Here is a 54,235-nt window from a genome sequence, read left to right on the forward strand (position 1 = left end):
ACACCAGTGTGGTGGCGATAGCGAGAAGGATACACCTGTTCCCATGCCGAACACAGAAGTTAAGCTTCTTAGCGCCGATTGTAGTGAGGGGTTTCCCCTTGTGAGAGTAGGACGCCGCCGCGCAAAATTCCGGCATAGCTCAGTTGGTAGTAGCGCATGACTGTTAATCATGATGTCGTAGGTTCGAGTCCTACTGCCGGAGTTTAAGCGAAAACCAGTTGGTTTTCGCTTTTTTTGTGTTATTTGTAAGAAGTATGTTAGAATCATAATTGTATGAAACATTTTGAAATAAATTATTAAAAAAATAATAAGCTCTTATCTAACAGTTTTGTCATACTAGTGCTTATATTTTAAAAGAAATGCCTATGTATCAGTCTTTCTTAAATTGTGCTTTAGTAGGAAAGGAAATTAGGACTTAAGTTTGAATCAACTCATTCTGACTTATGATATAATAATTTTATTGTGATAGCCAGTTTTGGGAGGGAAATACGTTGAAAATATTGTTATATTTTGAAGGTGAGAAAATATTAGCGAAATCCGGTATAGGTAGAGCATTGGATCACCAAAAACGTGCACTCTCTAAAGCAGGGATCGAGTATACATTAGATCCGGAGTGTACGGATTATGATATTTTGCATATCAATACTTATGGAATACATAGTCATGGAATGGTAAGTAAAGCGCGAAAATTAGGTAAGAAAGTAATCTATCATGCGCATTCTACTGAAGAAGATTTTAGAAATTCATTTATTGGTTCTAATACTATCTCTCCTTTAGTAAAAAAATACTTAGTCAGTCTTTATAAGAAGGCGGATCATATTATTACACCCACACAGTATTCAAAAGAGCTGTTGGAAGGATATGGGATAACTGTTCCAATCTCTGCAATTTCTAATGGAATTGATCTGAGTCGGTTTGAACCTTCCGTTGAGAAGGAACAGGCCTTTAAACAATATTTTAATATTAAGCCAGACGAAAAAGTAATTATCTGTGTTGGACTATTTTTTGAACGAAAAGGAATTACAGACTTTGTAAAGATTGCTGAGAAATTGCCGCAATATCGTTTCATTTGGTTTGGTCATACACCGATGTATTCCATTCCAAAGAATATCAGGGATATTGTAAAAGAGGAGCATCCTGCGAATGTAGAGTTTCCAGGATACATTAAAGGTGATATCATAGAAGGAGCCTATTCAGGTGCTGATTTGTTCTTCTTTCCTTCTCATGAGGAAACAGAGGGCATTGTCATCTTAGAAGCTCTGGCAAGTCGGCAGCAGATTCTAGTTAGAGATATTCCGGTTTATAATGGTTGGCTGGAAGAAAATGTTAATTGCTATATGGGGAACTCACAGGAAGAGTTTGAACAATTGATTCAAAAAATTCTAAATGACGAGTTGCCATCAACTGAAGAAGCAGGGTTTCAAACCGCTGAAGAAAAGAGCATTGAACGAATTGGCGATGAGTTGAAAAAGATATACGAAAAGGTACTTAAGATTGAGAGTAAAAATGAAAATGAAACGGTGATTCATCACAGTAATGGATTTTAACGGAGGGAAAAACAGTGAAAGTTGGATTTTTCACAGATACCTATTTTCCCCAAATTAGTGGGGTTGCAACATCTATACAGACATTGAAGGAAGAATTGGAACATAATGGTCATGAGGTCTATATCTTTACGACAACAGACCCTAATGCTTCTACATTTGAAGAGGATGTCATCCGAATGCCAAGTGTACCATTGGTATCATTCAAGGAGCGCAGAATTGTTGTTCGTGGAATGTGGTATGCGTATTTGATTGCGAAGGAATTGGATTTAGACTTGATTCATACCCACACAGAATTTGGTGCCGGGATGTTGGGGAAAATGGTAGCAAAGAAGTTGAAGATACCTGTTATTCATACGTATCATACAATGTATGAGGAGTATCTTCATTATATTGCCAAAGGGAAGGTGCTGCGTCCGACACACGTGAAGTATTTTTCCAAGGCATTTACGAACCATACAACCGGAGTAGTCTGCCCTAGTAAAAGGGTTATCAACAAGCTTCAAGAGTATGGAATAAAAATTCCTATGCGAGTAATACCTACAGGGATTGATATTGATAAATTTGATCGACCGGATATTACTGAAGAGATGGTCAAATCGTTGCGCAAAGAATTAGGTTTGACAGATGATAATTTGACCTTACTTTCATTGAGTCGAATTTCTTATGAAAAGAATATCCAAACAATTCTAAATGGGATGACAGAGATACTTGAAGAGTTTCCCAAGGCTCGTCTATTGATTGTTGGGAATGGACCTTATGCGGAAGACTTGAAGAAGCTTGCTGTAGAGCTTGGTATTAAGGAACAGGTAATCTTTACAGGAGAAGTTCCGAACGATGAAGTAGCAATCTATTACAAAGCAGCGAATTATTTTGTGAGTGCGTCTACTTCTGAAACACAGGGCTTGACGTATACAGAAGCGATTGCGGCAGGTGTTCCGTGTGTCGTTGAAGGAAATGATTATTTGAATGATTTATTGGATCATCGCTCATTGGGAATTACATTTGAAAAGGATGAAGATTTTGCCCAAGCATTTATTAATTATGTTCATGAAAAAAATTCCTGTGATCAGCATGTAATCAGCAAGAAGCTCTATGAAATTTCATCTACCTATTTTGGTGAGCGAATGATTGATTTTTATACAGATACAATTAGCTACTATCAGGAGGCAATTCTTTCTGAGAAGGAGAGCTTTGTTTCGATAGAAAAAATAAAAGTCAAATTTATTTCTTTGAGAAAACAATAAAAATGTAAAAACTTTTGTTTGTAGTTTATACTATAAACAAAGGTTTTTTTATTTTGGCGTGAAAGGGATGCAGCTATGAGAACAATTGGTTTTATTGGAATTGGTGTAATGGGTCATTCGATTGTGACAAACATGATGAAGCATGGTTTGAGTGTCAATGTCTATAATCGAACAAAAAGTAAGACAGATGAACTGGTTCGTAACGGAGCAGTTTGGAAGGATACACCCGAGGAAATCGCAAAGGCAAGTGAAATTATTTTCACAATGGTCGGCTTTCCTCAGGATGTAGAAAAGGTTTATTTTGGTGAGCAAGGAATATTTAAGACAGACGTATCAGGAAAAATTCTTGTGGATTTAACGACGAGTACGCCATCCTTAGCTATCAGAATTGCTAAGGAAGCTGAGACATGTGGCGCTGCTGCATTAGATGCTCCTGTTTCCGGCGGTGATCTTGGTGCAAAAAATGGCACATTGACGATTATGGTTGGAGGCAATGAAGAAGCTTATAAAACTCTGGTGCCGGTCTTTGAGACATTTGGCAAGACGTTCAATTTACATGGTACTGCCGGCAAAGGGCAGCATACGAAGATGGCCAATCAAATCATGATTGCGGGTACGATGACTGGAATGACTGAAATGCTGGTTTATGCAGAGAAGGCTGGCTTGGATTTGGAAAAAGTTATTGAAACCTTAGGCGGCGGTAGTGCGTCAAATTGGTCGATGAATAACTATGGACCAAGAATCTTAAAAGCGGACTATTCTCCCGGCTTTTTCGTTAAGCATTTTATCAAAGATTTGAGAATTGCTTTGGATGAAGCAAGAGCGATGGAAATTACTCTTCCTGCTACTAAAATGGCGGAAGAACTATATAGCCAATTGGCTGAAAAAGGATTTGAGAATGACGGAACACAAGCACTGATAAAGCTTTGGTGGGGAGCGGAAGGATGAGCTGCTAAATTTTTATTAAGGAACGGCAAAAAAGTGAAAAAAATTTACGAAAAATCATGCAAGATAGGTAATGTTTTGTTACAATGGTACAGGAATGAAACTTAGTTCGCCAAGGGAGGTCAAGTTATGAAGCAATCACAGTTAGTAGCGATCATCAAAAGACTTGAAGCAATGACAGAAGCAAACGATAATGAACTACAAGTTCGTCGTTTTGAACGTGAAGGCGTCGAGAAATGCCTGGTAAGTTATGATAAAACGACTGATACTTTTGAATTGACAGAAGCAGATAGTCAACAAAGCTATCAATTTGATAATATCGATATTGTAGCAATGGAGATCTATGACTTGATCCAGTAATACAGGATTGATACTTGCATTGCTCACGACTTAAAGAGGAGAGGCAGAAGAGCTGCTTCATCCATTATCCGGGTTTAGAGTAGAAAAAGACAACCGAGACGTATGTCTCGGCTGTCTTTTTTTAATTTGCTTGCGTTAGCTCTTCAAACAGTTTATGCACCGTTGTTTTTTCATGGATTCGATAAGCATTGGAGCCTGCAAACACCAACGCATGGTTTGGGTCTTTCCTCACGGCATTCAACAAGGTTTCTGAAATGCAGTAAGGAATCGTTTTACGGTCGCAGTGTTTATAAGAAAGACAGTTTCGGCATTTCTCAATTGGAATCGTTTCGTGCTTAATTCTTTCTGTAAATTGATTTTTGATTGCACGTCCGGGCATTCCAACAGGACTTTTAATTACTGCGATGTCTTCTTCTTTCGCTTCGATGTATGATTGTTTATAAGAGTCAGGTGCATCACATTCTTCGGTGACAACAAAGCGTGTAGCCATTTGTACACCGGAACAGCCTAAATTGAGGTAATGATCGATATCGGCGCGATCATACACGCCTCCGGCAAAAATAACCGGAATCGTCTGATTGAACTCTTTGCCAAATGCATTGACTGTTGCAATAATCTCTTTTAGCTCGTCATCCATTTTTTCAATGCTCTCATCCATTGAATCAGCTTTGAAGCCTAGGTGACCACCGGCTTTCGGTCCTTCCACAACCACAAAATCTGCGGTTTTATTATAACGCTTTTTCCACAGACCTAGAAGCACCTTGGCTGCTTTGTTAGAAGAGACAATTGGGGCAATTTTTGTCTTGCTTCCTTCAACCAGCTCCGGTAGATTGACAGGCAAGCCAGCACCACAAATGATTACGTCAGCTCCGACTTCTACACAGCGTTTTACATAGCGCTCATATTGAAATGTCGCCGCCATGATATTAAAGCCGACAATCCCGCCTTTTGCGATTTCTTTCGCTTTATCAAACTGTTTTTTTATTGCATCCATATTCGCTCTCAGTGGAGATTTTTCAAACATTTCTTCTTGGTATCCAATTTGTGCGGTTGAAAGAATACCGATGCCTCCTTCTCTGGCAACGGCTCCTGCTAAGTTTGCCAGACTCACACCAATACCCATCCCGCCCTGTATAATAGGGATCTTTGCGACAAGTTTGTCTATCACCAATGGTTTTAAAGTCATGTCTATGCTCCTTGTGTTCACATATTTTAAAATAAAAAGTTTGAATGTCAAACTAAATTTACTATAGACAGTTCTGATAGAATTGTCAAACCTTTTCTTTAAAGGATGAATCAAAGCCATTGTTTTTAATGAGTAAAATCAGTTGATTTGATTGAATTTTATTAAAGAAAAGAATAAAAAACAGAAAATTCCTTGCAATTATGAAATGAATGATATATAGTTTGATTGTCAAACGATTTGATTATCAAAGTAATTACGGATGGTGTACATGATGGAACCAGATTTGGAAACAGTAAATGATTATCTTGTCAGTGTATTTAACGATATATTGACAATCGAAGAGTCAGAATTGAAAAAATCAAAATTTAAAGACTTATCAATCACGGAAATGCATACGATTGAGGCTATCGGCATGTATAAAAGAAAAACGTCTTCAGAAGTAGCCAAAGAGCTGGCTATTACTGTAGGGACTTTGACCGTAGCAATCAATAACCTTGTAAAAAAGGGGTATGTGGAACGCATTCGAAGTGAAGATGATCGTCGCGTTGTAAAGCTGGGGCTGACTAAAAAAGGAAAGCTGCTTTATCGTGTTCACCAGCATTTTCACCGCGAGATGGTCAAAAACATTTTGAATGGTATGGAACCGGAAGAAGAAAAAGCTCTGCTGAAAGCATTGAAGAACCTCCATGATTTCTTACAGGAATATAAGTAAAAACGGGAGAGCATGCAGGAGGAACAGATGAATCGATATGGAAAGATAACTTGTACAGGAAAATACATTCCGACAAAGCAGGTAACGAATGACGCACTTAGTCAATTCATGGATACTTCTGATGAATGGATCAGCAGCAGAACAGGTATTCATTCTCGCCACGTTGTAACAAGTGAAAATACGTCTGACTTATGCACGAAGGCGGCATTGAAGCTGTTGGATAAATCAAAGCTGTCTCCTGAGACAATTGACTTTATTATCGTTGCAACAATTACACCGGATTATCAAATGCCATCAGTTGCCTGTCAGGTTCAAGCAGGCATCAAGGCAATGAATGCTTTTGCTTTTGATATTAGCGCTGCCTGTTCCGGCTTTGTTTATGCCCTTAGCATTGGTGAAAAGCTGATTCGAAGCGGGTATAACAGAGGAATCATTCTTGGTGGAGAGACGTTATCTAAAGTGCTTGACTGGGATGATCGAAGTACCGCGGTGCTTTTTGGCGATGGTGCTGCCGGTGTCATATTGGAAGCAGCAGAGACACAGCATATTTTGGCAGAAAGCCTTCATTCAGATGGTAGTCGGGGAGAGTCACTGACTTCGGGATTTGTCCCAAACACTAGTCCATTTTATGAAAAGAAGGATGAACAAAGCAGCTGGTTGGAAATGAATGGTCGGGCAATTTTTGATTTTGCAATGAGTGATGTTGCAAAAAGTATTCGGGATGTGTTGGACAAGAATGAGGTGGAGGTAGATTATTTTCTACTGCACCAGGCGAATATACGAATGATTGATAAGATGGCTCGTAAGCTGAAGCTGCCTAGAGAAAAATTCTTGACCAGCATGGATAAATATGGAAACACGTCGGCAGCAAGCATCCCTATTTTATTGGATGAAGCGGTCGAGGCGGGAACATTGGTATTAGGTACACAACAAAAAGTGATGTTAACAGGCTTTGGCGGTGGCTTAACTTGGGGCTCGATGCTCCTGACACTGTAGAATCTGTTCACATATAAATTTAAAAAGTAAAATTTTGGAGGAATATACACATGATTTTTGAAAAAATTCAAGGAATTATCGTAGAAGAGTTAGGAAAAGAGCCTGAAGAAGTAAAATTGGAAACAAACATCCAAGAAGAATTGGATGCTGACAGCTTGGACTTATTCCAAATTATCAATGAAATCGAAGATGCATTTGACGTGAAAATTGAGTCAGAAGAAGGCATCGTAACTGTTCAAGATTTAGTAACATATGTAGAAAAACAAAAAAACAGCTAATCGTTGTTAGATAAAACGTAAGGCTGATCTAATGGTTGAGTCAGGATAGATTTCTGGTTCACCGTTTGAAAGAGGTTGGGACAGGAGTGTTCAGCTTCAAGACAATAAGGAAGCGATGTTCACCGTGTTCGGCTTATACTGGTTGTTAGTCATCTGTTTAGTTTTTTAGAAAACGACTAACAGCCGGAGTGTCCGGCAGGAACAGCAATGCAAGCTTTGGACATCCCGAAGCTTGCATTGAAGTTCAACGTGAACGATTTTGTGCATTTCTTTATGGCTTGATAGGGTGGACTCTTGTCCCGATATTTATTTCTGCCGATTATCGGCAATCATGTGAAACTATACATATTCAATTTTTTACTCAACTTAAAGCAATTATTTTTTTAGGATAAAGGATGTATCAATTTATGCAATCAAAAATATGTGAACTATTAAATATAGAATACCCTATTCTGCAAGGTGGAATGGCGTGGATCGCTGATGCAGCATTAGCTGGAGCTGTTTCAGAGGCAGGAGGCTTAGGGATTATCGCTGGTGGAAATGCACCAAAGGAAGTCGTTCAAGCCGAGATACGAAAAATCAAAACAATGACAGACAAACCATTTGCTGTAAATATTATGCTGCTGTCTCCATTTGCAGATGACATTGTAGATTTGGTTTGTGAAGAAGGCGTTCCTGTGGTTACTACAGGAGCCGGGAATCCAAGCAAGCATATGGAGCGTTTTAAAGCACTTGGAATCAAAGTAATTCCAGTAGTACCTTCTGTTGCTCTGGGTACTCGAATGGAAAAAATTGGCGCGGATGCTGTTATCGTGGAAGGCATGGAGGCCGGCGGGCATATTGGCAAATTAACAACAATGAGTCTTGTTCCTCAAATTGTAGATGCGTTATCGATTCCTGTAATCGCAGCTGGTGGGGTAGGCGACGGTCGAGGCATGGCGGCTGCACTAATGCTTGGTGCAGAAGGCGTTCAGGTCGGCACCCGTTTTCTTATTGCAACGGAATGTACGGTGCATGAGAATTATAAGCAGAAAATTATCAAAGCTAGAGACATCGACACAGTAGTGACTTGTCAACATTTTGGTCACCCAGTTCGGGCAATAAAAAATAAATTGACGCGTGAGTACGATCAGCTGGAAAAACAGGAACTAAAAAATGAAATTCCTGATACGCAGAAGTTTGATGAGCTAGGACATGGTGCACTACGAAAGGCTGTAGTTGAAGGTGATATGGACCACGGCTCAGTCATGGCAGGACAAATTGCCGGTATGATTAAAAAAGAAGAAACCGCAAAAGAAATCATTGAATCGTTCATGAAAGAAACGAAAGAAGTCATTGAACTAGAAATGAAACGCTTTGGCTAGAATGTCGCATAATAGAAAAATCATGCAAGGAAAATAAAGATACAGATAAATTAAATGTCCCGAGTAACCGCAAGTAACAATGCGATAAGTTTGAGTTGCTTGGTCATCGGACCGCCAAAAAGAAGAAACTAGACAGTTACCTGGCTAGTTTCCTCAAATGAATGAAGGAGAACTATTGCCCTTTGCAGGACCATCTAGGGCAATAGCTATCGGACCACCAGAATGAAGATACACGTCAGTTACCTGATGTGTATCTACAACAAACCAAAGGAGAACTATTGCCCTTTCGTAGGACCGTCTAGGGCAATAGCTATCGGACCACCAGAATGAAGATACACGTCAGTTACCTGATGTGTATCTTCAACAAACCAAAGGAGAACTATTGCCCTTTCGTAGGACCATCTAGGGCAACAGCTATCGGACCATCAGAATGAAGGTTCTCGTCAGTTACCTGATGAGAATCATCAACAATTAAAAGGAGAGCCATTACTCTTTTATAGGACCATTTAGAAGTAATGGACATCGGACCAGTAAAAAGAAGAAACTAGACAGTTACCTGGCTGGTTTCCTCAAATGAATGAAGGAGAACTATTGCCCTTTTGCAGGACCATCTAGGGCAATAGCTATCGGACCATCAGAATGAAGGTTCACGTCAGTTACCTGACGTGAATCATCAATAATTTAAAGGAGAGCCATTACTCTTTTATAGGACCATCTAGAAGTAATGGACATCGGACCACCAAAATGAAGATACACATCAGTTACTTGGTGTGTATCTACAACAAACCAAAGGAGACCGGATAATCTATGAAAACAGCTTTTGTATTTAGTGGGCAAGGTGCTCAATATGTCGGTATGGGAAAAGAGCTTTACGAACAGGAGAAAGTAGTCAAAGAGACATTTTCAGAGGCGAGTGAGGTGCTTGGCTATGACATGGCAGAGCTTTGCTTCACTGAAAACGAACAGCTGAATCAAACCATGTATACACAGCCGGCGATTTTGACTGTTAGTACGGCGTTTAATCGAGTTTTGCAGAAGCATGGTTTTACTCCTGATATCACCGCTGGATTAAGTCTTGGAGAATACAGTGCGTTGGTTGCAAGTGAGGCTCTTTCTTTCAAAGAAGCAATCGCTTTGGTTGCTAAAAGAGGGCAGTTCATGACCGAAGCTGCGCCAACCGGAACGGGTAAAATGGTTGCTGTGATGAATGCAGAACGTTCGCTGATTGAAGAATGCTGTGAGAAAGCAGCAGAACTCGGCATCGTATCCCCGGCAAACTATAATACACCGCAGCAAATTGTTATTGGTGGTGAGGCTGAAGCCGTTGATCAAGCAGTTGCTCTATTGAAGGAGCAGGGCGTAAAGCGAATGATTCCTTTGAATGTCAGTGGTCCTTTCCATACAGCATTATTGAAGCCGGCTTCTGAGCAATTGGCGGAAGAGTTGAAGAAAATAGATTTTCAAGAACCGAAAATCCCAGTTATCAGTAACACAACAGCCGAGGTGATGCCGGCGGGAGATATCAGAGAGCTCCTGACACAGCAGGTTATGAAAGCTGTTCGTTTTGCTGATAGTATCGAAACGATGAAGCAACTAGGCGTAGGTAGAATCATCGAAGTAGGTCCGGGAAAAACATTAACTGGTTTTATTCGAAAAATTGATAAAGAGATTTCAACAGGTCGTGTAGAAGATTGTGCGACGTTAGCTGAGACCTTAACACTTTTAAGCGAGGGATAGAGAATGGACGTAAAAGGGAAAAATGTATTTGTTACCGGCAGCAGCCGAGGAATCGGAAAAGCTATCGCACAGACCTTTGCTCAAAAAGGTGCGAACATTATTTTAAATGGTCGGGGCGAAATTTCAGAGGAACTGATTGATGAAATAAAAAGTAACGGTGTTGCTTGTGTCGGAATTTCCGGAGATATTTCAGATTATGAAGCAGCTGGAGAGATGATTGAGAAAGCAGTAGAACAGCTTGGCAGTATTGATATTCTAATCAACAATGCGGGTATCACTAATGATAAATTGCTATTGAGAATGTCCGGAGAGGATTTCTCGAAGTGTATCGATATTAATCTGACTGGAACGTTTAACATGACACAGCATACAGTAAAACGTATGATGAAGCAGCGAAGCGGGCGTATTATCAATATGACGAGTGTCGTTGGTTTGATGGGAAATGTCGGTCAAGCAAACTATTCAGCAAGTAAGGCTGGTGTAGTCGGGTTTACAAAATCTGTAGCCAGAGAGGTTGCAGCAAGAGGAATTACTTGTAATGCAATTGCTCCAGGCTTTATTGAAACAGAAATGACTGCAGTGCTTTCCGATGATATCAAGAAAAAAATGAATGAACAAATCCCATTAAAAAAATATGGTCAGACGGAAGATGTTGCTAAGGCAGCTGTATTCTTAGCTGAAAGCCCATATATCACAGGTCAGGTACTGAATATTGATGGCGGATTGGTCATGCAAGGATAAACGAACCGGTTGGGAGGAAAAATCAAATGAATCGAGTAGTGATTACAGGGTACGGTGTAACGTCTCCAATTGGAAATGATGCACAAACCTTTTTAGAAAGTTTAAAAGAAGGCGTGAATGGAATCGGTCCAATCACAAAGTTTGATGCTGAAGAAACAGGAGTAGCTTTAGCAGCTGAGGTTAAGGAATTTCCATTTGATAAATATTTTGTGAAAAAAGATGGTAAGCGAATGGATTTGTTTTCACTTTATGGCATCTATGCTGCGCTGGAAGCCGTGAAGATGAGTGGCATTGATAAGGAACAGATTGATGTCGATCGCTTTGGTGTCATGGTGGGTTCTGGAATCGGCGGGCTTCAAACGATTCAGGATCAGGTCATTCGAATGCACGATAAAGGACCACAACGGGTAAGCCCATTATTTATTCCAATGGCTATCGCTAATATGGCAGCAGGAAACATTGCTTTGCGAATTGGTGCGAAGGGTATCTGTACATCCATCGTTACGGCTTGTGCCAGTGCGACAAATTCAATTGGTGAGGCCTTCCGCAATATCAAACATGGGTATTCGGATGTGATTGTAGCAGGAGGAACAGAGGCGTCGATTACTGAAATCGGCATTTCCGGTTTTTCTTCCTTAACAGCATTGTCTCATGCGACAGACAAAGACCGAGCGTCTATTCCTTTTGACAAAGACCGAAATGGTTTTGTGATGGGCGAAGGTGCAGGCGTGTTTGTCCTTGAGTCTTTAGAGCATGCGCAGCAGCGGGGAGCAACGATTTTAGGTGAAGTTGTCGGATATGGTGCAAATTGTGATGCGTACCATATGACTTCTCCAACGCCGGACGGCAGCGGAGCAGCGAAGGCAATGAAGCTGGCGATGGAAGAAGCTGGTATTACACCTGAACAGGTTGGTTATATCAATGCCCATGGTACAAGTACACCGACAAATGACAGTGCGGAATCAAGAGCCATCGAGCTGGCAATGGGTGAAGCGACGAAAGATATTCGTGTCAGCAGTACTAAGAGTATGACAGGACATCTATTGGGCGCTGCCGGAGGAATCGAAGGGATTGCTACACTGAATGCCTTACAGCATCAATTTATTCCTCCAACCATCGGCTTGCAAAATAAGGACGAGGAAGTGACTGTAAATGTTGTTGCAAATACGAGTCAGCCTCATAGTTTTGATTATGCATTAAGTAATTCATTAGGGTTTGGCGGACATAACGCTGTTATCTGCTTGAAACGCTGGGAGGATCAGTAATAATGGATATCAAAGAAGTAAAAGAACTTTTAGCACAATTCGATCAATCAAGCTTAACTGAGTTTGATTTAAGAGAAGGCTCTTTTGAGCTTTATATGAATAAAAACAATGTTTCACAACGAACAGTTCAAGCACAGCCTGAAGTAGAGAAAGCATCCGAAGCTGTGCCAAGTGCTGTAGAAGCAGAACCAAAAATCTCAGCACGACCGGCGGAGGTACCTTTACCGGCAGCAACAGAGGGCGAAGAAATCACCTCTCCACTTGTTGGTGTAGTGTATTTACAGCCTGCACCGGATAAAGCAATGTTCAAATCTGTCGGCGATAAAGTGAAAAAGGGCGAAGTGGTTTGTATTGTTGAAGCCATGAAGCTGATGAACGAAATCACGTCGACTATCGATGGAACAATCACAGAAATATTAGTTGAAAATGAAGCAATTGTGGAATATAATCAACCAATATTCCGTGTATCTAAAGGAGAATAATCTATGAATATTCAAGAAATCATGGAAATCATTCCGCATCGCTATCCGTTTTTGCTCTTAGATAGAGTAGAGGAAATGGTAGCCGGAGAAAAAATTATTGCTAAAAAGAACGTAACAATGAACGAACAGTTTTTCCAAGGACATTTTCCTGGAGAACCAGTGATGCCAGGTGTTTTGATTATTGAGGCATTAGCACAGGCTGGGGCAGTTGCGCTGCTTTCTATGCCGGATTTCAAAGGGAAAACTGCCTATTTTGGTGCAATGGATAAAGTGCGTTTCAGACAAAAGGTCGTTCCGGGAGATACACTGACTTTAGAAGTGGAAATCCTAAAGGTAAAATCAGTTGCCGGAACAGGTAAAGGGATTGCAAAAGTGAACGGTAAAAAAGTTGCCGAAGCAGAAATTACTTTTATGATTGGATAGATGCGTATGTTCTCAAAAATTTTAATTGCCAACCGTGGTGAAATTGCCGTACGTATTATTCGAGCGTGTAGAGAATTAGGTATTCGAACCGTTGCGGTTTATTCGGAAGCAGATCGAGATGCCATGCATACACAGCTGGCTGATGAAGCGATTTGTATCGGACCGGCGAAAGCGACTGAATCTTACTTGAATGTACAGCGCGTGTTAAGTGCCGCGATTGTAACGAATGCAGAAGCGATTCATCCCGGGTTTGGTTTTTTATCAGAAAACAGTCAATTTGCTTCTATGTGTGAAGAATGTAACCTGACGTTTATTGGACCAAAATCAGAGACGATAGATGCAATGGGAAACAAGATTAATGCAAGAAGACTGATGATTGAAGCGGATGTTCCTGTAATCCCGGGGAGTGAAGGGGTTCTTGATACTGTTGATGAAGCATTGGCAGTCGCTGAAAAAATTGGTTACCCGGTCATGCTTAAAGCAGCGGCCGGAGGCGGAGGTAAAGGAATTCGCAAGGTCATGAGTAAGGACGACCTACCTGCTCAGTTTGACTCTGCCCAGCAAGAAGCGAAAGCCGCCTTCAACAATGGAGACATGTATATCGAGAAAATTGTTTATCCTGCACGCCACATTGAGGTGCAGATACTGGGTGACAATTTTGGTCATGTGATCCACCTTGGGGAACGTGATTGTTCGTTGCAAAGAAATAATCAGAAAGTAATGGAGGAATCTCCTTCCGTTGTCATTTCAGATGAAAAACGTGTACTTCTTGGTGAAACGGCTGTCCGAGCAGCCAAAGCAGTTGGTTATCAAAATGCCGGAACAATTGAATTTTTAATGGATGCTTCCGGTGAGTTTTATTTCATGGAAATGAATACACGTATTCAGGTCGAGCATCCTGTTACTGAGATGGTTACAGGCATTGATTTGGTAAAGGCACAAATTAAAATTGCTGCAGGGGAAGAATTGACGATTCAACAAGAGGATGTCATACTTTCTGGTCATGCGATTGAGTGTCGAATCAATGCAGAGAATCCTGCATTCAATTTTGCTCCGGCACCGGGAACAATCGAAAATTTACTTTTACCAAGTGGCGGTATGGGCTTGCGTGTGGATAGCGCAATGTATTCAGGCTACAAAATCCCTCCATACTATGATTCTATGATTGCGAAGGTTATCGTGCATGGAGAAAACCGTTTTGATGCCTTTATGAAAATGCAGCGAGCATTGAGCGAGATTGTCACTGATGGACTGATGACAAATGCCGAATTCCAGTTAGATTTAATTACTCATGAAAGTGTTCTTGCCGGAGATTACGATACAAGCTTCCTACAAGAAACCTTCTTACCAACATGGGAACCGGAATCAGAGCAATAGATAATGGATAGTTGAAAAGAAAGAGGAAGACCATTACTCTTGTGCAGGAACTACTAGAAGTAATGGCTATCGGACCCCAAAAATGAAGACATAGGTCAGTTATCTGACCTATATCCTCGAAAAGAAAAAGGAGAACCGTTACTCTTGTTTAGGAACCACTACGAAAATTGTCTCTACGAGTCTAGCATAGCTGCGATTCCCTAGACAATGTATCAATTCGGTTTTAAGAAAGTGCTTCTACGAGTCTCATATTGTTTCGATTCTCGAAGCAAATGCGTCTACTTGGAAAAGCATTGGATAACGGACCTCCAAAAAGAAGAAATAGGTCAGTTACTTGACCTATGTCCTCAAAAAGAAAAAGGAGTACCATTACTCTTGTGCAGGAACCTCTAGAAGTAATGGATAACGGACCTCCAAAATGAAGAAACAGAGCAGTGACCTGACCTGTTTCCTCAAAAAGAAAAAGGAGTTTAGACATGGCTTTATTCAAAAAGAAAAACTACATTCGTATCAATCCGAATCGTGATGCTCATTCTGATACTAAAAAGCCTGCTGTTCCAGATAACATGTGGGCAAAATGCCCGAGCTGTAAGCAGACCCTTTATACAAAGGATATGGGACCTGAAAAGACTTGTCCTTATTGCGGCTACAGCTTTAGGATTAATGCTTGGGAAAGGCTGTCCTTAACAGTTGATGAAAAAAGCTTTTCTGAATGGGATACTGACGTTGAGACGAACGATCCATTGAATTTCCCAGATTATCCGGCGAAAATTAAGACGATGCAGGAGAAAACAGCTCTTCACGAAGCAGTATTGACCGGTCAGGCAGTGATTGGCGGTGTGCCGGTAGCTATTGGTGTGATGGATGCAAATTTCATCATGGGAAGTATGGGAACGGTTGTCGGTGAAAAAATCACTCGATTGTTTGAACGTGCCTTGAAGGAACAGTTTCCGGTGATTATCTTTACAGCTTCCGGTGGCGCACGTATGCAGGAAGGAATTATGTCATTGATGCAGATGGCGAAAATTTCAGCTGCATTAAAACGGCATAGTAATGCTGGTTTGTTGTATATTACAGTCTTAACTGATCCAACAACTGGTGGTGTGACTGCCAGCTTTGCAATGGATGGTGACATTATTTTGGCGGAGCCGCAGAGCTTGATTGGCTTTGCAGGAAGACGAGTGATTGAACAGACAATCAGACAAGAGCTGCCTGAGGATTTCCAGAAAGCAGAGTTTTTACTAAGCCATGGCTTTGTAGATAAAATTGTACCTAGAAACCAACTAAAGGACACGTTAGCAACGATTCTTAAAATGCATACAATGGAGGGATGGTCGTAGTGATGGAAAAAACAGCAAATGATATCGTCACGCTTGCCCGATCGCAGGACCGCTTTACTTCATTGGAGTATATCGATGCTATTTTTGATGATTTTATTGAGTTTCATGGGGATCGTTACTTTGGTGATGATTTAGCAATTGTTGGCGGTATTGCTACCTTGGCCAGCAAGCCAGTTACTGTTGTTGGTATTCAAAAAGGGCGAAATCTTCCAGAGAATATTGATCGTAATTTTGGAGCACCCCATCCGGAAGGCTATCGTAAAGCGTTACGCTTAATGAAACAGGCTGAAAAATTCAATCGTCCGGTCATCACTTTTATCAATACTGCCGGCGCATATTGCGGAATTGGCGCGGAGGAACGTGGTGAAGGAGAAGCGATTGCCAAAAATCTGATAGAGATGTCTGATTTGAAGGTACCAATCCTTTCTATCATCATTGGTGAAGGCGGTAGTGGCGGCGCATTGGCACTTGCTGTAGCAGATGAAGTGTGGATGTTGGAGCACACCATTTATGCGATTTTATCTCCTGAAGGGTTTGCTTCGATTTTGTGGAAAGATGGCAGTCGAGCGAAAGAAGCGGCAGAGCTGATGAAAATCACAGCAAAAGAGCTGAAAGAGCTGACAGTTATTGATCGCATCATACCGGAAGAGGTAAATGGCGAAGCGCTGGAACAGCCGAAAATTAATCGAATGATTCAAAAGGCGTTGATTAGTAAATTGACAGAATTATCTGCGTTATCCAAAAGTCAGCTAATAGAAAATCGCTATCAGCGATTTAGAAAATTTTAATTGTGTATATCCTGCACTTATCATAAGAAGAAGCCCGAGCATTTTGTTAAGGCTTCTTTTTTTGTATAAAAAAATAGATAAATATGTATTTAGACGTTAATCGTGCATAAAATTTCATAAAATAGATAAAAATGGATGATTTTTCATTTTCGTTGTGTTATGATAAGAACACTTAAGAAAGGCAATCTTTTATTCTTTACGAGGGGATGTCTGAAAACGATTGGGCATCTGAATGTTTTCAGATACATTCTAAAGAAGTCGGGATGAGTAAAAAGATAACTTGCTGAATATCAGCTATAAAGAAGGGGTTAGTCATATGAAAAAAATGAAGACAGTAATCATCGCAGCATTATCCTTAGTCGTTTTAGCGGCTTGCGGAGGGAACAATGAAACCAAAGATTCCGGCAGCGCCAAATCAGAAAGCGCATTGGATGCAATCAAGGAAAAGGGCAAGCTGGTTGTCGGGACATCAGCGGATTTTGCGCCATTTGAGTTCAAAACATTAGTTGATGGAAAAGATACGATTGTCGGCTCTGATATTGACATGGTCAAAGCAATTGCTGAGAAATTGGGTGTAGAGGTAGAGTTCATGGATATGCAGTTTGATGCAGTATTGGTTGCTCTTCAGCAAAATAAAGTAGATATTGCTGTATCAGGTATTTCAGCGACTGCCGAACGGAAAAAATCGTTTGATTTCTCTGTCCCTTACTATAATCCACCGCAAAAAATTGTGATTAACAAAAAGAATAAAGATACCTTTACATCTATTGAATCATTGAATGGGAAAAAGGTTGGGGCGCAAAAAGGCTCGATTCAAGAAGGAGTTGTAGAAGCTCAATTGCCGGACTCGCAGAAGGTATCGATTCCACGTGTACCTAATTTGATTGTTGAATTAAATCAGGGATCAATTGATGCATTGGTTCTTGAAGAAACGATTGCAGAATCATATCTAAGTCAGAATTCAGATTTGATGATTGCAGATATAGAGTTAATATCTAGCGAAGATGAAGCGTTTGCGATTGCCTTGCCAAAAGGTCAAGATGACTTGAAAAAAGAAATCGACAGCATTTTACAAGAGATGATTGATGATGGCTCAATTGATCAGTATGTACAAGATGCAATGACTTTGGCTGATAAGAATACAGAAGAATAAGTTGGAGGTCAGCACATGAATTTTTCTTTTTTAGGAACCTATAGTCAATATTTTATTTCCGGAGCTGGTGTAACAGTCATTATCTCCTTGGTTACGGTATTTTTCGGCACGTTACTAGGTGTGCTGATTGCCTTGCTAAAGCTTTCCAAGGTAGCTCCTTTACGTTGGATTGCGAATGTGTACATCGAGATATTTCGTGGTACACCGATGCTGATTCAAGTGCTGATTGGATTTGGTCTGTTGCAGAATCTTTTTCCATCCTTCAACGTCCCTGTAGGAATTTTGACCATTGATGTAGGACGTTTAGTCCCCGGTATGATTGTCTTATCTTTAAATTCCGGAGCTTATGTTGCTGAAATTGTTCGGGCAGGAATCACTGCAGTCAATTATGGACAGACAGAAGCGGCACACTCACTGGGTCTGCGCCCAATACAGGCGATGAGATATGTTATTTTACCGCAGGCATTACGCAATATTTTGCCGGCGTTGGGTAACGAATTCATTATCCTGATTAAGGATTCTTCTCTGCTGTCGATTATCGGAATCAATGAGCTGCTAAGCAGTGCACAGACAGTGATTTCCAGCACCTATATCCCGCTGGAGCCTTATTATATCGCTGCAGCTATCTATTTTGTCATGACATTCTTGACATCCAGAGCACTGGCAGCATTTGAGAAAAAATTAGGAAAAGGATACCATCGATAGGAGAGAAACTATGGAAAAAGCAATCATCGATATTCAACATTTGTATAAAGCTTTCGGGGATGTTCAGGTTTTGAAGGACATAGACTATCAAGTGCAGCAAGGGGAGGTAGCCGTTATTATTGGGCCTTCCGGTTCAGGAAAAAGTACCTTTCTTCGCTGCTTGAATCTTCTTGAAACACCAACATCAGGAAAAATCTTTTTTGAAGGAACTGATATCACCGATAAAAAAAATGATATTTTCAAAATGAGAGAAAAGATGGGGATGGTCTTTCAACAATTCAATTTGTTTCCTAATATGACGGTCATGGAAAATCTGGTGCTGTCACCCACTAAAGTAAAAAAGATGACAAAGGAAGTAGCGGAAGAAGTTGCTTGGCAATTATTGAAGAAGGTTGGTCTTGAAGAAAAAGCTTCAGACTACCCGCAATCGTTATCCGGTGGTCAGCAGCAGAGAATTGCGATTGCCAGAGCACTGGCAATGGAGCCGGATATTATGCTGTTCGATGAGCCGACATCAGCCTTGGACCCTGAAATGGTGGGTGAAGTCTTGCATGTAATGAAAGAGCTGGTTGATGAAGGGATGACCATGGTCGTTGTGACACATGAGATGGGCTTTGCCAAAGAAGTAGGAGATACCATCTTATTTATGGATGGTGGAAAAATCGTCGAGCAGGGACCGCCTGAGCAGATTTTCGATCAACCTAGAAGTGAGCGAACAATTGATTTTCTCAGCAAAGTACTCTGAAAATTGATTCTTATCAGACATAGCAACGAATCATCAGCATTTATAGAAATTTTTGCTGAAATGCAGTATAATACTACAGAAGAGGTCGGGACAAAAGTCATGAAGCTTCATAGAAGCAGACTTTGTCCCGCTATTTGTTCACTTTTTCAGAGGTTTATTTGAGCTGAACAAAATTTTTTATGTACATATTATGAATCTTATAGAACAGCTAATCTACTGTAAGATAGCACTATTTATAGGATTTATATAAGATGAGAGGAGTTCCCATGTTTTCAAAATTTAAACCGACTTGGATGGTCGATGCCATTTACAAAGTGACGCCCGCGCAGCTTCATGCGTTGGGAATTAAAGCCGTGTTAACTGACTTGGATAATACATTGATTGCCTGGAATAATCCAGATGGAACAGAAGAATTACTAGTATGGATAGAAGAAATGAGAAATGCAGGATTTCCTGTAATTGTCGTTTCCAATAACAAAGACAGCCGTATCAAGCGAGCAGTAGAAAACTTTGAGCTGGACTATGTTGCCAGAGCGATGAAGCCTCTGACAAAGGGATTTAAGGAAGCGCAGGAGAAGCTTGGGTTGAAGCCTGAGGAATTGGTGATGGTCGGAGATCAGATTATGACTGATATTCGTGGCGCAAATGCTGCGGGAATCAGAAATATCTTGGTTCGGCCAATTGTTGATACAGATGGTTGGAATACGCGAATTAATCGCTTTTTTGAACGAATCATTATGAAGCATTTAGCGAAGAAGCATCCTGAGATGACATGGAAAGGCGGAATAGAATGAGTGAATCAGTTCACTGTATAGGCTGTGGCGCAGAGATCCAGACAGAAAGACCGAATGAGCTGGGATATACCCCGCAAGCAGCATTCGATAAAGGAATGGAGACGGGGGAAGTCTATTGCCAACGCTGTTTTCGTCTAAGACACTACAATGACATTCAAGATGTCCATTTGACGGATGATGATTTTTTGCGTCTGCTTAATGAGTTGGGACGAGAAGATGCATTGATTGTTAATGTAGTGGATATTTTTGATTTTAATGGCTCTTTGATACCGGGCCTGCACCGATTTATCGGAAATAATCCTGTTCTTTTAGTAGGGAACAAAAAGGACATCTTGCCTAAATCATTGAAAAAGGGCAAGCTGATCCAATGGATGAAGGAGCGTGCGTACGAACAGGGATTACGTCCGTTGGATGTATTACTGACCAGTGCAAAGAAGCCTCATGAGATGGATGAGCTCCTTACAGCAATTGAAGAACATCGTGATGGTCGTGATGTATATGTTGTTGGTGTGACGAATGTAGGGAAATCAACCCTGATTAATCAAATCATCAAGAATACTGCGGGGGTGAAGGATTTAATCACAACCTCTCAATTTCCGGGGACGACATTAGATAAGATAGAGATTCCTTTAGATGATGGGCATTTCTTAATTGACACGCCTGGAATTATCCATCGACACCAAATGGCTCATTATCTGGGGAAGAAGGATTTGAAACTGATTGCTCCTCAAAAAGAAATCAAGCCGAAAGTGTATCAGTTAAATCCGGAGCAGACGCTATTTTTGGGCGGTTTGGCACGTTTTGATTTTATTCAGGGAAAACGCAGCTCATTTATTGCCTATGCGTCGAATGATTTGATGATTCATCGAACAAAGCTGGCGAATGCCGATCAATTTTATGACAAGCATGTGGGCGGACTATTGCAGCCGCCAAGACCAGATGAAGTTGCTGATTTTCCGGAGCTGGTGCGGTTTGAATTTTCTGTAAAGGAAAAGACGGATATCGTTTTTGCCGGCTTAGGCTGGATTACGGTCCAGGAGCCTTGTGTAGTGGCCGGATGGGCGCCAAAGGGTGTCGAAGTTGTCAGAAGAAAAGCGTTGATATAAACAGATAGAGAGAAGGATTTTTGTGGAGCTAAGAGGAAAGCAAAAGCGTTATTTAAGAAGTCAGGCGCACCATCTGCATCCAATTTTTCAGATTGGTAAAGGTGGTTTGAATGAAGAGATGATGATTCAGGTCAGCGAAGCGTTGGAAAAACGTGAGTTGATTAAAGTGAGTCTATTACAGAACACTGATGAAGTCGCTGAAGATGTAGCAGCTGTAATCGAGAAAAAGACTGGTTGTACAGTTGTTCAAATTATCGGTCGAGTGTTGGTATTATTTAAACCCTCATCTAAAGAGAAGTATCAAAAATTTTCTAAAGAGGTTAAATCAATTTAGCATAGTATTGGAGGAATCAATCGATGAAGGCAGCAGCCAGTGCGATAAGAGGAACTCAAACAATTGTTAAGGAAGAACTGCAGCTTTTTCAAAAGCGCAAGCAGGTAGGGATACTAGGCGGTAATTTTAATCCGGTACATCTGACACATTTAGTCATTGCTGAACAAGTACATCAGCAATTGGGGCTAGACAAAGTCTATTTGATGCCGTCTTATTTACCTCCCCATGTGGACGAAAAGAAAACCATTGATAGTGAGCATCGCTTAGCCATGCTGCAATTGGCTGTTGAAGGCAATCCTCACTTGGATGTAGAACCAATCGAGCTGATACGTAAGGGGAAAAGCTATACATACGATACGATGAAGGCGCTGATTCAAAATAATCCTGATACAGATTATTATTTTATTATTGGCGGCGACATGGTAGAGTATCTACCAAAATGGTACAAAATTGATGAATTGATTCATATGACCAGTTTCGTTGGAACTCGTCGTCCCAATTATGGCATAGAAACACCGTATCCGATTATTTGGGTTGATACGCCGCAAATGGATATCAGCTCCACTATGATACGGGAAAAAATTCAAAATAACTGTTCCATCCGCTACCTTCTTCCGGATAATGTGATAAACTATATTTACGAGAAGGGACTGTATGCAGATGGAATTTAGCGGAACGTACACCCCTTTTAAACGGGAAGAGCTGATGCAGCGCGTTCAGATGCAAATAAGTGAGCGACGCTTTATTCATGTCCTCGGTGTGGAGGAAGCAGCTGTTGCTTTGGCAGCAAAATATGGCTGCTCTCAGGAAAAGGCCAGTATCGCTGCATTAACCCATGATTACGCAAAAGAGCGCTCAGATGATGAGTTTCAATTAATCATCAAGAAAGACGGTTATAATCTTGAGCTGTTGGAGTATGGAAATGCAATCTGGCATGGTTTGGTCGGTGCAGATATTGTACAACGCGAATTGGGCATTGAGGATGAAGAGATTTTGACTGCGATTCGTCTTCATACGACAGGCGCAGCAGCAATGTCTTTGTTGGATAAAATTATCTATGTTGCCGATTATATCGAACCCAACCGAACATTTCCCGGAGTTAAGGAAGCCAGAGAATTGGCACTCGTTGATTTGGATGAGGCAGTTGCATATGAAACAAAGCATACCCTGCAGCATCTCATCAACCAAGAACAAAAAATATACCCAAAAACGATTGAAACCTATAATCGTTGGGTCGTGAACAATTAGTAGGAGGGAACTATCATCGATAGTCAGAAAATTTTAGAAATCGCTGTGAAGGCAGCTGATTCAAAAAGAGCAGAGGATATTGTTGCACTTGAGGTTCAGGGAATTTCTTTGTTAGCCGATTACTTCATGATTTGTCAGGCGAACAGTGAAAGACAAATTAATGCAATTGTAGAAGAAATCCTTGATCAAGAAGAAGAAGCCGGTGTTGAAGTAAAGCGTGTAGAAGGAAAAGATGGAGGCAAGTGGGTATTGATTGATCTTGGTGATGTGATTGCTCATATTTTCCAAGCGTCAGAGCGTTCATTCTATAACTTGGAGAAGCTTTGGTCAGATGCACCACTTGTAGATATCCATCAATGGGTCGAATAAAATGACGTATAAAACATTTGCGTTTGTCTATGACGAGGTTATGGACGACACATTATATGAACAGTGGCTGAACTTCTCAAGAAGACACTTACCCAAACAAACGGAACGGATTCTGGAGCTCGCTTGTGGAACCGGTCGGTTAGCGGTCGATTTTGCTAAAGCAGGTTACGAAGTCACTGCTCTGGATTTATCAGAGGAAATGTTGGCTATCGCCAGCAAGCGTGCGTTAGAAAAGGAAACTGAGATTCAATTTGTTCAAGGGGATATGATGGAGCTTTCAGAAGTAGGGCAATACGAGGCCATTACTTGTTTCTCCGATTCTTTATGCTATATGGAGAATCGACGGGATGTTCAACAAGTATTTGATGAAGTCTATCAAGCGCTGGAAGACGAAGGAACGTTCATTTTTGACGTTCACTCGATTCATCAAATTGATGACATTTTTCCGGATTACAGCTACCATTATCAAACAGAAGAATTTGCTTTTTTATGGGATAGCTATCAAGGAGAAAAGGCACATAGTATTGAACACTTCCTGACTTTTTTTGTGAAGCAGGAAGAGAATAAAGAGCTGTTTATTCGCAAGGATGAACTCCATAAGGAACGTACCTATTCATTGGAGACTTATCTGATGATGCTGGAGGGCAGCGGCTTTATGAATGTTCAAGTGTATGCTGATTTTACCGATGAGCAGCCGAATGAGCAAAGTGCCAGATGGTTCTTTGTTTGTCAAAAGTAACTTAAGATTAACAAATGAAAGCTGGGAGACGTGTGCGATAATAAACGGCTCTCAGCTTTTTAGCGATTGAAACGAAAACAAGAAAGTGAGGGGAGAATTGAATGAAGGCTTGTGGCATTATCGTAGAATACAATCCTTTTCATAGTGGTCATGCCTATCATGCGCAAATGGCTCGTGAGCTTTCCGGTGCGGAAGTGGTAATCGCTGTAATGAGCGGAAATTTTCTGCAACGAGGAGAGCCGGCCATTTTGGATAAATGGATACGTGCGAAAGAAGCGTTGAACAATGGCGTTGATTTAGTCGTCGAACTTCCCTTTGTCTGGGCCGTTCAATCCGCCGATTATTTTGCACGTGGAGGCATCAAGCTGCTTCAAGCCTTGAATTGCGCTTCTCTTTGTTTTGGCACAGATAGTCAGCAACCGATTGATTATGCAGCTTTTGGGAAGTTTGCTGCGGAGAATGAAGACCTAATCAGCCAAAAGTATAAGGAACTGGGAGAAAAGCAGCTAAGCTACCCTCAGCAGATGACGCATGTCTTTCAGGAGCTGTATCCGGAGCTTCATCTGGATTTTTCATCACCTAACCATGTTTTAGGTCTTAGCTATGCAAAAGAGAATGCAAAGTATAATCATCCAATGGCATTACTCCCTTTGCAGAGAAAGATTACTCATTACAACGAAGAAACCCTTCATCAGCAATTTGCCAGTGCAACAGCAGTCAGAGCAGAAGCGCTCAAGCAAAATTGGGACGCCTTAACTCCTGTACTTCCAACAATCACTCACACAGATTTGATAAGCGGTTCGTTGGTCTCTTGGGAAAATTATTGGCCCCTTTTAAAATATCAATTGATTAACCGTTCGACAGAAGAGCTTGGACAAATTTATCAAATGAATGAGGGGATTGAATATCGGGTAAAAGAGATGGCATTGAAAGCAACCAGTTTTCACAACTTTATTGCGATTGTTAAAACGAAACGGTATACGTGGACTCGCCTTCAACGCCTGTCACTTTATACGCTGATGAATATCTCTAATCAAGAGGTTTATGATGGATGGGAAAATACTGGTATACGTGTATTAGGAATGACAGAAGTCGGTCAAAGTTATTTGAAAAAACAGAAAGAAAATACTGATTTACCTATTTTGACGAAGCAAATAAAGAAAATGAACCAATATTTTGATACAGGTGTAAAGAGTGACCGAATTTATCAATTAGGCAATTCTGATATTGCAGAACAAAATAGCGGTCGTTTTCCAATCAAAATAAAAAATGCTTAACAAAATCCGTCTCTACAAGTATAATGGAAAAGGTTATTAATTATAAAAACAGAGAAAGCGAAGTGAGAATATGGGCCGTAAGTGGGCAAATATTAAAGAAAAAAAAGCTGCCAAAGATGCAAATAATAGTCGCGTTTATGCAAAATTTGGTATTGAAATCTATGTAGCAGCAAAATCAGGTGATCCTGATCCCCATGCGAATCAAAAATTACGGTTTGTTATCGAACGAGCTAAAACATACAATGTTCCAAAGCATATTATTGATCGAGCGATTGAAAAAGCAAAAGGCTCAGGAGACGAACAATACTCTGAATTACGCTACGAAGGATTTGGTCCGAACGGTTCAATGGTTATTGCAGATGCCCTGACAAATAATGTCAATCGTACAGCTGCAGATGTTCGTGCTGCATTTGGTAAGAACGGAGGAAACATGGGGGTTAGCGGTGCTGTATCCTATATGTTTGATAACACAGCGATTATTGGTTTTGAAGGCTCTGATGCAGATGAAGTTCTTGAGTACTTGATGGAGAAAGATATTGATGTCCGTGATGTTGTTCAAGAAGACGATCAAGTCATTGTATACGGAGAACCGGAAGATTTGCATACGATTCAGGAAGCATTGAAGGAAAAGGGGATTGAAGAATTTTCTGTTACTGAGTTAGAAATGGTACCGCAAAACGAAGTAACTCTGACAGGCGATGACCTGGAGAAATTCGAAAAAATGATAGACGTTTTGGAAGACTTGGAAGATGTTCAAAAAGTTTACCATAATGTAGATTTAGGCGAATAAAAGAATGAATAGAAGCACCGCTCAAAAATTGTCCGAACAAAGGACGGATTTTTGAGCGGTGCTTTTGTTGTATCGTTATCTATAATAGAAAAAGGGCAAAGAAAAACCCTTCATACCACACACTAATATGAAGGGAAACACAATATGAAATCTAAGATTGATTACATAATAGCATGAAAAAAATGTTTTCTCAATATTTTTGCTCATTTTGCAAAAACATGAGAAAAATGTAAATTTAATCTAACTGAAATGCGGTTTGACTCTAATTATCATACAAAAATAAAATAATAATGATTTTATCCTGATTAGATATACATAAAATTTAATATTATGTATTTAAAAATTAAATACGCTGTTTTTTTGACAAGCAGAAACATATATAGTTATAATTGTTAAAAATATAAAAATTGTATATTTTTGATATAAAAATCATTGAAGTGATGTGTTCTTAACACTATATAAAGCATATAAGTACAACAAGTTTTTTCAAAAAATTAGATAATCGCTCAAAAATATGATAAATAAATTACTTAAGATTAATGTATAATTACACTCGTGTAATTATATGTTTCTTTAAGGGGTAGAATGCTTATTATACAGAGAGTTAGGGAATCATTACTTTCAAAAGTGTTGATAAAATGATGAGAAGGAAGGTAGTATAATCGAATGAATTATTCATGGAAAAAAGGATCGTTTAAGTTTTTATTGTACTCAAGTACACTGATTGTCGGAACGGCAAGTCCGGTGAGCTCATTGGCTGCAATTATTCAGCAGAATGATACGGTGGTAGAGCAAGGGCTCCAGCGAGATTACGCGACAGCATTACAGAAATATGAGGATGCAAAAGTAGCTTATGAAACGACGCTGAGCGATTACGATGACGCTCTGTCTACATATAATGACGCAAAAGATGATGCGAATGATAAATATGATACAGCAGAGACTTTACGACTGGAATTGGAAGCTTTGAAGGATGCTTATGATCAGAAGCTTGCAGAATTCACACCAATTGCGGAGCAGTATGAAAAGGATCTCTTGGCTTATGAAGCGAACAAGACACAATACGAAGCGGACGTATCAGAGTACGAACGGGAAAAAGCCATTTATGAAGATGAGCGAAATAAGTATATCGTTGTTAAAGATGACTATGATACAAAGAAAACTGCCTATGAAAGTGCTGTATCTGATTATGAAACACAGAAAGGTACTGTGGAAGCAACACGAGCGGCTTATGAGTTGATACGTGTCGCATATGAAGATAAGCGGACCATTTATGAAGATGCTGTGAAGGCTTATGAAGATATTAAAACGGCCTACAATGATGCAAAAGATATTTATACAGATAATTTAACAAGCTATAATACTCAAAAACAAGATTACGAAACATTACTAACAGCGTATACAGATAAAAAGGATGCATATGATATTGCTGCAAACAACTTTAATCAGGCAGCGGATACTTATACGCTCTCAAAAGAAGCGTATGAAACTGCTCAGGTAGCCTATGAAGCAGATAAGCTGCTTTACGATCAAGCATTAGCTGACTATGATGTGATTGCTACTGCTTACGAAGCATCGAAGGCTGATTATCTCGTTGATAAAGCAGATTATGAAAACCAGCTGTCAATATTGAACACATCAATCGATCAATACAAACAGAAGTTGGATGCTTACGACCAAATCAAAGCGGATTATATTGCAACAAAGCAAGCCTATGAAACTGCACTGGCTGCTTATGATGCACTGACTGTAGAAGTAACTGCTATGGCTGTGGAATATGATACCGAGAGAGTCGCTTATGAAGCAGAAAAGCAAAGCTATGATGTGGAAACTGCTGCATATGAGACGACCAAAGAGAGCTATGAGCAGCAAAAGACTGCTTATGAAACACAGCTTGCAGCATACGAAGTGGATCTCTCAACTTACAATACAAAGCGTATTGAAGCGGAAGCTGTACTGAATCAGTACGAAGCAGGAACAGTTGAATATGCAACCGCGTTGGCTGCTTATAATGAGAATGAACAGCGTTACAATGAAATAAAGGCTAAATATGAAACCGTAGAGCAACAGTTAACAACTTTAACAACCGAATATCAAACGGTTAAAGCTGAATACGAGGTTGTTCAAAGCAATTATCAAACCATATCTACTTCTTATCAGTCTGCGAAGCAAAAGTATGATGCTTTACTTAAAAAATATGGTGAGATGAAGACGAGCTTTGCGAATGTTGAGGCAGAATACCAAGTAGCTGACAGTAAATATACTCAAGTAATGGACGAGTATGCAGATACTGATGCAGCCTACCAAGCACTTGTTATTGAAGAAGCGGATGTAAGAAATCAGTATGATCAGTTGACTGCCTCTTACACTGACTTAACAAATGAGTTTGATCTTGCGCAACAAGAATATGACACTGTTTTCGGCAAATACACTACAACGAATGCTACGTATGAGACAGTGCGCGGGCAATATGAAACTGCGCGAAAAGAATACGATCGTCTATTTATTATCCAACAGACATTGCTTACAGAGTTGAATGATCTAAACAATGAGTGTGCTGCGGTTAAGGCTGATTTCGATGCATTAGAGCTTGTCTTGGCGGATGTAGCAGCAGAATACACTATATTAAGTGATCAATACGATGCTGCGACAGCAGAGTATACAAGATTGGATTCAGAATTGAGTACGTTGGCAATAGAGCTTGACTCAGTTAATACAGCCTATTTGAATGCGAAACAGGCAATCGAAAATCTGAAGGTCATCCATGATCAGCGTGAGGCAGAGTATACAGCTTTGGCGGCCTATTATATTGATGTAAAAGATAAGTATGATTACACACATGGACAATATCTGCTTATGACAGCGAAGCATGGCATTGTTGAATCGAAATATACTGCGCATACGATAGAATATGGCGATATAACTACAGCTTATAATAATGCATCAGCAGAACTGGCAGACCTTGAGGCGAAGAAGGTGGCAGCAGATTTAAAATATGATGATGCTAATGATGCCTACCAAGAAGCGAATATTGCTTATGGAACAGCTAGTGGATTATTAACTACTATCGAACAAGAATATGACGCTGTATTAGCTGAGTACGATGCATTGAAGGCTGCGTATGATGAGGCTAAAAAAGAGTATGATACAGCATCAGCTCCTTACGATGATGCTCTCGAAGCATTTCTAGAAGCTCAAGTAGCGGAAAGTAATATCAACAACGCAATCAACACGTTCAATGCTGTATTAGCAAGTTTTCCGACGGATAAAGTAGATTATGCAAATCGAGATAATCTTGAAGAGGAACTAGCTGATTGGACGGCAGAGTATGAAGCTGCTAAGACAGCCTTATCGGATATTTATGATCAAAATTGGCCGAAAATTGTGAACTACCAAGAAAAAAATGATTTATATAATACTAGCAGCATTGCTCCTGATTTTGCGAACCAATTACTGGATGTTGTAAATCCAACAGATTTGGAACATCTTCTAGAAGATTGCTTCCAGGCAGTGGAGGACAATATTGTTAAGGTTGAAGCTTATATCAAGTATTATCAAGCATATGATGTTTTTACAGCAGCTTTTGATGATTATACAGAAGGCTGGTCAAAGGGAAATACCGGAGACCCTATTGATGCTTATACGACGACTTGGCAGCCAATTCTTAACTGTTTCCAAGATAATTTGTTAAATGGAGAAGCGGTTGAGGCTTTTCAGGCTATTGGCTACAGTGTGGATGATTTATACGATATGGATACTTTAGCAGACTGGGATAATCTAGTTGCTACCTACAAAACAAAAGTTGAGGGAGCAATTATAGAAGCAAACGCTTATGCAGCGTATCTAAGCGATGTAGCAGATCAATGGACTCAAGCAAAATCTCTATTTGAAGCTGAGATAGCAGATTTTAACAATGTAACAGGAAGCAATATCAAATTGGGAACCAGGGTGGATCCTATTCCAACACAGGTTACAGGGATGGTTGATGGGTTCCAATCAGCTCTTGATTACAATTTAAGTGAATTTAGCAAACTGCCATTTGATGAAACAGACGGTGTTTCAGTTTATGAATGGGCGTCCTTCTATTTTGCGAATTTCCAGGGATATACTGGGATTATCAATGGACAAAGCAGAATCAACACCGTGACAACCACACCTGACTTTACAGTTAATGCGCTAAACATCAATCTTCTGAATGTGTATGAAATTGCACCGCCGGATATTCCGGAAGTCAGTGATATGCTTGAGGCACCGGACAAGCCGGTAATAGCCAACAGAGCAAATCAGGTATCACCTGTTGATCCTTATGACATTGTTATTGATTCACCAAGCGTAGAATCAAGCATGCGAGTGACTGCTGTTGCCGATGTAGATGAACCGGATCCGGTTACTGTGCGTGTAACTGCTCCTGTACCTGGAGTGGTTCAACCGGGAGAGCTTTCAGACGTTAATGATGTAACACCGGAAAATGGTCAGGCGGATGGTTCTACAGCACCGGGTACCCCTGTAGATGTCAATGATATTGATGATGTAACACCTGTTGATCCTATCGAGCCGCCAGCTATTATAGAGGAAGCTCCTGATACTGACGCACCAGTGATTCCAGGCTACATTGCGCCGGAAGATGTGACACCTACAACGCCACCTGTGGATCAGGACATAGATATTGTTGAGGTTGTTAAGCCGGAAGCACCTGTCGGAGTGACCTTGAGCACAAATCCGGTAGCACCGGTGACACTGACGAAACCTGTAGAGCGAGCTCTTCCTCAGACAGGAAATGGTACGACGCAAACGACTACAGTGAATACAACACCGGCAGGTCAATTGCCAACAACTGCTGCAGAAAGAAAAACATTGCCGAATACCGGTACTGAAAATTCTGCGACAGCTCAAGGAATGGGCTTGCTTGCAACTGGTTTGGCTGGCACCTTGATGTTCTGGAGAAAAAAAGGCAAGCATGAGCGTAAGTCTAAGTAAGCAGCAGCAAGTCTGAGATTAAAAGAACGCTTGAATGATTAAACAATTCTTTTGCTTGCTATAATTTGAAAGCATTTCGAGCAATAGAAATCACGAATGCTTGATACATGATTCTAGTTTATTACTATAGAATCGAAGAGGATTCGTATCTGGCAGAAAAACAACAAAAGGTCAGGATGGCAGCGAAACCCATCCTGACCTTTTGGTTTTCCCAAAGCTCAAGTAAACTTTATTGAGTAATTATTTAGAAATAAACTACAAGTGCTAGATATTTCTACAAAAATTAGGTACAATAAAATTGCTGATACTTCGGTACTGGCAAAGGGCAACTTGGATAGAGAGTGGCAGCTTTCTATGCAAGGCTTCATCATTTGGTTGGCGCCGGTGATGAAGTGCCTTTTTTTGTTGTCCGACAATTATTAGATGCTTCAAAAAACAGAACAGGGATTGATAGATGATGGGTCTTTCAGAAAAATCTGTTTGATGTATCTGCTGTCGGTTTTCCTGCTGTTTACAAAGAATACTCTTCGATTACCAGCAGGATAGAAAAAAAACGGTACCAGGGCTACCTGATACCGTCAATATTACACAACAAACACACCTTCAGTATCTGAAATCAGGAAAGGGAAATAACCTTTAAACGAACGTTTTCAGATAAATGAAGCATCAGAAGTTTATAGCAGTTGGTAATTATTGGCATTTGTATCAACAGTGGCAGCTGTCTGTACAAGACTTCTTCCTTCGGTTGGCGCCGAAAAAGAAGTGCCGTTTCTATTAAAATTGAAATTTTTATTTCTACCCTACTCTCACAGTATACCTAAAGAAACTTTTATGCGCAATATAAATATAATGTTCTCTTAATCTATAAGTCTGATAATATTTTCTTATGGTGTGTATTAATATGGGTAGTGAAAAAATGATTTTTTTATACTTCATAAAGAAAGGCGATGAATGAATAAATACATCGTGCAAGTTATCGAATCAATGGGACAGATTTATAAAAAGGATATAAATTATTTTCAAAAGATGATTTAAGCGCCGGAATCTTCTATAATAAAGAAGGACATTTTTTAGCTGTTGGGAGGAAAGAGAGAAACAATGGTAGCAAAAAAATATATAATGGCAATTGATCAGGGAACAACGAGTACACGAGCAATCATTTTTGATAAGACAGGAAAACAGGTCAGCAGCTCACAAAAGGAATTTCCGCAATATTTTCCAAATGCCGGCTGGGTAGAACATAATGCCAGTGAAATCTGGAATTCAGTACAGTCGGTTATTGCCGGTTCGTTGATTGAATCAGATATTCGACCGTCAGATATTGCCGGAATTGGTATTACCAATCAACGGGAGACGACGGTTGTTTGGGATAAAAAGACAGGACTGCCCATTCATAATGCGATTGTTTGGCAATCAAGGCAGTCTTCGCAGATTGCGGATCAGCTGCAGGAGAATGGACATGGTGAGCTGATTCATAAAAAGACCGGCTTATTGATTGATGCCTATTTTTCCGCAACGAAGATTCGTTGGATTTTGGATCATGTAGCTGGGGCTCAGGAGCGAGCAGAGAACGGAGAGCTGCTCTTTGGAACGATAGATACTTGGCTGGTCTGGAAGCTGACAGGCGGCGAAACACATGTGACAGACTACTCCAACGCAAGCAGAACGATGTTGTTTAATATTCACGAGCTGGAGTGGGATCAGGATATCCTTAAGCTTTTGAATATACCTGAGGCTATGCTTCCGAGAGTAGCATCTAATTCAGAGATATACGGGCATACTAAGATGTATCATTTTTATGGGAGCGAGACGCCGATTTCGGGGATGGCAGGAGACCAGCAGGCTGCTCTGTTTGGACAGATGGCATTTGAACCGGGGATGGTGAAAAATACATATGGAACCGGGTCCTTTATTGTGATGAATACAGGAGAGAAGCCCCAGCTTTCTGCAAACAATTTATTGACGACAATTGGCTATGGTATTAATGGCAAAATATACTATGCGTTAGAGGGTAGTATTTTTGTAGCCGGATCAGCTGTTCAGTGGTTGAGAGATGGCTTGAAAATGATTCAGACCTCCGCAGAGTCTGAAGATGCAGCAAAAGCATCAACGAATCAAAATGAAGTATACGTCGTTCCGGCATTTACTGGTTTAGGGGCACCCTATTGGGATTCCGATGCCAGAGGGGCAGTTTTTGGGCTAACAAGAGGAACGACAAGAGAAGATTTTATTAAGGCAACACTGCAGGCGGTTGCCTATCAGGTTCGAGATATCATTGACACGATGAAAAGTGATACAGGAATTGACATTCCTGTCCTAAAGGTAGACGGTGGTGCCGCAAATAACGATTTGTTGATGCAGTTTCAAGCGGATATCCTAAATACACCGGTTCAGCGAGCCTATGATTTAGAGACGACAGCATTAGGTGCAGCCTTTTTGGCTGGCTTGGCGGTAGGCTTTTGGAAGGATATTGAAGAGCTTAAGAAATTCTCTAAGGATGGTCGACGGTTTGAGACAGAGATGGCTGAAGCGGAGAGAGAGGAGCTCTATGCAGGCTGGCAGTTAGCAGTAGCAGCGACGCAGATGTTTAAGCCTAAACCACCTAAAACGGAGTGAGTATAGGCTATGACTTGTAAGGCATGAAGCAAGGAAAAAATTTGTTGATGCATAAAAGAACAATTATTTCTTCTGAGGCTGCTGAAACAAGAATTATAGAGCGATGTTTTTTAGTCTAAGATGGACGCAACTATTTTACAGGTGGAACGACTTGGCAAAATAGTTGCGTCCATTTTTGTGTAACGTAGATAATTGCTTAGTAATTTCATGAACAACCGACGATTTTTCTCTGAAAATAGCAATATTGTATTTACTTCCGGCGCTTTTTTTTGTACTCTTAACTTGAGTTTATTTTTTTGTTTAAGGAGGAACAAAGAGTGTCCTATCAAGAAATGATATTTCTTTTTCTCGGAGGTCTGGGAATTTTTCTGTTCGGGATGAAGTACATGGGGGATGGCCTGCAGAAAACAGCCGGAGATTCCTTAAGAGAAATTTTGAATACATTCACTTCGACACCTTTACGATCTGTTTTGGCCGGATTGGTCGTTACTGCAATTATTCAATCAAGCTCCGGTACGACAGTGCTGACTGTTGGACTGGTAAGTGTAGGGTTTATGTCGCTGAGACAGGCAATTGGCGTCATCATGGGAGCGAATGTAGGAACAACTGTTACGGCATTTATCATTGGTTTTAACCTGAGTGCGTATGCGTTACCTATTATGGGAGTCGGCTCAATCATGCTTTTCTTTTTCAAGCGTGAGAAAATCAATAATATCGGTCAAATCCTTTTCGGCTTCGGCTGTTTGTTTTATGGATTAAACCTGATGGGAAGCGGTATGGCACCTTTACAGGAATTACCGCAGTTCGCAGATTTGATGGTCGACGTATCACATCAGCCAATTTTAGGTGTGGGTATCGGTACATTATTGACAATGGTGTTACAAAGCTCCAGTGCGACAATCGGAATTCTACAGCAATTATATACACAAGGCAGCTTGGCAATTGGTGCAGCCTTGCCTATTCTTTTTGGGGATAATATTGGAACAACAATAACAGCTGTTATTGCTGCTTTGGGAACGAGCGTCGCTGCTAAGAGAACAGCCGCTTCTCACGTAGTCTTCAATCTAGTGGGAGCAATCATATTTACGATTCTATTGTCACCGTTCACATCTGTAGTGGTTGCAGTTTCGAATACTTTGGGTTTGAATCCTGCAATGCAGATTGCCGTAGCACATGGAATGTTTAATGTTGCCAATTTATTGATTCAGTTTTGGTTTATCGATAAGATTGAGCTGTTAGTGCGGAAAATCATTCCAGGTAATGATAAGGAAGGGATTGACTTCAAGCCGTCTAACCTGAATGAATCGATTATTCAAAACTCTCCAACAGTAGCTTTGAATCAAGCGAAAATCGAGTTGCTGCAAATGGGAGAATACGTTGTCGGTGCTTATGAAGCAACGAGCGCTTTTTATGAGAATCAAGATAAGGTTGATCGTGAAAATGCCAATCAATACGAAACGGCGATTAATGATATGGATAATCGCTTGACTGAGTATCTGGTTCAGTTATCTTCTGCAGAGCTGACGATTGCTGAGAGCTACGAGCAGACGATGATGCTGGAGCTGACAAAAGATTTAGAGCGGATTGGTGATCATTGTCGAAATATCGTCGGTTATATTGATGAGGCAATCCGTACAGAAAAGAAACAAAAAGCCAAGGATAAAAAAGAGGGCAAGGTTTCAGAACGAACAACACTGATTGTATCTGACGATGACTTGCTTGAGCTGTTCAAAAAAGTATCGAAGAATATCAAGGATTCATTGACTGCTTTTGAACATGATGACAAAGAAATTGCCGCTCATATTTTGGAGCGTGAAGAAGAGATAGATGAGATGGTTAAGCATCTCCGTAAAAAGTATATTTCTATCATGAATAGTGGGAAAGGCCGTGCGGCAGATGGCATTCTGTTTATTGATACAGCGTCTAATCTGGAACGCATGAGTGACCGTACGATTCACATGGCAAAATATGTTTTAGGTGAACGTTATGGAACAGAGACAATTACAGTAGAACAATCGGTTAATCCAATTATTCAAGAAGTATTGGACTAAATCAGTAGGCGTCGCCGATTGAGCTAAAGGGAAATTGGGAATAGAACCAGCTTTTGTATTGGCGTATAGCTGGTTTTAGAGGGGACTGAGACATGGTGATGTCACAGCTCCCTCTTTTTATAATCTATCAGACGATAAAAAAATATGGACTTGTCGATGTGGGAAAAAGTAAAGAGGAGTGGGAAAATGGACTGGATAAACAGATTGGAAGAATCATTAGAATACATTGAACAGCATTTGACATCGGTCATTGAGTATAAAGAGCTGGGGCGGATTGCCTGCTGCTCGGAATACCATTATCAGCGAATATTTTCGTACATGGTAGGTGTTCCCCTATCAGAATACATAAGGAGAAGAAGATTATCCCTTGCAGGGGTAGAGCTGCAGCATGGGGAGAAGGTCATCGATACGGCAGTAAAATTTGGCTATGAATCAGCGAACTCCTTTTCACGTGCCTTTAAAAATATTCATGGCATTACCCCATCTCAGGCACAAAAAGAAGGGGTTCAACTGAAGTCTTATCCCAGAATCAAGTTTCATATCTCGATTAAAGGGGATGTGGAAATGGATTATCGAATCGAGACAAAGCCCGCCTTTCGCATTATCGGTGCGACAATTCCCATGTCAAAGAAGGTCGAAGAGAATTTCAGAGAGATTCCCGCATTTTGGTCAAGAGTTGCGACGAATGGTACATTGGCGGACCTGCTGCCTTTAATGGACAGCAAGCTTCCAGGAGTAATGGGCGTTAGTACAGGCTTTACACAAGAAGGAGAAGTACCGACCTATTACATTGCTGTCGCCAGCGACAAGCAAACCAATGGCGGCTTGGCTGAATATACAATAGACAGCTATACATGGGCTATTTTTTCCGGGAGCGGACCGATGCCCCAGTCGATTCAAGAATTGGAGAAACGGATTATCACGGATTGGCTGCCTAGCTCAGGTTATGAATATGCGAATGGTCCTGATATTGAACTCTATCTGGAACCGGATCCAACGAAAGCTGTTTTTGAAGTCTGGATACCTGTGATTAAAGCAAAAAACAAGGACTAGCTTGCTGATTTAAAACTTTTTCATAAAAGCACCATCTTTTACTATTTCAAGGGAACACATTCCGATATAATAGAGAATATCAACTAAAGTGAGGAAGCAGCTATGAAATCAACCTATTGTGTGTCATCAGATGGGCAAACAGAGCTTCATCTTGTCTATTGGGAACCGAAGGAGCAACCAAAAGCGGTCGTTCAACTCATACATGGGATGGCTGAATATATTGAACGCTATAATGAATTTGCTGAGTATTTGACAGCACTAGGCTATTTAGTCGTTGGCCACGATCATCTTGGTCATGGAAAATCAGTCAACCAAGACCTGCCGCAACATGGTTATTTTGGAAAAGGAGATACAGCTCAGCATGTGATTGACGATATTGAACGTGTACGAGCGCGTACAGCGGAGGACTATCCGGAAATACCTTATTTTATGCTGGGGCATAGTATGGGCTCATTTGCTTTGCGCTGCTACTTGCAAAAGTATGTTGTACCTCTTGCAGGGGTGGTGCTGATGGGATCAGGTACTGGTTCGACAGTCATTCCAACTGCGCTGTCTATTACAATGGGATTGAATCGCCTGCAACCGAAAAAAGTCAATCATTTACTTGATGATTTAGCCTTTGGCTCATTTAGTAAAAAGTTCCCGGAACCTGGGCGTTTCAATTGGCTCAGCAAGAATCAGGAAAATGTCCGCAGCTATGAAGAGGATGAGCTGACAGGCTTTACTTTTACAAATAACGGCTTTCACACGTTATTTCAGCTGATTCACGGAGCAAACAGAAAAGGCTGGTCAGATGATATCCCTAAAGAGCTGCCGATTCTTTTGATAAGCGGGGAGAAAGATCCGGTTGGCGGCTATGGTAAAGGAGTTAGAAAACTGGCAAAGACTTTAGATGCTTCAGGCACAAATGATTTGTCTATGGTGCTGTTCGCTGAGCTTCGTCATGAGCTGTTGTTTGAGGTGGAAAAACAGCAGGTTTATGAAAAAATTGGCACATGGTTCAATAAGCATGTCTCATGATTGCCTTGCTTATAAAGATAGAATGAAGACTTTGATTGCCATTTATACAGTTTTTTTATAAACTTAAGAGATATTGCATAAGCATGGGTTGTGGTATCTCGGGAAGGATACAGATAACTCATTGTGCTTATCGAAATGAGTGATTCTTAACTAGTCACTCGATTGAATTCATCGCGTAAAAACGAAGAACAATATCAAAGGAAAGCATTATTTTTGGTAGGGTGGAAGGTAATGGAGAAGAAAAAAATACGGACACTGGGCTTGGCCAATTTGAACTGGCTTTATCGAAACGAAGCGCTGAAAAAGACTAAAGAACAGCACATTGTACAGCAGCTGTTTGCTGATGAGTATTGGCTGGAGGCTGAGACGATTGGGGTCGTTAAGGCGGTACCCTTTGAGTTCGATACTGTTCCTGTGATTGGGAAAGCTTGGGCTGAGGGAAAGCGTGTAACTGTACCTAAGGTAGAAAATAAAGAAATGTTTTTTCATCAAATTACAGCGGAATCATTATTTGTCCGTTCTTCATTTGGTGTGGAAGAGCCAGCTGAAAATAAGGAGATACCTTTAGCAGAAATCGACCTCTTAATTGTTCCGGGACTGGTGTTTACAACTACCGGATTTAGAGTAGGTTTTGGCGGCGGGTATTATGATCGAGTGTTAGAGAGGTTTCAGGGGAATAGTTGTAGTTTGGTATTTAGCGAACAAATTCAAGAAAGCTGGCAGGCAGAGGCCTTTGACCAGCGGGTAAACAAATTGTTTATCAATTAAGGAGGATTTGATGGATTATCAAACAAAGATGAAGGCAAAAAGGCTGCTGAATCAGCCAATCATTACTTATATATTATTAGGAATCACGACAATCGTATTTCTCGGTATGGAAGTTTCCGGCGGCTCGGAAAGTACAATGGTCCTGTTAAACTGGGGAGCCATGTCCAAACGAATGATTGTTGAGTACCACGAATTTTGGCGCTTCTTTACCCCGATGTTTTTACATATTGGCTGGATGCACTTTATTTTGAACATGGTTACATTGTATTATGTAGGGGCACAAGTAGAGAGTGTTTATGGTCATTGGCGTTACTTGGCCATCTACCTGCTAAGTGGTGTGGCTGGTAATCTGCTTAGCTTTTCATTAGGCGCATCGAATGGTCTTTCGGCTGGAGCCAGTACTTCTATTTTTGGGCTGTTCGGCGCATTTATTATTCTGGGCAGACACTTCAAAAACAATCCGGCGATTTCCTTCATGGTGCAACGCTATGCAACCTTTATCGCAATCAATCTGATTTTCAATCTGTTTAGCAGCTCAGTTGATATTCTGGGACATGTGGGTGGTTTGATTGGTGGTCTTTTGGCTGCAACATTTTTAGCCGTTCCAAAACGATCAGAGGAGTTCAATATCCATGAACGAATTATCTCAGGAATGATTTTTGTATTTATTCTGGTTGTTTGCTTCTTCTTAGGTTTTAAAAATTATGTTTAAATTGTATAATGATAAGGAAGTGCTTGGAGCTTGGAAACGTTATATGATGTTCAACAGCTGTTCAAAAGATTTGGGATATACATCTATGTTGGCGCCAGAATCTATGACATTGAGTTGATGATGATCGAATTGAAGAATCTCTACGACGGGCAGCTGGTCGATAAGGAGACCTATCTTCATGCCAGACGTATTCTGAATAGAGAGCATAGAATCGAAGAAAACAGAATGACAGAGAAAGGGATCGAATGAAATGGACAAAAAGATCATAGGGATTGACTTAGGCGGTACAACTATCAAATTTGCGATTTTGACACTGGACGGAGAGGTTCAGCAAAAATGGAGCATTGAAACGAATATACTGGATGAGGGCAGTCATATCGTTCCTGATATTATTGAATCAGTCAATCATCGAATCTCCCTTTACGGAATGGACAAAGCTGACTTTGTCGGTATCGGTATGGGCACACCGGGAAGCGTAGACATCGAAAAGGGCACAGTAATTGGTGCCTATAACTTGAACTGGACGACCTTGCAATCAGTGAAAGAGCAGATTGAAGCTGGGACAGGGATTGCTTATGCATTGGATAATGATGCGAACGTAGCTGCCTTGGGCGAGCGTTGGAAGGGTGCCGGAGAGAATGATCCCGATGTTGTGTTCATCACTCTGGGAACAGGTGTCGGCGGCGGTATCGTTGCTGAGGGCAAGCTGCTTCATGGAACAGCGGGCTGTGCCGGAGAAGTTGGTCATGCGACGGTTGATCCAAATGGTTTCGACTGTACCTGCGGTAAAAAAGGCTGTCTGGAAACAGTTGCCAGTGCGACTGGTGTCGTTCGATTAGCAAGAAAGCTGTCAGAGGAATACGCTGGAAGCTCTCAGTTGAAACAAATGATTGATGACGGTCAGGCAGTAACCAGTAAAGATGTGTTTGAGTATGCTGAAAACAATGATCCATTTGCCTTGATAGTTGTTGATAAGGTCTGCTTCTATCTGGGACTGGCTTTAGGGAATATCGGTAACGTACTGAATCCTTCTGCGATTGTCATTGGTGGCGGTGTTTCTGCTGCCGGAGAGTTTCTACGCAGCCGTGTAGAAACATACTTTGAAGAATTCACCTTCCCACAGGTTCGTGAAAGTACAAAAATCAAGCTGGCTGAACTGGGAAATGAAGCGGGCGTTATCGGCGCTGCTTCGTTAGCATTGAAATTTATGGAAGAGTAAGAGAGGGTTTTAACATGTCTGTGCTATTAGTGATAAATATTGTTTTAGGTGCAATCCTGTTGGTTATGGCAGGAAATATGCTGTATACGTTCATTTTAGGAAAAACGTCAGCGACGATGTTGACAGAAGAAGAGTTTCGAGAAGGTATGAGAAAGGCTCAGGTAATTGACGTCAGAGAGAAGGATGTTTTCGATGGCGGGCACATTTTAGGTGCACGCAGCGTTCCTTATTCAATGCTGAAAACAAGCATGCAGTCAATTCGTAAAGACCAGCCTGTTTATTTATACGATCAAAGACATTCAACAAGTGTTCGTGTCGCAAGAAAGTTGAAAAAAGCCGGCTATACAAACATTTATGTCTTAAAAAATGGGTATGATAATTGGACAGGGAAAATTAAGAAAAAGACAGTTAATTAATGAACAGCGATGGCGTGGGGGATGAAACAGCCCCTGCGCCTTTTTGCATAGCGGCTAGGATATTCAGAAAAGTGCTTATGGAGTTATACCAAATTTAAAGCTAGCGCCAATGGTCCTGCTTGCCAATTTTTCTACATTTACCAAAATAATGTTGAGTGTCTGACTATGGCGTCGAATGGGAAATTGTTTTCTTTTTATTATTTTACGATACAATAGAATAAGGAGGGATTGCGATGATCCATATAAAGAGAGCCTATGAAACACCTAATGAAAAAGATGGGTATCGAGTGTTGGTTGATCGACTTTGGCCAAGAGGCGTTTCTAAAGAAAAAGCGAAAATCAATCTCTGGCTAAAGGAGATTGCTCCAAGCAAAGAGCTGAGGCAGTGGTTTAATCATGATCCTGAAAAATTCGAACAATTCAAATCGAGCTACGAGAAAGAACTGATAGAAAATACGGCTTCTTTGATGCAGCTCCTTGATGTGATAAAGAATGAACCAGTTGTTACGCTGGTTTATAGTGCAAAGAACGAAACAATCAATAATGCAGTTGTGCTAAAAGAGTTTATAGAGAAGAACTATGGCTGACTGAAAGGAGGTAAAAAATGAAAATCGTTATTGTTGGCGGCGGCCCAAGAGGCCTATCTGTGTTGGAACGAATTGTTGAGCGTTCCAGAGACGAGAAGAATTTGAAAATTACTATGTTTGATCCTCATGGTCCGGGTGGTAAAATCTGGCGGCAGGATCAGCCGTTGTCTCTTTTGATGAACTCTGTTGCTTGTCAAGTGACGTTGTTTACTGATGAGACATTAAGTACAGGTGGTCCGGTGGCGAAAGGCCCTAATTTGTACGAGTGGGCTGAACAGTATGCAGAGGAGTTCATTCAGGAGTTTGAAGGCGGTGCATTAGCATTCATCAATGAGGCCAGAAATCTAGGTCCAAACGACCATTGTTCAAGAGCATTCTACGGGCTTTATCAGCGCTGGTTTTACCGCTATATCCAAACAAGAATGACTGAGCAGACCTCTGTGACATTTTTTAATGACACGGTTCGTGCCGTTCGAGTCAATCAAGAGGGATTTTTAGTCTACACTAAGTCGGTTGAGATTACCGCAGACAAGGTGATTCTTGCTCTTGGTCATCAGGATACAGAAGGGACAGAGGAAGAGCAGAAGCTTGCGGCATTTGCAACCGAGCATCGATTATTTTATTCGACACCTAAAAATGCTGCAGATAACTTCTTTGATGCAGTAAAGCCTAGACAAACTGTTCTATTAAAGGGCTTGGGGCTGGCATTTTTTGATTATATGACCATGTTGACGGTCAATCGAGGCGGGAAATTTCATAGAAAAGCCGGAATTTTAAGTTATCAGCCATCCGGTAATGAGCCGAAAATTGTCGCCGGTTCCGGTAGAGGATTTCCTTATCATGCAAGAGGAAATAACCAGAAAGGCTATGGTGAGCAATATCAGCCGCGATTTTTAAAACAGAAAAACTTGAATAAATGGAAGCGTAAAGGAGATTTTCCGGCAGAAAGCTTTTTTACATTATTGAAGAAGGAAATCGAATTTGTCTATTACACTGCATTAATCAAGGAGAAATACCCGCAGATGAATCACGCAAAATTTTCGGAAGAGTTTATTCGAAAGAAGGGCGATGCTGCAGTTCTAACAAAATATCAAATTCCATCTGAAGAATGGTGGGATTGGGCAGCGATAGAGCATCCGGATACAGCAATGGCTACTCATGAAGGCTTTGCATCATTTGTCTCCGAATATGTGAAGGAAGATTGTCTTGAGGCTGGGAAAGGAAATGTCAGCGGACCAGTCAGCAGCGCCTTTGACAGCTTGAAGGACATGAGGGACCAGATTCGTTTTATGCTGGATCATCAGCTGTTTACCAATGAAGAATACAAAGAACTTTTTTTAAAATGGTTTGTTCCATTGAATGCCTTTTTATCGATAGGACCACCACTAGAACGAATGGAAGAACTGCAGGCGCTATTGGAGGCGGGGGTTGTTACCTTGCTTGCTCCAAATATGCGTGTGGATATGGGTGAGGGACAATTTACGGCGTATTCATCAAACGCGCCGGAGCAACGCTTTACTTCATTCTTTTTAATGGAAGCAAGGATACCCGCGGTGGATGTGACTCGAAGTATGAGTCCATTAATGAAGCAGCTGCTGAATGAAGGTGTAGGCCGACGCCACTCGCTGGAATTATCGGGAGAACAACGCTTCTTTACTGGTGCGATTGATGTAGAGTCTTCAACGAACCAACTGATTGATGCACAGGGAAAAATAACCAAAGGGCTGTTTTGTTATGGGGTTCCAACAGAAGGGATTCATTGGCTGACAGCAGCTACTGCCCGACCTGGAACAGACCCATGGAATCTTCGGGAAGCAGATAAAATAGCTGAGCAAATACTTGCAGATAATTAAAATAGCTGAAGCAATCCAATCGAAGGATTGCTTCAGCTATTTTTGATGACCTATCGTTGTTAGCGAGCGATACGTTTACGCATGGCTTTTTTACGGTTTTCTTCAATCATGTCTTCTTTTTCTTCAATTGGATCAATGACTGTTTTCTTCACTGTAAAAGCAAGACCTGCAACTGCAGCTGCTGTTGCAACGGTACCGACCAATAGGCCTGAAACAAATTTTTTCATAACTATCCTCTCCTCTGCAATAAATAATTCTACTTACTTATTATTATGAACCAAAATGATAAAAAAGCCAACAATTAAGTTGAATCAGCTCTATTTTCAGAGATATTTAAGAAATGAAAAATTTTGAGAAACATGAGATAATTCTATACATATGAATTGGATGAAGCAAAAATGGAAGAGTAAGTGTATCATTTATAAGAGAATATCAGCTGCTTAAAATGCAACTCTAAACAGCTTGATTCATAAAGATGATTTTGAAAGAATGGCGGGAAGAAAGAATGAAACTAAAACAACTAATGGACGATTTTATTACCTTGGCAATTCAATCAGGCGGATGGATGGAAATGGATCGCTTGTATTTAAGAAATAAGCTATTAATGATGATTGGGGGACATACGCCGGATAGTGACTATGAAGCGGTGTATGATTCAACATCAGCTGATAGCCTTGCTGATTCTTTGGTTGCGTATGCAGTGGAGATGGGCTATTCAAATGAGCAGGCTGCCAAAAGCTATTTAAAATCACAGCTTTTGGATCTTTTGGCACCACCACCATCTGTTGTGAATGCCTTCTTTGCTCAACATTATTCCAAAAGCTCAGAGGAAGCGACCAACTATTTTTATGAGTTAAACAAACGCGATCATTATATTTATACGCCACAAGTGGGAAAGAAGGAACACTACGAGACACCTTACGGAGAGTTTGTGATTCAGACACTTGAGGATGAAAACGCAGGTAAAGCAAGAGAAGCGGATTGCTTTTCTGCAGCTGGTCTCACTGAATACCCTAAATGCACGTATTGCTTTGAAAATGAAGGCTATGGTGAAGAAGGAAGTGCAGCCTTACCAACACGTCGACTGATTCGAATGAATGTAGGCGGTGAAAGCTGGGGATTTCAATTTTCAGATTGGGAGGAATACAAAGAAAAGTTCTTCATTTCCTCGGAAGCACACCAAGGGTTGACGAAGAATAAGGATAGTGTTGCCCGTGTCACACAGCTTTTAGACATTTTCCCACAGTATTTTATTCTCCTCTCGCCGGAGAAAACAAAGGAACACGGCTACTACGAAGGTGGGCGGGAAAGTTTCCCGATTGCGGCAGCAGCTGTTCGAACCTATATTGAACTCAAAGAGTTTCCTTTGATGAATGTGGGCTCCCTTGACTGGCCTTTTCCGGTTATTCGGTTACAAAGTCCAAATGCGGAAGATATTATTGAAGGGATTGACTATATCCTTCAAAAGTGGCAACAATGCTATGGAGAAAAACTATCTGTTGAACCAATGATTATAGGACGAAAAAAAGAAAATCTTTATGAATTTGATCTCCTGCTGACTTCCGGCAAGCAACCAAATGAAGAGCGAGCAACGGCAGAATATCTGGGACGTCATTCGTTGTCTCCAGTAAACGGCGAAGAATCAATAGCGGAGAATCAACTGTCAGAGAAGGCACTTGAGGAATATGTGGCAATGTTGAAATCTTGGACTCCCTTTGGAATGGAGCAACAGATAGGAGAAAACGAAACAATTGAAGACTTCTTGCTTAGTTTGGAATAATTAAACCAGTGTAAAGAATGTCTCTCGTATGAACGCCTCTTCTATTATAATAATAAAGATAATCTACCTTTCTCTTCTATATAATGCTATACTATTTTGGTAACACTATTTTGAGAATCAGCAAAAATCATAGTTGGTCATGAGCATGACCAGCTCCTTCACTTTTTATTTACTGCCTAATACTGTGATAATGATAGAATGAACAGTGGTCTTCTAAGTAGGATATAGCGCTGAGATTCTTATTACAGTAAGTGTAAGAACATTCGATCTGTCTGGGAAGCAGTGACTATAGGGTTGTGGAAATAAAAAAGAGAAGAACGGCTTTTGCGGTTTTCCAAAAAGAAAAAAGGAGATTTTTATGAAGAAGAAAGCGTACAGAAACACACCGGCATTCATGTTTATGAGCTGGGGATCATTTGCACTTTTCCTGGCACTGATGTTGATTGGTCTTTATACTTTGAAGGAGCCGTTGATGGTTAAAGGTTACTATCTTATGGGATCAATCGGATTGATTTCATCCTCGTTTACCTTAGCAAAGGTAATCAGAGATAATCAAGAAGACGAAGAGCGTTACAACCAAATGTTCCGTGCGATGGATGAGCCTTCTAAACGAGAAGAAGGAATGTTGGAAGATTAACATACTGAATATATCTTAGGACAATCTCAAATGAGAAGTGAGTAAGTTGAAGAGACCGGCGTAATGAGCTGTCTTGAAAACTGCTCGCTTTTTTTGTACATTAAACGTCTGGCGAGGCGATAGGCAAGCAAAACAGCAAGAATATTCAGTGGATAAATCAGCGATAGAAGTTCAACCTTCATGAATGTTTTTAATGATTAAATCCGTAAAATCACGTATAATAGAACATAGTGAAATTTCAGAGGAGGGTATAATATGGCCTATCAAGCATTGTATCGGGTGTGGCGATCTCAACGATTTGAAGATATCGTCGGACAAAAGGCTGTGACTCAGACCTTGAAAAATGCAATTATGCAGCATAAAACCTCGCATGCCTATTTGTTTACCGGTCCCAGAGGTACAGGGAAAACCAGTGCTGCTAAAATTTTTGCTAAGGCAATCAACTGTCCAAACAGTGTGGACGGAGAGCCCTGTAACGAATGTGATATCTGTAAAGAAATCACGGAAGGCCGCTTGAATGATGTGATTGAGATTGATGCGGCGAGCAACAATGGTGTCGAAGAAATTCGAGATATTCGAGATAAAGCAAAGTATGCGCCGACACAGGCTGAATACAAAGTATATATCGTCGATGAAGTACATATGCTGTCAACCGGAGCATTTAATGCATTGCTGAAAACTCTGGAAGAACCGCCCAAAAATGTTATCTTCATTTTGGCGACAACAGAACCCCACAAGATTCCGCTGACTATCATTTCAAGGACACAGCGTTTTGATTTCAAGCGTATCGGAACACAAGATATTGTTGACCATTTAGCACATATCTTGATAGAGAGCTCATTGAAATATGAAGAACAGGCATTGTATACCATTGCTCGAGCAGCAGAAGGCGGAATGCGTGATGCATTAAGCATATTGGATCAGGCACTTTCGTTCAGTGAGGATGAAGTGACGCTTGCCGATGCTCTTCAAGTGACTGGTAGTTTGACCTTTGAAATGATGGATCGCTATATTTCTTCTTGTATAGCTGGGAATGTTGAGCAGGGCTTGGAAACACTTGAAGCGATATTGAATTCAGGGACAGAAGCCAGCCGCTTTTTAGAGGATATTTTATTGTATTGTCGTGATTTGCTGATGTACCAACAAGCACCAAAGCTGTTGGAAGGGAAAACAGGCACAATTACTGAAACCTTTAAAGAGCTTGCCCAGCAGACTGAGCCTGAGCGAATCTATCAGCTGATTCAAACCTTAAGCGATACGCAAAATGAAATTCGTTTCACCAATCATGCAACAATTTATCTGGAAGTAGGCACAGTGAAGCTGGCTCAAGGAAACCGTTCAATTCAAACCGTCCAAGCATCAGCAGCAGCTGGTGCAGTGGATTCGGAGGCTGTTGCTGAGTTGAGAGGCCAGGTTCAGAAGCTGCAGTTGGAAATAGAAGAGCTTAAGAAAAATGGTGTTTCGGCAACACAAGAGACGGCGAAAGCACCGGCACGTCAACCGGCAGCTAACCGAAACAGTTTCAAAGTACCGACAGAGCGCGTGTACCAAGTGCTGAGAGAAGCAACTCGAGAGCATTTAGAAAAGGTAAAGGATGTTTGGGAAGATTTACTTCAGATGCTGTCAGTAAGTCAGCGGGCGATATTGAAGGCCACCGAACCTGTAGCCGGAAGTCCCACAAGCATGGTCTTGGCGTTTGATTACGAAATTTTTTGTGGAAGAGCAGCAAGCGACAGTGAAATTCAGCTGGCAATCCAAAACAATCTTAGTCGTTTGATTAATTATACGCCTGAAATTGTTTGTATCACGAGGGAAAGCTGGCCCAGTATTAGGAAAACCTTTATTGAACAGAATAAAGGTCAGGCTGCATCATCTGAGGCGGATGTATCAGAATTAGATGCTACGGATGCGGTTCAAATGCCGGAGGATGAGCAGGAATCAGAGTCTTCCAATGGACAGGAAGTCATTGATCAAGCAATGAATATGTTCGGAGCAGAGATTGTTGAAGTAGTGAATGATTAGCTAATAGCGCGGACTTCTTGATTATACTGGAAAGATTTCGGGTGTAATAAAAGTCAGCAATAAATAAATGGAACGAGGAGAAGATAACTATGATGCGTGGTATGGGAAATATGCAAGGAATGATGAAACAGGTACAAAAAATGCAGAAGGAAATGGAACAGGCACAAGCTGCATTGAATGAGAAAGAATTTGTCGGAGAAGCAACAAACCAACTGGTAACTGCTGTATTCACAGGTGACAAAAGATTGAAGGATATCACAATCAAAGAAGAGATTGTTGATGCAGAAGATGTAGAAATGCTGCAGGACTTAGTAGTCATGGCAGTTAATGACGGTCTGGTGAAAATTGAAAAAGAAACGGAAGCAACTATGGGTAAATATGCGAAAGGTTTACCAGGCTTCTAATCAAGCGATTAGACCTAGCCAAGCAGAAAAATAAATACTTGACTGCATTCATAGATTTTAGTGAAGACCACATGAGCCTTCCTTTTAATAAATCCTCAATTCGATTATTAACGAATTGAGGATTTTTTTGAAAAAATATTATAGAAGACTTGACTCATACCTAATGTCACAGTTTAAAGTATAAGTAAGCTAGCGAAGAGAGAAAAGGAAAGAAGGAATAGAGCATGTTCAAAATTGGAGAATTCTCAAAAATATCAAATACAACGGTGCGTACCTTGAGACATTATGAAAAACTAGGGTTGATGTTGCCTACAACGGTTGACCAGCAATCTGGCTATCGTTTTTACGAAGCAAGTCAGATAAGTACAATCAATAAAATCAAAATGCTGCAGCAAATCGGCTTATCTCTGGATACAATCAAAGAGATATTGGAAAAACAGCAGACGGAAATTCTAAATTATTACTATGAAGCCAAAGAAAATGAACTTGAACAGGAAATGGAAGAACTCAAGAAGAAAAAAGAAATGATCAGGCAGCTGCAAAATCAATTGAAAGAAGGAAATAACATGGAAAAATACAATGTCGTGTTAAAATCGATACCGGCAAGAAGTGTCATCAGTGTAAGAAAGGTCATCCCAACCTTCCAAGATGAAGGGATGCTATGGGGATTGCTGCAAAAAGAAATTGAGGCAAAAGGTGTGAAAATCGCTCCAGGGTCCTTAGGTGTGAGCTTGTATCATGACAAAGAGTACAAAGAGAACGAAGTGGATGTAGAGGTGCAGCTGGAAGTAAGTGGAGAATATGAAAATGGAACAGCTGCCACGTTTTTTGAGGCGCCTGAATATAATATGGCATCGGTAACCTTTAGTGGAAGCTTCGATCAAATGCCTCAAATTTCTCAAGCTTTGGGAACTTGGATTGAAACGAATCACTATCAGGTTTCAGGTCCAATGATTAACATTTCCCATGTATCACCGGCGCAAGACCCAAATCCGGAAAATTGGGTTACTGAAGCTTCTTTCGTTATCTCTCCACAATCATAGGTAACTGGAAAATTTGATAAAAGCCGAACAGCTTTCTATAAGAGAAAGTTGTTCGGCTTTTTTTGTTTAATATTGACTATTTTTTTCACATCTCTTTGAAATCAATTAGTAAATAATAGCCATTGAAGGTGTCCTTCAGCAATAAATTTTTTCATTTAGATATCTTTATGTAACAAAACATTTTCATCTATATGTTAAATATTTTATTTTTGAGATATTTCTGAGAATTTCTTCCGTTATAAAAGTGAAGAATAAAAACGAGTCTAATCCTTTTAAATCAGTATTTTGCTCTCTATTATTGTTTTCTGTTTTGTCTTTTTATCACAAATTTCAATTTTTAAACAAAAAAGTGAGAAAAAATAATATAGACTTTTAAAAATATTTGATATAAAATTCATTTGTATTAATAAAAAGATATATTTCCAAAGAGAATACAAATGTTTTTTTAATTTTTGGTTTTAAATTTAAGGGGAAATTGGTTTAGAAAGACAGATAACCATATTTTGAAATTAAGGTTTTTAGGAGGCAAACATGGATAAAAAAAATGTAAATACGGGGATCATTTCATTGTCAGCCAAATTAGCTGAACCTTATTCAGAAGAACTGATGAAACATAATATGAATGTCATGCCCCTTACAATGGAAAACTTTGAGCAGTATGTTGATCAGCTGGATGCAGTGATTATTAGAGAAAACGCAGAACAGGATGTCAGACACACCTGCCAGTTATTAGTAAAGATTAAAGAAAGCTCTGATGCATTCGTTTGGGTATTTTCTCCTAATACACCTGTTTCGATGAGAATTGTCTATCTTCAGCTTGGAGCTGTTGGAGTAATTTCCGACGACTGTAAAGCGGATGAGCTGCAGCTGATTATTTCTAATAGTGTCTATAAAAGAAAAGGCATGAAACGTGCAGTGGTTAATACGGACTCGGATCAAGTCGATGAAAAAGGAAAGAAAAAATTTGTCGAACTGATTCCAAGAAATTCCAGTATAAGAATTGATGGGATGAAAGAAATACCGCTAACCAAACTTGAGTATAGAGCAATCGATTTTCTTTATAGAAACATGAATGCGGCGGTTACTTATCAAGAAATATTCGAGACTGTTTGGGAAAAAGAGTTCGACAACAAAAATTATCGTGTAGCAAATCTGATTTTCCATCTTAGAGAGAAAATCGAAAAGGATGCATCAAATCCAATCCTCATACAAACGGTTCGTTCTAAAGGCTATATGCTGGTTGGATGAGCTGGTAGTCATGGCGGTTCCTGTGAAAATTAGGAATGACGGTGGCAGAAACAGTCGTATTTCATTTTCTAACAAAAGATAATTTAGGAGGGAAACACAATATGAAATCCTGGATTTATCAAAAAGTTATGAAAATTGAAATAAATGTATCTCTGTTGAAAAACAAGATACAAAAATATTGAGGAAAGGAGGAGAAAAATGAAATTAGGAAGAAAATTTTATTTGTTCATGTTTCTTGCTTTCATTTCTACAGTTGTCGGTGGTTATTTTTATAGTAACTTATCAGTTGTTAAAGCAAATGAAGATGAGTACGGTATAGATGTTTCTTATCTCGCTGATAGCCAAAAAACTGTGAATCTTACATTTGGGAAACTAGAGGATGAAGAAGTTTATTTACAATCCGAAGGCTTGCAGACTATTACAAAAGAGATGCTTGCAGATGGAATTGCCTCTGACTTTGATGGAGAAGTAAGCTTTGAAGAAGTAGACGCTAATAAGGTGAAAATCAGCATTAAAAAGGGAACGAAGATTTTAAAAATTCAATTTATTGCAGATGTTTTACCTGAAAACAGTAAAGGAAACATTACTTTGCTGAATGAAACAATGGATGTATTGGCAGAAGCTGATGTTACTAATGACTCAGTTAGTACCTTTGATCCAGGATTGGCTACTCCAGTTGCATTTAGCGAAACTAGTTCTGCGATTTCGCCAACCAGCTCGCTGATTCCAGCTACGCCGGAAGAAATTGCTCAAAGAAACGAGGAAGCAAACCTACGGGTAGGATTTAATCCATTAGTTAATGTTAAAACAGTAGGAACTTGGACTGAGTTTAGTGCGGCGTACAATGACCAAACAGTTACAAAAATCATTATGACTACTGATCTTCAAAGAGCCAGTACTCTAACCGCACGTCAAACTTCCATTGAAATTGATGGAGGAGGATTTATTCTTGATATGACGGGCGACACATTGAGATTAGCTGCTACGCCAAGTGACGGTATAGGTTTTTTCCATTTTCATGATATGACAGCGAAAAATTCTGCCAATGAAGGAAATGGTACCGGCGGTAATATGTGGGCTTTTGTCAATGCGATAAATGGTACAACCTATTCAAGAAACTGGAGATTTAGAACAGGGAATATCGAAACAGTCAGAGTAAATGGCCAACGTGTCATCCGTTTGATTCGAGGATCGAGAGCAGAAATAACGGTATATGGCAAAATGAATTTGATTACCACGTCTGAAAACTTTTATGCCGGTAGTATCATCGTAGAAGATGGAACTGATTGGTATGGTGAGGATACTGGATCAAACTACTCAGTTATTTGGTTTGAACTTGAATCAAGTGGTACAGATACCGGAGCAGCTGAGCAGTTTATTGTAGGGAAAAATGCCAGAGTAGTCTTGAAAAATTCAACAACTGGTACAGCCTATCCTGCTGTTTATCATCATTGGCGTGAATTTGTATTGGGAGAAGGTTCTACTTACAACTCTAATATGATGGGAAATGCCTTCCGAACTTCTTACACATCAACTATTAATTTGAAAAAAGATTCTACAATGAACTTGATTAGTAGAGGAACTGGAGCTGTACTTCAGTTTGGTGGTGGTTATGGATTTTCAAACACAACTGGAACTAGATTTAATGTTGAACAAGAGGCTAGTTTATATATTGTTGGAGATACAGCTGGTCCGACGATTGATTTCCATACAACAACAACTGCAAGAGACATCAAGTTGATTTTAACATCACCTAAAGGGTTTGATTTTCGTAATAAGAATAATTCAAATCAGGTAATGAATGTGCGGCAAACTCAAAATGAGTTTCAAGTTATTGATTCGGATATCGACTTATGGAATAAAGGTGTTCCCATTTTAGGGCCATCAAATGAAACATACGCACGTGTAGGTAATTTAAGTGTTGTTGGAACAGGTGGTACTGCTAATGTAAATACGACAGAGCCTGGCTTGGAAAACTTTACACCTGCAAACTATCGAAGAATAGCTGGAATGAATTCCAAACCTCTTAGCGAGTGGGTTCCTGTAACCGATGCAGATTACACGTATAAAGTACGCGTACTGATTGGTTATACTCCAGGAGATGAATACGATGAAAATAGCAATGTTATCTTAGAGCCTGTTTATGCTTCTGAGAATCAAGCAAAGGTGACATTCACAGATACCTATGGTGATACTCATGAAGTTTGGACTGATGCGAACGGGTATGCAAGTTTCACAGATACTCGCTTCAATACTGCTGGTGAAAAGATGACAGCTTATGCGACTCGAGGACCTTGGGTGGAAGAAACTGTACAAGAAACCACAGTCATTGATGTGACACCTCCTGAACCAGCTAGTTTAGTTGAAGGAAAAGTAACCAATGCAACCAAACAGCTGACTGCTGAAAATCTTGAACCAAATGCGAAAGTGTTCTTAACTATCACTGGAACAAGTTCGAATGCAGGGACACTCGTTCCAGCAGGAACAGTGGCAGCCGATGGAACATGGTCACATAATCTATCAAGCTATTTGAACACAGGTGACAGTGTGACTATCTATTTACAGGATAACGCAGGAGCAGCACCAGCTGACATCGTGCCGGCACCGCCGACAACAAATAGTGCTGACGGAAACATTAACCCGTATCCATCAGATTTAAGTTATCGTGATGCAACATTTAAAAAGGCGACGAATTATATTGTTGCAGATATCATTCCAGATGCACCGAAGCTGTCCAAGTATTCGGCATCCAGTGGTGGAGCTACAACCTCTATCGGTGATGAAGTAACGTATACACTGACAGCCAAGAATGACAAAGCAGATTCTGTTGATTGGACAGGCGTCGTATTGGAAGATGTGCTTGCTGCCGGGTTGGATTTTGATTCAACGGATCATGGCATCACCATTAAACAAATCGATGCTTCCGGTACGGAAACAACTGTGCCATTGGCAGCTGATACCTTCACTTACAATGAGACAACACGTTTACTAAGTATCAAGCTGGGCGATATTCCGGCGAAGTACAGCTATGTTGTAACCTTCAAAGTGACGGTAGCCAGTGATGCAACGGTCGATGAGGATATCTTGAATCAGGCAACAGCCAAAGGCTATTCGCCTCAAGAATCCGCAGATCCGTTTGTGCCCGGACCGATTACCGGACCATTCAAAGTCATTGATGTGCTTTCTAATGAAGTGGGACTACCCGGTGGTACCTTATACGGTATCTTACAGCTGACTTCAGCACCGGATGTCATTGACTTCAAGAAACATGCATTGACAGTAAACGATACGCGGATGGATGACCCTGAATTGAGTGCACCGCTGACTGTTTCTGACAGTCGCGGCAATCGTACGAGCTGGACGCTGACAGCGAAGTTGACCGGCGTAATGGCGAATACCGATGACAGTACGAAGATTCTGGCAGATGCCATCAAGTTTAACAATGGAACGACGGAAGAAGCGCTAACCGCTTCAGAAATCCTGATTAAAACCCATACACATGCAAGTGCGGGGGATTATGTTGTCAGCAATGACTGGAGCGCCAATGGCGCAGGTCTGAAGCTGGAAGTTCCTGCAGGTGGTGTACCGAAGCTTGGGAAATATCAGGCAGAAATTACCTGGATTCTAGGCGATACGCCAACACCTTAACGAAAGAGAGGAAACACACACATGAAGCAATTTGTTACAACCGTTCTTCGCCTCTCTTTGGTGGCAGGACTTCTGCTGGGCTTTGCCATGCCTGCTCACGGTGCTGAAAATGGGAAAGGTGTTCAGACCAACGGTA

General features: G+C 40.6%; 49 protein-coding genes, 1 tRNA gene and 1 rRNA gene. 49 read left to right on the forward strand and 2 right to left on the reverse strand.

From position 1 onward, the window contains the following. The first annotated feature begins 7 nt into the window (after nucleotides 1-7). From rrf to IW510_RS19600, 6 genes are all read left to right on the forward strand, one after another. Nucleotides 8-123, forward strand: a 5S ribosomal RNA gene (gene rrf / locus IW510_RS19575). Nucleotides 124-128: 5 nt separating this feature from the next. Further along, a tRNA-Asn gene (locus IW510_RS19580) sits at nucleotides 129-202 on the forward strand. Between the two features lie 289 nt (nucleotides 203-491). Continuing rightward, nucleotides 492-1,547 (forward strand): glycosyltransferase family 4 protein, encoded by a 1,056-nt coding sequence (locus tag IW510_RS19585; RefSeq protein ID WP_202062577.1) that lies wholly within the window; start codon nucleotides 492-494, stop codon nucleotides 1,545-1,547. A gap of 14 nt (nucleotides 1,548-1,561) precedes the next feature. Next, nucleotides 1,562-2,791, forward strand: a complete 1,230-nt coding sequence (locus IW510_RS19590) for a glycosyltransferase family 4 protein (protein ID WP_202062579.1) — start codon at nucleotides 1,562-1,564, stop codon at nucleotides 2,789-2,791. 75 nt (nucleotides 2,792-2,866) lie between these two features. Further along, entirely contained in the window at nucleotides 2,867-3,739 is an 873-nt protein-coding gene (locus IW510_RS19595; RefSeq protein ID WP_202062581.1) for an NAD(P)-dependent oxidoreductase, read from the forward strand. 126 nt (nucleotides 3,740-3,865) lie between these two features. Then, nucleotides 3,866-4,096, forward strand: coding sequence for a YkuJ family protein (locus IW510_RS19600; protein ID WP_202062584.1), 231 nt, complete (start codon nucleotides 3,866-3,868; stop codon nucleotides 4,094-4,096). 121 nt (nucleotides 4,097-4,217) lie between these two features. Here IW510_RS19600 and IW510_RS19605 read toward each other — a convergent pair whose 3' ends face one another. Further along, nucleotides 4,218-5,282 (reverse strand): NAD(P)H-dependent flavin oxidoreductase, encoded by a 1,065-nt coding sequence (locus IW510_RS19605; RefSeq protein ID WP_202062586.1) that lies wholly within the window; start codon nucleotides 5,280-5,282, stop codon nucleotides 4,218-4,220. A gap of 271 nt (nucleotides 5,283-5,553) precedes the next feature. Between IW510_RS19605 and fabT the strand changes: the two genes are divergently transcribed. The 36 genes from fabT to IW510_RS19785 all read left to right on the forward strand — a co-directional run bounded on the left by fabT (nucleotide 5,554) and on the right by IW510_RS19785 (nucleotide 43,317). After that, the gene (gene fabT, locus IW510_RS19610) at nucleotides 5,554-5,994 is read left to right on the forward strand and encodes a fatty acid biosynthesis transcriptional regulator FabT (RefSeq protein ID WP_202062667.1); all 441 of its coding nucleotides are present in this window, start codon (nucleotides 5,554-5,556) and stop codon (nucleotides 5,992-5,994) included. Between the two features lie 27 nt (nucleotides 5,995-6,021). Further along, nucleotides 6,022-6,990 (forward strand): beta-ketoacyl-ACP synthase III, encoded by a 969-nt coding sequence (locus IW510_RS19615; protein ID WP_202062588.1) that lies wholly within the window; start codon nucleotides 6,022-6,024, stop codon nucleotides 6,988-6,990. Nucleotides 6,991-7,040: 50 nt separating this feature from the next. Continuing rightward, on the forward strand, nucleotides 7,041-7,268 hold the full coding sequence (locus tag IW510_RS19620; RefSeq protein ID WP_202062590.1) for an acyl carrier protein: 228 nt from the start codon (nucleotides 7,041-7,043) through the stop codon (nucleotides 7,266-7,268). Between the two features lie 407 nt (nucleotides 7,269-7,675). Next, a complete protein-coding gene (fabK, locus tag IW510_RS19625) occupies nucleotides 7,676-8,632 on the forward strand; it encodes an enoyl-[acyl-carrier-protein] reductase FabK (protein ID WP_202062592.1) in 957 nt (318 codons plus the stop codon). A gap of 807 nt (nucleotides 8,633-9,439) precedes the next feature. Next, nucleotides 9,440-10,369, forward strand: a complete 930-nt coding sequence (fabD, locus tag IW510_RS19630) for an ACP S-malonyltransferase (RefSeq protein WP_202062594.1) — start codon at nucleotides 9,440-9,442, stop codon at nucleotides 10,367-10,369. A gap of 3 nt (nucleotides 10,370-10,372) precedes the next feature. Then, the gene (fabG, locus tag IW510_RS19635; RefSeq protein WP_202062596.1) at nucleotides 10,373-11,110 is read left to right on the forward strand and encodes a 3-oxoacyl-[acyl-carrier-protein] reductase; all 738 of its coding nucleotides are present in this window, start codon (nucleotides 10,373-10,375) and stop codon (nucleotides 11,108-11,110) included. 26 nt (nucleotides 11,111-11,136) lie between these two features. Then, nucleotides 11,137-12,375, forward strand: coding sequence for a beta-ketoacyl-ACP synthase II (gene fabF, locus IW510_RS19640; protein WP_202062597.1), 1,239 nt, complete (start codon nucleotides 11,137-11,139; stop codon nucleotides 12,373-12,375). 2 nt (nucleotides 12,376-12,377) lie between these two features. Beyond that, nucleotides 12,378-12,857 carry an acetyl-CoA carboxylase biotin carboxyl carrier protein gene (accB, locus tag IW510_RS19645; protein ID WP_202062600.1) on the forward strand — a complete coding sequence of 160 codons (480 nt, stop codon included), beginning with the start codon at nucleotides 12,378-12,380 and terminating at the stop codon, nucleotides 12,855-12,857. Between the two features lie 3 nt (nucleotides 12,858-12,860). Beyond that, on the forward strand, nucleotides 12,861-13,280 hold the full coding sequence (fabZ, locus tag IW510_RS19650) for a 3-hydroxyacyl-ACP dehydratase FabZ (protein ID WP_202062603.1): 420 nt from the start codon (nucleotides 12,861-12,863) through the stop codon (nucleotides 13,278-13,280). Nucleotides 13,281-13,286: 6 nt separating this feature from the next. Continuing rightward, nucleotides 13,287-14,657 carry an acetyl-CoA carboxylase biotin carboxylase subunit gene (locus IW510_RS19655; protein ID WP_202062605.1) on the forward strand — a complete coding sequence of 457 codons (1,371 nt, stop codon included), beginning with the start codon at nucleotides 13,287-13,289 and terminating at the stop codon, nucleotides 14,655-14,657. Between the two features lie 476 nt (nucleotides 14,658-15,133). Next, entirely contained in the window at nucleotides 15,134-15,997 is an 864-nt protein-coding gene (gene accD / locus IW510_RS19660) for an acetyl-CoA carboxylase, carboxyltransferase subunit beta (RefSeq protein WP_202062607.1), read from the forward strand. A 2-nt stretch (nucleotides 15,998-15,999) separates the two neighbouring features. Then, a complete protein-coding gene (locus tag IW510_RS19665; protein WP_202062669.1) occupies nucleotides 16,000-16,785 on the forward strand; it encodes an acetyl-CoA carboxylase carboxyl transferase subunit alpha in 786 nt (261 codons plus the stop codon). 316 nt (nucleotides 16,786-17,101) lie between these two features. After that, complete coding sequence (locus tag IW510_RS19670; protein WP_202062609.1) at nucleotides 17,102-17,938, forward strand: transporter substrate-binding domain-containing protein; 837 nt, start codon at nucleotides 17,102-17,104, stop codon at nucleotides 17,936-17,938. Nucleotides 17,939-17,953: 15 nt separating this feature from the next. Next, complete coding sequence (locus tag IW510_RS19675) at nucleotides 17,954-18,643, forward strand: amino acid ABC transporter permease (RefSeq protein ID WP_202062611.1); 690 nt, start codon at nucleotides 17,954-17,956, stop codon at nucleotides 18,641-18,643. Nucleotides 18,644-18,653: 10 nt separating this feature from the next. Beyond that, nucleotides 18,654-19,388, forward strand: a complete 735-nt coding sequence (locus tag IW510_RS19680) for an amino acid ABC transporter ATP-binding protein (protein ID WP_236674835.1) — start codon at nucleotides 18,654-18,656, stop codon at nucleotides 19,386-19,388. Nucleotides 19,389-19,654: 266 nt separating this feature from the next. Further along, the gene (locus IW510_RS19685) at nucleotides 19,655-20,182 is read left to right on the forward strand and encodes a YqeG family HAD IIIA-type phosphatase (RefSeq protein WP_202062613.1); all 528 of its coding nucleotides are present in this window, start codon (nucleotides 19,655-19,657) and stop codon (nucleotides 20,180-20,182) included. Beyond that, on the forward strand, nucleotides 20,179-21,288 hold the full coding sequence (gene yqeH / locus IW510_RS19690) for a ribosome biogenesis GTPase YqeH (protein WP_202062614.1): 1,110 nt from the start codon (nucleotides 20,179-20,181) through the stop codon (nucleotides 21,286-21,288). The genes IW510_RS19685 and yqeH overlap by 4 nt, the downstream gene beginning before the upstream one ends. A gap of 22 nt (nucleotides 21,289-21,310) precedes the next feature. Next, nucleotides 21,311-21,622 carry a ribosome assembly RNA-binding protein YhbY gene (gene yhbY / locus IW510_RS19695; protein WP_202062616.1) on the forward strand — a complete coding sequence of 104 codons (312 nt, stop codon included), beginning with the start codon at nucleotides 21,311-21,313 and terminating at the stop codon, nucleotides 21,620-21,622. A gap of 23 nt (nucleotides 21,623-21,645) precedes the next feature. Then, nucleotides 21,646-22,293, forward strand: coding sequence for a nicotinate-nucleotide adenylyltransferase (locus IW510_RS19700; RefSeq protein WP_202062618.1), 648 nt, complete (start codon nucleotides 21,646-21,648; stop codon nucleotides 22,291-22,293). Then, nucleotides 22,283-22,870 (forward strand): bis(5'-nucleosyl)-tetraphosphatase (symmetrical) YqeK, encoded by a 588-nt coding sequence (gene yqeK, locus IW510_RS19705; protein ID WP_202062674.1) that lies wholly within the window; start codon nucleotides 22,283-22,285, stop codon nucleotides 22,868-22,870. Before IW510_RS19700 ends, yqeK begins: the two co-directional genes overlap by 11 nt. A 12-nt stretch (nucleotides 22,871-22,882) precedes the next feature. Beyond that, nucleotides 22,883-23,239, forward strand: coding sequence for a ribosome silencing factor (gene rsfS, locus IW510_RS19710; protein ID WP_321387025.1), 357 nt, complete (start codon nucleotides 22,883-22,885; stop codon nucleotides 23,237-23,239). Between the two features lies 1 nt (nucleotide 23,240). Next, a complete protein-coding gene (locus IW510_RS19715; RefSeq protein WP_202062620.1) occupies nucleotides 23,241-23,978 on the forward strand; it encodes a class I SAM-dependent DNA methyltransferase in 738 nt (245 codons plus the stop codon). Nucleotides 23,979-24,079: 101 nt separating this feature from the next. Beyond that, a complete protein-coding gene (locus tag IW510_RS19720) occupies nucleotides 24,080-25,255 on the forward strand; it encodes a nucleotidyltransferase (protein ID WP_202062622.1) in 1,176 nt (391 codons plus the stop codon). 70 nt (nucleotides 25,256-25,325) lie between these two features. Beyond that, nucleotides 25,326-26,045, forward strand: a complete 720-nt coding sequence (locus IW510_RS19725) for a YebC/PmpR family DNA-binding transcriptional regulator (RefSeq protein ID WP_202062624.1) — start codon at nucleotides 25,326-25,328, stop codon at nucleotides 26,043-26,045. 666 nt (nucleotides 26,046-26,711) lie between these two features. Beyond that, nucleotides 26,712-31,022 (forward strand): LPXTG cell wall anchor domain-containing protein, encoded by a 4,311-nt coding sequence (locus IW510_RS19730; protein WP_202062626.1) that lies wholly within the window; start codon nucleotides 26,712-26,714, stop codon nucleotides 31,020-31,022. Between the two features lie 1,098 nt (nucleotides 31,023-32,120). Then, nucleotides 32,121-33,638 carry a glycerol kinase GlpK gene (gene glpK / locus IW510_RS19735; RefSeq protein WP_202062628.1) on the forward strand — a complete coding sequence of 506 codons (1,518 nt, stop codon included), beginning with the start codon at nucleotides 32,121-32,123 and terminating at the stop codon, nucleotides 33,636-33,638. Nucleotides 33,639-33,955: 317 nt separating this feature from the next. Next, nucleotides 33,956-35,689, forward strand: coding sequence for a Na/Pi cotransporter family protein (locus tag IW510_RS19740; RefSeq protein ID WP_330932674.1), 1,734 nt, complete (start codon nucleotides 33,956-33,958; stop codon nucleotides 35,687-35,689). A gap of 186 nt (nucleotides 35,690-35,875) precedes the next feature. Then, a complete protein-coding gene (locus IW510_RS19745) occupies nucleotides 35,876-36,742 on the forward strand; it encodes an AraC family transcriptional regulator (RefSeq protein ID WP_202062630.1) in 867 nt (288 codons plus the stop codon). Between the two features lie 102 nt (nucleotides 36,743-36,844). Then, nucleotides 36,845-37,762 carry an alpha/beta fold hydrolase gene (locus tag IW510_RS19750; RefSeq protein WP_202062632.1) on the forward strand — a complete coding sequence of 306 codons (918 nt, stop codon included), beginning with the start codon at nucleotides 36,845-36,847 and terminating at the stop codon, nucleotides 37,760-37,762. 231 nt (nucleotides 37,763-37,993) lie between these two features. After that, nucleotides 37,994-38,530 carry a 5-formyltetrahydrofolate cyclo-ligase gene (locus IW510_RS19755; protein WP_202062634.1) on the forward strand — a complete coding sequence of 179 codons (537 nt, stop codon included), beginning with the start codon at nucleotides 37,994-37,996 and terminating at the stop codon, nucleotides 38,528-38,530. Between the two features lie 10 nt (nucleotides 38,531-38,540). Further along, nucleotides 38,541-39,242, forward strand: coding sequence for a rhomboid family intramembrane serine protease (locus IW510_RS19760; RefSeq protein WP_202062637.1), 702 nt, complete (start codon nucleotides 38,541-38,543; stop codon nucleotides 39,240-39,242). A gap of 30 nt (nucleotides 39,243-39,272) precedes the next feature. Continuing rightward, nucleotides 39,273-39,491, forward strand: a complete 219-nt coding sequence (locus IW510_RS19765) for a YqgQ family protein (RefSeq protein ID WP_202062639.1) — start codon at nucleotides 39,273-39,275, stop codon at nucleotides 39,489-39,491. A gap of 1 nt (nucleotide 39,492) precedes the next feature. Continuing rightward, nucleotides 39,493-40,461, forward strand: coding sequence for an ROK family glucokinase (locus IW510_RS19770; RefSeq protein WP_202062641.1), 969 nt, complete (start codon nucleotides 39,493-39,495; stop codon nucleotides 40,459-40,461). A gap of 14 nt (nucleotides 40,462-40,475) precedes the next feature. Next, nucleotides 40,476-40,877 carry a rhodanese-like domain-containing protein gene (locus IW510_RS19775; protein WP_202062643.1) on the forward strand — a complete coding sequence of 134 codons (402 nt, stop codon included), beginning with the start codon at nucleotides 40,476-40,478 and terminating at the stop codon, nucleotides 40,875-40,877. Nucleotides 40,878-41,110: 233 nt separating this feature from the next. After that, a complete protein-coding gene (locus IW510_RS19780; RefSeq protein ID WP_202062645.1) occupies nucleotides 41,111-41,464 on the forward strand; it encodes a DUF488 domain-containing protein in 354 nt (117 codons plus the stop codon). Nucleotides 41,465-41,481: 17 nt separating this feature from the next. Beyond that, nucleotides 41,482-43,317: an FAD/NAD(P)-binding protein gene (locus IW510_RS19785; protein ID WP_202062648.1), complete on the forward strand. Its 1,836-nt coding sequence runs from the start codon at nucleotides 41,482-41,484 to the stop codon at nucleotides 43,315-43,317. Nucleotides 43,318-43,376: 59 nt separating this feature from the next. On the opposite strand, the gene IW510_RS19790 is transcribed toward IW510_RS19785, so the two are convergent. Next, the gene (locus IW510_RS19790; RefSeq protein WP_202062651.1) at nucleotides 43,377-43,544 is read right to left on the reverse strand and encodes a DUF3042 family protein; all 168 of its coding nucleotides are present in this window, start codon (nucleotides 43,542-43,544) and stop codon (nucleotides 43,377-43,379) included. A 278-nt stretch (nucleotides 43,545-43,822) separates the two neighbouring features. On the opposite strand from IW510_RS19790, the gene IW510_RS19795 reads away from it, so the two are divergent. The 7 genes from IW510_RS19795 (at nucleotide 43,823) to IW510_RS19825 (ending at nucleotide 54,099) form a co-directional block, all read left to right on the forward strand. After that, entirely contained in the window at nucleotides 43,823-45,097 is a 1,275-nt protein-coding gene (locus IW510_RS19795) for a UDP-glucose--hexose-1-phosphate uridylyltransferase (protein ID WP_202062653.1), read from the forward strand. 358 nt (nucleotides 45,098-45,455) lie between these two features. After that, complete coding sequence (locus IW510_RS19800) at nucleotides 45,456-45,734, forward strand: YiaA/YiaB family inner membrane protein (RefSeq protein WP_202062655.1); 279 nt, start codon at nucleotides 45,456-45,458, stop codon at nucleotides 45,732-45,734. A gap of 255 nt (nucleotides 45,735-45,989) precedes the next feature. Then, the gene (dnaX, locus tag IW510_RS19805) at nucleotides 45,990-47,756 is read left to right on the forward strand and encodes a DNA polymerase III subunit gamma/tau (protein ID WP_202062657.1); all 1,767 of its coding nucleotides are present in this window, start codon (nucleotides 45,990-45,992) and stop codon (nucleotides 47,754-47,756) included. An 89-nt stretch (nucleotides 47,757-47,845) separates the two neighbouring features. Next, the gene (locus tag IW510_RS19810; protein ID WP_202062659.1) at nucleotides 47,846-48,160 is read left to right on the forward strand and encodes a YbaB/EbfC family nucleoid-associated protein; all 315 of its coding nucleotides are present in this window, start codon (nucleotides 47,846-47,848) and stop codon (nucleotides 48,158-48,160) included. Nucleotides 48,161-48,384: 224 nt separating this feature from the next. Then, nucleotides 48,385-49,203 carry a MerR family transcriptional regulator gene (locus IW510_RS19815; protein ID WP_202062661.1) on the forward strand — a complete coding sequence of 273 codons (819 nt, stop codon included), beginning with the start codon at nucleotides 48,385-48,387 and terminating at the stop codon, nucleotides 49,201-49,203. Nucleotides 49,204-49,734: 531 nt separating this feature from the next. Next, nucleotides 49,735-50,451, forward strand: a complete 717-nt coding sequence (locus tag IW510_RS19820) for a winged helix-turn-helix domain-containing protein (protein ID WP_202062663.1) — start codon at nucleotides 49,735-49,737, stop codon at nucleotides 50,449-50,451. A 198-nt stretch (nucleotides 50,452-50,649) separates the two neighbouring features. Next, entirely contained in the window at nucleotides 50,650-54,099 is a 3,450-nt protein-coding gene (locus IW510_RS19825) for a pectate lyase-like adhesive domain-containing protein (protein WP_202062665.1), read from the forward strand. Nucleotides 54,100-54,235 lie beyond the last annotated feature (136 nt).

The sequence above is a fragment of the Enterococcus sp. BWR-S5 genome, from assembly GCF_016745255.1.
Lineage (GTDB): Bacteria > Bacillota > Bacilli > Lactobacillales > Enterococcaceae > Enterococcus_L.

Bases quoted from the DNA above. Each gene is read 5' to 3' on its own strand.
- IW510_RS19800 (WP_202062655.1), top strand. From the start codon at position 45,456: ATGAAGAAGAAAGCGTACAGAAACACACCGGCATTCATGTTTATGAGC.
- IW510_RS19665 (WP_202062669.1), top strand. From the start codon at position 16,000: ATGGAAAAAACAGCAAATGATATCGTCACGCTTGCCCGATCGCAGGAC.
- yqeH (WP_202062614.1), top strand. From the start codon at position 20,179: ATGAGTGAATCAGTTCACTGTATAGGCTGTGGCGCAGAGATCCAGACA.
- IW510_RS19745 (WP_202062630.1), top strand. From the start codon at position 35,876: ATGGACTGGATAAACAGATTGGAAGAATCATTAGAATACATTGAACAG.
- IW510_RS19775 (WP_202062643.1), top strand. From the start codon at position 40,476: ATGTCTGTGCTATTAGTGATAAATATTGTTTTAGGTGCAATCCTGTTG.
- IW510_RS19700 (WP_202062618.1), top strand. From the start codon at position 21,646: ATGAAGGCAGCAGCCAGTGCGATAAGAGGAACTCAAACAATTGTTAAG.
- IW510_RS19755 (WP_202062634.1), top strand. From the start codon at position 37,994: ATGGAGAAGAAAAAAATACGGACACTGGGCTTGGCCAATTTGAACTGG.
- IW510_RS19715 (WP_202062620.1), top strand. From the start codon at position 23,241: ATGACGTATAAAACATTTGCGTTTGTCTATGACGAGGTTATGGACGAC.
- IW510_RS19810 (WP_202062659.1), top strand. From the start codon at position 47,846: ATGATGCGTGGTATGGGAAATATGCAAGGAATGATGAAACAGGTACAA.
- IW510_RS19725 (WP_202062624.1), top strand. From the start codon at position 25,326: ATGGGCCGTAAGTGGGCAAATATTAAAGAAAAAAAAGCTGCCAAAGAT.
- IW510_RS19780 (WP_202062645.1), top strand. From the start codon at position 41,111: ATGATCCATATAAAGAGAGCCTATGAAACACCTAATGAAAAAGATGGG.
- IW510_RS19675 (WP_202062611.1), top strand. From the start codon at position 17,954: ATGAATTTTTCTTTTTTAGGAACCTATAGTCAATATTTTATTTCCGGA.
- IW510_RS19760 (WP_202062637.1), top strand. From the start codon at position 38,541: ATGGATTATCAAACAAAGATGAAGGCAAAAAGGCTGCTGAATCAGCCA.
- IW510_RS19685 (WP_202062613.1), top strand. From the start codon at position 19,655: ATGTTTTCAAAATTTAAACCGACTTGGATGGTCGATGCCATTTACAAA.
- fabD (WP_202062594.1), top strand. From the start codon at position 9,440: ATGAAAACAGCTTTTGTATTTAGTGGGCAAGGTGCTCAATATGTCGGT.
- dnaX (WP_202062657.1), top strand. From the start codon at position 45,990: ATGGCCTATCAAGCATTGTATCGGGTGTGGCGATCTCAACGATTTGAA.
- IW510_RS19820 (WP_202062663.1), top strand. From the start codon at position 49,735: ATGGATAAAAAAAATGTAAATACGGGGATCATTTCATTGTCAGCCAAA.
- glpK (WP_202062628.1), top strand. From the start codon at position 32,121: ATGGTAGCAAAAAAATATATAATGGCAATTGATCAGGGAACAACGAGT.
- IW510_RS19825 (WP_202062665.1), top strand. From the start codon at position 50,650: ATGAAATTAGGAAGAAAATTTTATTTGTTCATGTTTCTTGCTTTCATT.
- IW510_RS19785 (WP_202062648.1), top strand. From the start codon at position 41,482: ATGAAAATCGTTATTGTTGGCGGCGGCCCAAGAGGCCTATCTGTGTTG.
- IW510_RS19655 (WP_202062605.1), top strand. From the start codon at position 13,287: ATGTTCTCAAAAATTTTAATTGCCAACCGTGGTGAAATTGCCGTACGT.
- IW510_RS19615 (WP_202062588.1), top strand. From the start codon at position 6,022: ATGAATCGATATGGAAAGATAACTTGTACAGGAAAATACATTCCGACA.
- IW510_RS19620 (WP_202062590.1), top strand. From the start codon at position 7,041: ATGATTTTTGAAAAAATTCAAGGAATTATCGTAGAAGAGTTAGGAAAA.
- IW510_RS19815 (WP_202062661.1), top strand. From the start codon at position 48,385: ATGTTCAAAATTGGAGAATTCTCAAAAATATCAAATACAACGGTGCGT.
- IW510_RS19670 (WP_202062609.1), top strand. From the start codon at position 17,102: ATGAAAAAAATGAAGACAGTAATCATCGCAGCATTATCCTTAGTCGTT.
- IW510_RS19790 (WP_202062651.1), bottom strand. From the start codon at position 43,544: ATGAAAAAATTTGTTTCAGGCCTATTGGTCGGTACCGTTGCAACAGCA.
- IW510_RS19600 (WP_202062584.1), top strand. From the start codon at position 3,866: ATGAAGCAATCACAGTTAGTAGCGATCATCAAAAGACTTGAAGCAATG.
- fabT (WP_202062667.1), top strand. From the start codon at position 5,554: ATGGAACCAGATTTGGAAACAGTAAATGATTATCTTGTCAGTGTATTT.
- fabF (WP_202062597.1), top strand. From the start codon at position 11,137: ATGAATCGAGTAGTGATTACAGGGTACGGTGTAACGTCTCCAATTGGA.
- fabZ (WP_202062603.1), top strand. From the start codon at position 12,861: ATGAATATTCAAGAAATCATGGAAATCATTCCGCATCGCTATCCGTTT.
- accB (WP_202062600.1), top strand. From the start codon at position 12,378: ATGGATATCAAAGAAGTAAAAGAACTTTTAGCACAATTCGATCAATCA.
- IW510_RS19795 (WP_202062653.1), top strand. From the start codon at position 43,823: ATGAAACTAAAACAACTAATGGACGATTTTATTACCTTGGCAATTCAA.
- IW510_RS19720 (WP_202062622.1), top strand. From the start codon at position 24,080: ATGAAGGCTTGTGGCATTATCGTAGAATACAATCCTTTTCATAGTGGT.
- fabG (WP_202062596.1), top strand. From the start codon at position 10,373: ATGGACGTAAAAGGGAAAAATGTATTTGTTACCGGCAGCAGCCGAGGA.
- IW510_RS19770 (WP_202062641.1), top strand. From the start codon at position 39,493: ATGGACAAAAAGATCATAGGGATTGACTTAGGCGGTACAACTATCAAA.
- yqeK (WP_202062674.1), top strand. From the start codon at position 22,283: ATGGAATTTAGCGGAACGTACACCCCTTTTAAACGGGAAGAGCTGATG.
- fabK (WP_202062592.1), top strand. From the start codon at position 7,676: ATGCAATCAAAAATATGTGAACTATTAAATATAGAATACCCTATTCTG.
- IW510_RS19595 (WP_202062581.1), top strand. From the start codon at position 2,867: ATGAGAACAATTGGTTTTATTGGAATTGGTGTAATGGGTCATTCGATT.
- IW510_RS19750 (WP_202062632.1), top strand. From the start codon at position 36,845: ATGAAATCAACCTATTGTGTGTCATCAGATGGGCAAACAGAGCTTCAT.
- IW510_RS19680 (WP_236674835.1), top strand. From the start codon at position 18,654: ATGGAAAAAGCAATCATCGATATTCAACATTTGTATAAAGCTTTCGGG.
- IW510_RS19605 (WP_202062586.1), bottom strand. From the start codon at position 5,282: ATGACTTTAAAACCATTGGTGATAGACAAACTTGTCGCAAAGATCCCT.
- accD (WP_202062607.1), top strand. From the start codon at position 15,134: ATGGCTTTATTCAAAAAGAAAAACTACATTCGTATCAATCCGAATCGT.
- IW510_RS19730 (WP_202062626.1), top strand. From the start codon at position 26,712: ATGAATTATTCATGGAAAAAAGGATCGTTTAAGTTTTTATTGTACTCA.